Source organism: Pseudomonas sp. SM4 (assembly GCF_051913165.1).
Classification (GTDB): domain Bacteria; phylum Pseudomonadota; class Gammaproteobacteria; order Pseudomonadales; family Pseudomonadaceae; genus Aquipseudomonas.
In genome coordinates, this window is sequence record NZ_JBODOE010000013.1 from 106774 (window position 1) to 164108 (window position 57335).

Genomic DNA, 57335 nt, shown 5'->3' on the forward strand with positions numbered 1-57335 from the left:
CGCTGGCAAGCCAGCTCCCATAGGGGCTGTGGTTGGTAGCGAGGATGGCGGGATGAATGCAAAACCTGTGGGAGCTGCGGTTCGACGATTCGACTTGCCAGCGATGATGGCGGCACAGGCGCCATTGATGTGACTGGAAGGGCGCCATCGCTGGCAAGCCAGCTCCCATAGGGGCTGTGGTTGGTAGCGAGGATGGCGGGATGAATGCAAAACCTGTGGGAGCTGCGGTTCGACGATTCGACTTGCCAGCGATGATGGCGGCACAGGCGCCATTGATGTGACTGGAAGGACGCCATCGCTGGCAAGCCAGCTCCCACAGGGGCTGCGGTGGGCAGTGAGATAGGTGAGATGAATGCAAATCTCATGTAGGAGTGAGCCTGCTCGCGATCGGGACAACTCGGTTTCGGACGGTGAGGCGGATGACGCCATCGCGAGCAGGCGAAGGCCTACAGGGAATGAGTTTGCAAATGAGCGGAGGGTGGTATGAACAGGATCATCAACATCATCGGGATTTGCACGCTGGCCATGGCCGGGGCGTTGCTGACGCTGAGTGAAATTGCGTTGGCGCAAACCGGCAGCGGGCAGACGCTGAACCGTGACGGTGTGGCGGTGGATTTCGATCTCAAGCCACTGGCCGCCGACGGCAAACTGCGTGAAGGCGAGTTCGCCGATGTGCAGTTCCGCATCAGCGACAGCGCTTCCGGCCAGCCTCTGTCCGGCGTGGCCCCGGGTGCCTGGGTCGATCCGCAAACCCTCGCTGCCGATAAGGCCCAGGGCCGTGACCAGAGCTGCAAAGCCCGGGTCGGCGTGTTCCTCAAGTCCAACATCGGCGCGCGGCCGTTGCTCGACCTCAACAGCTATTTCCTGCTGGTGATGAACCGCGACGCGAGCATCGCCGTGGTCGATCCATCAGTGTCGGTCGGCGGCATCACCAGCACCCTCGCGCGGATCGAACTCAAGCAACCGCCGATGGATTGGGTCACGCCCAAAGACAACAAACGCGTATTCGTCTCGATGCCGACAGCCGGTGAAGTGGCAGTGATCGACAGTGAACAATTCAAAGTCATCGACTCGATCAGCGCCGGCAGCCAACCGTTTCGCGTCGCCCTGCAACCGGACGAACGCCTGCTCTGGGTCGGCAACAACGCGAGCAAAACCGAAGACTCCGGCGTCACCGTGATCGACGCCCAAAGCCTCAAATCCCTCAAACATTTACAGACCGGACGCGGCCACCACGAAATCACCTTCAGCAAAGACAGCCGCTTCGCCTTCGTCAGCAACCGCGACGACGGCACTGTCAGCGTGATCGACATCGCCAGCCTGAACATCGTCGAGCAGATCAAAACCGGCTCCCATCCTCTGTCAGTCGCCTACTCGGCGCTGTCCGGCGCGGTCTACGTGGCCGATGGCAAGGACGGCACCGTCACCGTGATCGACGCCGGCACCCACGCCATTCGCCGGGTGATCAAACTGCAACAAGGCCTCGGCCCGATGGGCTTCAGCGCCGACGGCCGCTTCGGCGTGGTGCTCAACACCGTGGAAAACCGCGCCACCATCATCGACGCCGCCACTAACAGCGCCATCCATGATCTGGACGTCAGCGCCGAACCCTACCAAGTGGTGTTCACCCAGGCCTACGCCTACATCCGCGGGCTCGCCTCGCCAAAAGTCACCATGATCAACCTGTCCTCGCTCGGCGAAGGTCGCCAGCCGATCAGCCAGGGTTTCGAAGCCGGCCCGCAAGCACCGCGCCTGGCCGGGAATTTGCCGCTGGCCTCCAGCCTCGCCGTATCGCGCGATGACAACGCGGTGTTCGTGGTCAACCCGGTGGACAACACCACCTACTTCTACGCCGAAGGCATGAACGCGCCGATGTCCGGTTACCCCAACCGTGGCCAGATCGCCCGCGCCGCCATGGTCATCGATCGCAGTCTGCGCGAAGTCTCGCCGGGCCTGTACAGCGCACGGGTGAAACTGCCGGCAGCGGGGCGTTTCGACGTGGCGTTCCTGCTCAATCAACCGAACATCATTCACTGCTTTACCGCGCAGATTGATAGCGACGGCAAACAGCCAAAACACCTCGGCCAGCCGAAAGTCGAGTTCCTCCTCGACAAGACTGCCGTAGCGCTCAACGACCCCTACGTCGTGCGCTTCCGCATCGTTCAGGGCAAAGACAAAACCCAACGCAGCGGCGTCAAAGACGTGCAACTGCGCTACTACCTCGCGCCCACTTCACACCCGCGTGAAGTGGCGGCGCTGGAAGTCGCCGACGGCGTGTACGAAGCGCCGATCAGCCTCGACCGCAGCGGCGCCTGGTACCTGCATGTGCGCGCGGCATCGTTGGGCGCCGGTTTCGATGACAAGACCTTTGCCAGTGTTCGGGTCACCCCCGACCAGGCCCGTTGAAGAGGAGTTTCGACATGAACCGATTTGCATCCACTGGCCTCCTGACCCTGACCCTGTGCCTGTTGAGCCTCAGCGTTCAACACGCCAACGCCCACTCGGCAGACGAACACGCCGGGCACAAAGCGCCCGCGAGCAGCACGCAAGAACACACCCAGGTCAAGTTCGCCAACGTGCCGCTGTTCGACCAGACCGGCAAAACCGTTCGCCTCGAACAAGACCTGGTGCAGGGCAAAATTGTCGTCATGAGTTTCATCTACACCAGTTGCACGACGGTGTGCCCGGTGGTCTCGTCGATCATGGGCAAGGTGCAGAAACAGCTCGGCGCGCGGGTCGGCAAGGAAGTGCAACTGGTGTCGATCAGCATCGACCCACAGCGCGACGACCCGAAACGCCTGCAGGATTATGCCCGTACCTTCCAGCGCGGGCCGGGCTGGAGCTGGCTGACCGGCTCAGCACAATCGATCAATGAAACCCTCAAAGGCCTCGGCAGTTTCAGCGGTGACCTGAAGAGTCATCAACCGTTGATCCTCGTCGGCGACGGCGACAGCCGCCACTGGATGCGCTACTACGGCTTCACCGACCCGGCGTTGCTGGCCAAGGAAGTGGAAAAACTCAGCGGCCTGCGCACCCACGCCAAACACACCGCCATCGCCATGGAGCAACAGCCATGAGACTGCTCGACTGGATCTCCCTGACCGTGTGTTTCTGGATTCTCAGCAACGTCGCGCTGGCCCACGAAGGTCACGTTTCAGAACCGCCAGCCGCTGTGGCTGCCGCGCCGGCCAAAGGCACCCACGACGCGAAAACCTGGTTCACCGACACACCGTTGCAGGATCAGAACGGCGAGACCCTGCGCTTCTACAGCGACGCGCTGCAAAACCGCATCGTTCTGCTCAACGTGATTTTCACCAGTTGCAACGATGCCTGCCCGCTGATCACCCGCAAGCTCAAGGAAGTCCGCGAATTGCTGGGCGACAAGGCGCAAGACATCACTTTTATTTCCCTTACCAGTGACCCGCTGCGCGACACGCCGGCGGTGCTCAAGGCTTACACCTTGAAGCAGGGTTCCGATGACCCTCATTGGCTTTTTCTCACCGGCGACAAGGCGCAGATGGATCTGGTGCTGAGTCGCATCGGCCAGATCGTGCCGACGCCCGAGCAGCACTCGACGCAGTTGATCGTTGGGGATGTCGCCAACAAACGCTGGAGCAAAATTCGCCCCGACGCCCCGGCCGCCGCCATTGCCCAGCGCTTGCAGTTGCTGACAATGCCCGTGGCCGGTCGCTGAGCCGCGCCATGAACCGCTGCCGCGTCCTCGCCCTGATCCTGCTCGCTGGCATCAGCCTTGGCGCGGGTGCTGCGCCGCTGACCCCGGAAGAGGCGGCGGGCAAGCGCCTGTACCGTCAGGGCTTGTCGGCCAGTGGCGAGGCGATCATGGCGCGGGTCGGTGCGGCAGATGTGTTGCTCCCGGCGACCAGCCTGCCGTGCGCCAATTGCCACGGCGCCGATGGCCTCGGTCGACCCGAGGGCGGGGTGCGTCCGCCGCCGCTGAACTGGGCGCGACTGACCAGCACGTATGGCCAGCAACAGGTCAACGGGCGTAGCTATCCGGCGTACACCGAAAGCACGCTGGCGACGGTGATCGAGCAGGGCCGCGACCCCGGCCACAATCGTCTCGACCCGAGCATGCCGCGCTTTGTGCTGTCGATGAAAGATCAGCGCAACCTCACCGCGTATCTCAAACGCCTGGCCGATGAGCGTGATCCCGGCCTTGAGGCGCAAACCTTGCACCTGGGCACCTTGCTGCCCAGCCAAGGACCGCTGGCCGAGGAGGGCATGACCGTGGCAGCGGTGCTCAATGGCAGTGTTGCGCGGATCAATCAGGCCGGTGGCATTCATGGGCGGCAACTGCGCCTGACGGTGATCGATCCCGGCCCGGATCGCGCCAGCGCCGAGCAAGCCCTGCAGCAGTTGATCGAGCAAGAACAAGTGTTCGCATTAATCGCGCCGCTGGCGCCGGCCCTCGACAGCGAACTGGGAATGCGTCTGGAACAGGCCGGTGTGCCGCTCATCGGCGCGCTGTCGTTGCTCGGCTCGATGCAGGCCAGTCCGCAGATTTTCGAGCCGTTGCCGGGCCTGCGCGAGCAACTGATCGCCTTGGCCGACTACGCCACGGCCAGCCTGCGCGTGCTGCAAGGGCCGACGCTGATTGCCTATCCGGACGACCCGTTGCAGGCGCAAGCGGCCACCACCCTCGCTGGATACTTGCAGGAACACGGCTGGCAGAAAGTCCATCTGCAAGCCTACGACCCGGCGGCGGAGGCGCTGCCGTTGGGCTCGCGCTCGGTGTTTTATCTGGGCAATGGTGGCGGTTTCGGGCGTCTGGCAACGAGGCTGCAAAGCGCCGGGCAAGTGCCGTATCTGTTCGCCGCTTCGAGCCAGGTTGCGGGTGAGTTGCTGCAAGTGCCGGAGGGATTTTCCCGGCGGGTGTTTCTTGCTTATCCATTCGTGCCCAGCGACTGGACCCAAACCGGGCGCATGGCCCTGACGCTGCTGCGCGAAGGCCAAGGCCTTGGTGCCCAGCACGCGGTGCTGCAAGTCGGCGCCTACGCCTCGATGCTGCTGCTCAGCGAAGGCATGAAACAGGCCGGCCGCGACGCCAGCCGCGAGAAACTGGTGGCGGCGCTGGAAGGCCTGCATGACTTCGACACCGGCCTGACCCCGCGCCTGAGTTTCGGCCCCGGCCGACGCCTGGGCTTGAGCGGCGCCCATGTGGTCACCGTGGATTTGCCCGATCAGCGTTTCTATCTGGTCGCGCCTTATAAACCGATTGTTGCCAGCCCCTGAACGGAGGGCCCGATCATGAAACGCACAACGCTGATCTTGCTGCTGAGCTGTTGGCTGCCACTGGCGTGGGCCAACAACGAAGCGGCCGTGGCGCGGGTCAACGGCGAGGAAATCTCCGGGTTTCGTTTCGAGCGCTTCTTCGCCGAATACCTGGAAGATCAGGGCCGCGCCGTGGCGAGCATTCGCAATCCCAAAGCCTACCAACAGCTGCGCCAAACAGCGCTGCAAACGCTGATCGATAAGGAGTTGCTGTGGCAAGAGTCGCAGAAACGCGGGGTGCAGATCGACCCGCACAGGGTGCTTCAGCAGGTTGAGCAGACCCGTAGCGCCATCGGCGGCACGGACAAATTCCTCCGCCGCTTGCAGGACGCCGGTTTCGACGAGGCTTCCTTCACCGAGTACACCCGCCGCGAACTGGCGGCGCAGCAGGTGTTCGCCGAGTTGATCCGGGCGAACACTTTGCAACCTCGGCATCAACTGATCCGCGTACCCGCGCACGCCGATGCCGCCACAGATGCCGCGGCGCGTCTACGCTTGATGCAAATGCGCGCCTCGATAGTCGACGGCGCCACGTTTGCCAGCCAACCGCTACGTTCACCGTTCGGCTGGCACCTGATTTATTTGCCGAACCACTTGGAGGCCGCCGATGTCCCAGATTTGCAGGGGCTGGATACAGTCAGGGCACAGCTCGCCCGACAGCAAAACACCCAGGCTCGTCGTCAGGTGCTCGCGCAATTACGGGTGCAGAACAGGATCGAACGAATTGACGACGATTGAAGGTTCCCCCCCAATAGTGGGGAATGGCTTCGATGCCCATTCAGGTGCTTCCCCGTTTCTGGGGAACGGGGTACCGGGACGAGCGGGCATTGTCATTAATTTCAAGGACATGAAGAGATAAAATTACCGGCACTCAGCCTGGCATGAAGTGTGCGTTACCACGTGTAAGGCGCACTCTCAGGGCGGGGTCATCGGACCTGCTGTTTCAAGGAGTCGACCTTGGTTAACAAAGTACTGGTTGTCGAAGACGAACAGCTGCTTGCACAAAACCTTCAGGATTATCTGTCGGCGCAGGGGCTGGACGTCCGGATTGCACATGACGGAGCGACGGCTATCGGTTTGGCCGAAACCTTTGCCCCCGACGTGCTGGTGTTCGATTACCGCTTGCCCGATATGGAAGGCTTTGAGGTGCTCGACGCAGTCCGCCAGAACAGGACGTGCCATTTTGTGCTGATAACGGGTCACCCGACCGCTGAAGTCTGTGAGCGGGCGCGGCAACTGGGGGTCAGCCACATCCTGTTCAAACCGTTTCCTTTGGCGGAACTGGCCCGAGCGGTCTGCGACCTTCTTGGCATCAAGCGTGAAGCGAAACCCGGTGCGAGCCCTTCCGAGGGCTTTGTCGAACGACGCCAGAGCAGGACCGAGAGCTTCCCGTTGCAGTTGTACGATGGCAGTTGGGTGTTGGCGGATCGGCGACGACAGTTGCACGCCATGGCACCGGACGACGATCAAATGCTCACCGGGGAGTAATGGCGCGAACAGACGTTCCGGCACTTGCCGCCAAGGTTTGCCGCGCCGATAGGGCTCTGAGCCCCGGTTGGAGAGCAAGCCATGGAACGTCTGTCCGTTGTCGTCGAACCGCTGTTGGCCGAAAGCGCCCCCGCGCGCTTTTCCAGTGAACAGCTTGCCCAGGCCCGGGCGCGGGCCGCCACCTCTGGCGAACGCGTGCTTGAAGCCCTCGGCGTACTCTGTGAACTGGCGCCGATGCCGTTCATTCATACCCTCGGCGCCACCCTGCATTACCCGGTGCTCGACACCGACAGCCTGTTTCAAGCGACGCCGGTGTTTGACCGGGTCACCCTCGCACAATGCCTGAAACGTGAATTCATCCTGCTGCGCCACAACGACGAAGTCATCGGTGTGTTTGCCGACCCCTTCGACCCGGCGCGGCTGGCCTGGATTGACGACTGCCTGCACGGCGCGCCGCTGCATCTGGTCCACGCCGATGACCTCAAGGCCTATCTGGCCCGCCACGAAGAAAGCTTCCACGCCGTCGAATCGCTCAACGCCCAAGGCGACACTCACCACGAAATCGACACCCTGCAAAGCCTGTCGCTGACCAGCATCAGCGAAGACGCCAGCAGCGTGGTGAAACTGGTCAACTCGACCCTCTACGACGCGCTGAAAATGCACGCCAGCGACATCCACCTCGGCACCACCGGCAACGGTCTGGTGATCAAGTACCGCATTGACGGCGTGCTCAACAACATCAGCAAAGTCCAGGGTACGGAGTTCTCCGAGCAGGTGATCTCGCGGGTCAAGGTCATGGCCGAACTGGACATCGGCGAGAAACGCGTGCCCCAGGACGGTCGCTTCAAGATCGGCATCAGTGGCCGTCAGATCGACTTTCGCGTGTCGATCATGCCGAGCATCTTCGGCGAAGACGCGGTGCTGCGGGTACTCGACAAACAGGATCTGGCCGACAAGGTCTGCGGCGTGCAATTGCAGGCGCTGGGCTTTGAAGATGAAACCCTGCGCCAGTTGCGCCGCCTCGCCGCCGAACCCTACGGCATGGTGCTGGTCACCGGCCCGACCGGCAGCGGCAAAACCACCACGCTGTACGCGATGATCACCGAGATCAACCACGGCGTGGACAAGATCATCACCATCGAAGACCCGGTCGAATATCAATTGCCGGGGGTGCTGCAAATCCCGGTTAACGAGAAAAAAGGCCTGACCTTCGCCCGGGGTTTGCGCTCGATCCTGCGCCACGACCCGGACAAAATCATGGTCGGCGAGATCCGCGACCCGGACACCGCGCAGATCGCCGTGCAATCGGCGCTCACCGGTCACCTGGTGTTCACCACCATCCACGCCAATAACGTTTTCGACGTGATCGGCCGCTTCACCCAAATGGAAATCGACCCGTACAGCCTGGTCTCGGCGCTTAACGCGATTCTCGCCCAGCGCCTGATCCGGCTGGTCTGCGCCAGCTGCAGCGCGCCGGTCAATCCGAGCGATGAAGAGCTGCGCGCATCCGGCCTCGATCCGCAGAAAGTCGACCATTACCACTTCGTTCACGGCAAGGGCTGCGGCCATTGCCGGGGCAGCGGGTATCGCGGGCGCACGGCGATTGCCGAGTTGCTGCACCTTGACGACGAGCTGCGCCAGATGATCGTCGAGCGCCAACCGATCAAACAAATCAAAGCCCTGGCCTGCGCCCGTGGTTTGCGCCTGCTGCGTGAATCGGCGCTGGAGCTGGTGGAACAAGGTCGCACCACGCTGGAGGAGATCAACCGTGTCACATTTATCTCGTGAGCGTTTTGTCGCCGTGCTCGGCGCCAGCGGTGTTGGCTTGGGGCAGCGGCGTGGCAGCGACACCCTGTGGCTGGGCAGCGTCGGTTACATCGACGAAGGCTTCCAGAGCTACGCGGTGGCGCTGGACACCCTCGATTGCCTGCTCGGTGAACACGCCGGTGCCGGTGCCGAATTGAGCGTGGTCATTTCCGGGCACTTCAGCCGTTTCTGCCTGGTGCCGTGGAGCGCGCAAATCAGCAGCCCTGAGGAACTGCGCGGCTTTGCCCAATTGTGTTTCGAAGACCTGTTTGGCGCGCCAAGCCAAGCCTGGAGTCTGGTGCTGTCCGCCGAACCGGCCGGGTACGACCGCATCGCCAGCGCTTTGCCGCAAGACTTGCTCGAACGCCTGCGCACGCTGGTCAGCGGTCGTGGTCTGCGCCTGCGCTCGGTACAGCCGTACCTGATGGCGGCGTTCAACCGTTTCGACAAAAGCCTCGATGCCGGCGACTTTCTGTTCGTCGTCGCCGAGCCGCAACGCAGCGTGTTGTTGCTGGCGAGGGAAGGGCGCTGGGCCGGTGTGCGTTCCGTGGGCGGCAGCGACAGCGATGCCGCGCTGAGTGCCTTGATCGGTCGCGAACGGCAGTTGCAGGCCTCGACCAGCGAACGTGCGTTCAACGTGTATCTGCATGCGCCGGCGCGCCTCGATGCGTATCCGGACGTGGCGGGTGTGCAGTTGCGCACCCTTGAAGACGCCTCGATGACTGTGCGTGACGGCTTGTACGTCATGTCCCGGGCGGTGGCCTGACATGCGCGCGCTCAATCTCGACTTCCAGCCACGTCCTCGTTCCGGCCCATTAGGTTGGAGTTTGCTCGGCGGCGGAGTGCTGCTGGCGCTGCTGTGCTTTGGCGTGCAACAGCACCTCGACGCGCACACCGAACAGCAACAGGGCCATCTGCAAACCACCCAGCGCCAGCTCACCGGCGACAGCGGCGCCAAGTCCACTTTGAGCCCGGCGGAAACCCGCGAGCAAGCGCAGAACCTCGCCGAGATGCGCAAGGTCTCGCAGCAACTGCGCCGGCCGTGGGAACGCCTGTTCGCCATGCTCGAAGCGATGCCGCGCGATGACGTCGCACTGCTCAGCCTGACCCCGGATGCGCGCAAAGGCCAGGTCCGCATCAGCGCTGAAGCGCGGGATCTGCAAGCGATGCTCGACTTCCACAAACGTCTGGAAGCCAGCGACGAGCTGTCCGACGTCTCGCTGCTGAGCCACGAAATCGTCGTCAAATCGCCGGAACAACCGGTGCAATTCAACCTGTCGGCGACTTGGGAGATGGGCGATGCGAATCCCTAGACTGATCGTCCACGAATACCTGCAAGGCCTCGGCATTCCGGGCCTGGCCGGGCTGGCGCTGCTGCTGGTCGCCGTGGCCTGGGCGCTCGGTGGTTTGCTGCCGGGCTGGCAATCGTTGCAGCACTTGAGCCAACAGACTCAGGAAGCCACCGCGTACCTGGCCAAGGTTGAAGACGGCAGCATCGCGCCGCCGGTGGTGCCGCAGCGTCAGCTCGACGACTTCCGCAACAAACTGCCGGCGCAGCCGCAAGCCACCGTCGCCATCGACCGCATCTACGCCCTCGCAGCGCAAGAACACATCACCCTGGCACGCGGCGAATATGCCCTCGGCGTCGACCCGAAAACCCATCTGGCGCGTTATCAGATCCTTCTTCCCGTGCGCGGCAGCTACCCGCAACTGCGCCGCTTTGTGCACGCCTTGCTCGGCCAGTTGCCGGCGGTGGTGGTGGAAGACCTCGAGTTGCAACGCAAAAAGATTGGCGACACCGACCTCAATGGCCGGATCCGTATGACCCTTTACCTGTCGAGGTCGTGATGAATACCAAGCGCGTGACAGGGTGGGTAGCGTTCTTCGGCGTGGCGGCGGCGCTGGCGTGGTTGCCGGCGTATTTCTCGCCGAGCGAAGACGCCGATTCCAATGAAGTGGCTGTCGCTACGCCGGGGAAAACCCGGGGCGCGCTGCCGGCCAGCACCGCCAAGGCCAAAGATGCGCCGATCAAGGACTTGAGCCCGGCCGGTGATCTGTTCGCCGCCAAGAGCTGGAAGGCCGCGCCAACCCTGGCCACGGTCACCGAACAAGCGATCAACCCGGCCACAGTGGTGCAAGCCCCGAGCCTGCCACCGGTGCCGTTTCAGTTCGTCGGCCGGCTGCATGACCGCAGCGACCTGCAAGTGTTTTTGCAGAACGGCGAAAAGATCTACGTCGTGCGCAACGGGGATGTGATCGACGACACCTGGAAGATCACCGGCATTTCCGATGTGGAATTGAGCCTGGTTTACCTGCCTTTGCATTTGTCGCAGACCCTGTCTGTGGGGAGTACGCAATGAACCGTTCCCGTTTGCTGATGAGCCTGGGCCTGTGCGCCGGGCTGGCCGCGTGCAGTTCTGCACAAGTGGCCAACAAGGAAGCCGCCGACCTGATTGAGCAGGGTCAGTACGAGGCGGGGCTGGCGCGGATCGAGGAAGGTCTGCGTGAAAATCCTCGCGACACCGAATTGCACTTGCTGCTCAACAGCGGCCGAGCCAAAGCGATCACCGCACTGCTGACCTCCGGCGACACCGATCGCTCGCGCCGCGACTTCGCCTCGGCACGTATCGCTTACGCACGAGTGCTGACCATCGAGCCGAACAACCGCCGCGCTCAGGATGCCCTGAAGCAGATGGATTACCTGCGCAGCATGGACGAGAAACTCGAGCTGGCCCGTGGCGACCTGCGTCGCGGCGACATCTACGGCGCCGATCGTCAGGTCAAACAGATCCTCGAACTCGACCCGAACAACGACGGTGCGCTGGAGCTGCAAGGCAACATTCGCCTGGTGCAGAGTCGCAACGTGATTGCCTATCCGCAACTGCGCACCAAGCTCGATCGCCCGGTAACCCTGGAATTTCGCGACGCCAACCTCAAGACCATTTTCGAAGTGCTGTCGCAGGTCGCCGGGCTGAATTTCATCTTCGACAAAGACCTGCGTCCGGACATGAAAGCCACAATCTTCGTACGTGACGTGCGCATCGAAGACGCGGTGACTTTGCTGCTGCAACAGAACCAGTTGCACCAGAAAGTGGTGAACGAAAACACCTTGCTGATCTACCCGGATTCGCCGCAGAAAGTGAAGGATTACCAGGAACTGGTGATGCGCACTTTCTACCTGACCAGCATCGACGCCAACACCGCACTGAACATGGTGAAAACCATGCTCAAGACCCGCGATGTGTTTGTCGACGAACGCCTCAATACCCTGACCATGCGCGACACCGAAGACGCCGTGCGCATGGCCGAAAAACTCCTGCAATCGCAAGACCAGTCCAACCCGGAAGTGGTGCTCGAAGTGGAGGTGATGGAAGTCGCCACCCAACGCATTCTCGACCTTGGCCTGCAATGGCCGAGCACCTTCGGCGTAGTCAACTCCGATGGTTCGCCGGTCACCCTGTTGGGCCAGCTCAAGGGCATCAACTCTGACCGCATCTCCATCGGCCCATCGCCGCAAGCCAAGATCAACGCGCAGGACAACGACATCAACACCCTCGCCAGCCCCGTGATTCGTGTCAGCAACCGCGAGCAGGCGCGCATTCACATCGGTCAGCGCGTGCCGATCATCAGCGCCACCTCGGTGCCGTCGACGCAGGGGCCGGTGATCACTGAAAGCGTGACCTATCTGGATGTCGGTCTGAAGCTCGAAGTGACGCCCACCGTGCACCTGAACAACGAAGTGGCGATCAAGATCGCGCTGGAAGTGAGTAACGCCACGCCGCTGGAACCGACCCGCCAAGGCACGATCCCGGTGCAGGTCGATACCCGCAACGCGCAAACCTCGCTGCGTTTGCACGACGGCGAAACGCAGATCCTCGCCGGACTGGTGCGCAACGATCACGGTGCTACCGGCAACAAGATTCCGGGCCTCGGCGACATTCCCGGCTTGGGCCGCTTGTTCGGCAGCAACAAAGACACCATCGGCAAATCCGAACTGGTGCTGTCGATCACCCCACGGATCGTGCGCAACCTGCCGTATCAGAGCCCGTCGGACATGGAGTTCTCCACCGGCACCGAAACCAGCATGCACATCCAGGCACCGGATCGTTCGCAGAGCTACGTGATGCCGTCACCGGCCGCGCAGCCGCGTGCCGTCGGTGAATCGGCCGTGGCCACCACCCGCGTCACCGTCGAGAAGCCTTGATCATGAACGCCTCCCAACGCGGTTTCACCCTGATCGAAGTCGTGGTGACGCTGGCCCTGATCGGCCTGTTGGCGAGCATGGCCGCGCCACTGACCGAGACCCTGGTGCGGCGTGGCAAGGAGCAGGAGCTGCGCAACGCGCTGTATCAGATTCGCGATGCCATCGATGCCTACAAGCGTGCCTTCGATGCCGGTTACATCGAGAAGTCGCTGAACAGCAGCGGCTACCCGCCGAACCTGAAAGTGCTGGTCGAAGGCGTGCGCGATGTGCGCAGCGCGAAGGGCGCCAAGTTCTACTTTTTACGCCGCATCCCGCGCGATCCGCTGGTGCCGGCCAAACGTGATGACGAAGGGGGTTGGGGCGTGCGCGCCTACAACAGTTCGGCTCAGAACCCGCGCGATGGCGAGGACGTGTTCGACGTCTATTCCCACGCCCGTGGCAAGGGCCTCAACGGCATCGCCTACCGCGAGTGGTGAACCTCATGCGCCGGGAAAAAGGTTTTACCTTGCTGGAGCTGATGGTGGTGATGGCAATCATCGCCACGCTGATGACCATCGCGCTGCCGCGCTACTTCAACAGCCTCGAGGCGTCGAAGGAAACCACCCTGCGCCAGAGCCTGTCGGCGATGCGCGAGGCGCTGGATCACTTTTACGGCGACACCGGGCGTTATCCGGATTCCATCGAGCAACTGATCGAACAACGTTACCTGCGCAATGCGCCACTCGATCCGATCACCGAACGCAAAGACCAGTGGGTGCTGATCGCGCCACCGGACGGTGTTGCCGGTGGTGTGGCCGACATCAAAAGTGGTGCTACCGGGAGGGCGCGTGATGGCAGCCAGTATTCCGAGTGGTAACCGTGCGCAGCAGGGTGGTTTCACTTACCTGGGCGTGCTGTTCCTGATTGTGGTGATGGGCATGGGCCTGGCCAGTGCCGGCGAGTTGTGGTCGACCGCTTCGCGCCGCGATCGTGAACGCCAATTGCTTTGGGTCGGCACCCAATACGCTCAGGCGCTGCGCAGCTACTACCGCAGTTCGCCGGGGCTGGCGCAGTACCCGAAAGAGTTGGTGGACCTGCTCGACGATCAGCGCTTTCCCGAGGCCAGGCATCACTTGCGCCAGCTCTATCCGGATCCGATCAGTCAAGGTGAATGGGCGCTGCAACGCGGTTTTGATGGACGCATCACCGGCCTCAACAGCCCTTCGACGGAGCTGCCATTGAAGCAGGCCGACTTCCCGACGCAGTGGTCGGATTTCGACGGCATGCAGCGTTATTCAGACTGGCAGTTCGTCGCCGAAAAAGCCTTCCTCGAGGGCACCAATGGCCCGGCCAAAGGCCAGTCGAATTTGCCGCAGGCGTTGCAGCCATGACTCGTCAGTGGTGGTGCGCGCTGATCCTTACCGCTGTGGCGTGCTGCGCCAGCGCCGGTGAAGAAGACGAAATGATGGGCTTCATCGTCGACGACACGATCTCGCACATCGGCCACGACTTTTATTACTCGTTCAGTGAACGCCTGCGCGACACCAGCCCGATGGATTTCAACCTGGTGGTGCGCGAGCGGCCCGACGCGCGCTGGGGCAGCCTGGTGACCGTGGAATATCAGCAACGCCTGGTTTATCGGCGCTTCCTGCCGCCGAACACCGTGGAACTGAAGGACGAGGCGTATGACGCCGCCGACTGGGTTCGACGCCAGGTTGTCCAGCGCAAGCTGGAGGCTCTGTTGCAGGACACCACCGACCTTGAGAAGGACGAACTATGAACAGCAAAACGTTCTCACGGCGCAGCGGATTGTGGATCTCGGGGTTGTTGATCGGGCTCGCCAGCGCTGCCGCTGTCCAGGCCACTGAACTGGTCTACACGCCGGTCAACCCGTCGTTCGGCGGCAACCCGCTCAACGGCACCTGGTTGCTCAACAACGCGCAGGCGCAAAACGATCACGACGATCCGGATTTGAAAAGCCGTTCGACCGTGGCCGGCACCTCGGCGCTGGAGCGCTTCACCAGTCAATTGCAATCGCGGCTGCTAGGGCAGTTGCTGGACAACATCTCCACCGGCAACACGGGGAGCCTGTCCACCGACTCTTTTATCGTCAACGTCATCGACGACTCCGGGGCACTGAGCATTGAAGTGACCGATCGAGCGACCGGTGAGGTTTCGGAAATTCAGGTGAACGGCCTCAACCCATGACGGGCTGACGGTTCCGGGGAGAACGGACATGAAAAAGATCATCGCGTTAGGGCTGCTGTTGGCGACATTACAAGGGTGCAGTCTGCGTGAGCCGATGTCGGCCGAGCAGGACACCGAAACCCCGACCCTGACTCCAAGGGCTTCGACGTATTACGACTTGCTGAAGATGCCGCGACCCAAGGGCCGGTTGATGGCGGTGGTGTACGGCTTCCGTGATCAGACCGGGCAGTACAAGCCGACGCCGGCGAGTTCGTTTTCCACCAGCGTGACCCAGGGCGCGGCGTCGATGTTGATGGACGCGATGCAGGCCAGTGGCTGGTTTGTGGTGCTGGAACGGGAAGGGCTGCAGAACCTGTTGACCGAGCGCAAGATCATTCGCGCGTCGCAGAAGAAGCCAAATACGCCGGTGAATATTCAGGGTGAGCTGCCACCGTTGCAGGCGGCGAACATGATGCTCGAGGGCGGGATCATCGCGTATGACACCAATGTGCGTAGCGGTGGGGAAGGGGCGCGGTATTTGGGGATTGATCTGCAGCGTGAGTATCGGGTGGATCAGGTGACGGTGAATTTGCGTGCGGTGGATGTGCGTAGCGGGCAGGTGTTGGCGAATGTGATGACCAGCAAGACGATTTATTCGGTGGCGCGCAGTGCCGGGATTTTCAAGTTTATCGAGTTCAAGAAGTTGCTTGAGGCGGAGGTTGGGTATACGACGAATGAGCCGGCGCAGCTTTGTGTTCTGTCGGCGATTGAGGCGGCGGTGGGGCATATGGTGGCGCAGGGGATTGAGCGGCATTTGTGGCAGGTGGCGGGGGACGCTTCTGTGCCTGGGCAGGATGATGTGTTGAATCGGTATTTGAGCCAGAACAAGATTGATCCGGATGCCGAGTGAGGTGTTTGCTGTTGAGCTTGGCGGCCTGACAGCCGACCAGGCTCTCTCGGTCGAAACCGGTTCAAACCTGTAGGAGTGAGCCTGCTCGCGATAGCTGTCTATTGGGCATCGACGATATCGCGAATGCACTCAGACCTTGTGGGAGCTGGCTTGCCAGCGATGGCGGCCTTACAGCCGACCAATCTCTGGCAGATGTACCCAGTTCCAATTGTGGGGGCGAGCTTGCTCGCGAAGGCTTTCTGTCAGGCGGTAGGGTTCTTTCTGATCGAGTACATATCCATTCCTGCGGCAACGGCTGCTTAGGGTTTCGCCCTGACGGCGACTCACTTTTTTTACAAACGCCTAAAAAAAGTAAGCAAAAAAACGCTTGCTCCTACGTGCGGCCCGCTCGCTAAAGCTCGGGGTTCCTTCGCTCCGGGATCGATCCGGGCGCAGCGCCTACGGTTTGCTTCGCTGCACCTCCTCTCGCTGTGTTTGGCTGCGCCAAACGGTCGCTGCGCTCCCCCCCCCGGATCAATCCCTCCACTCAGCCTTCCGACGTCGCCCGTGGATCAAGATCAAAAGCAGGCGAGCTGACACTCGGCCTAATGGCGGGCGCGTTCACTGTAGGAGCTGCCGAAGGCTGCGATCTTTTGATCTCGCCCTTGCTCTAGTAGGAGTGAGCCTGCTCGCGGTAGCTATCTATTGGGCATCGACGATATCGCGAATGCACTCAGATCTTGTGGGAGCTGGCTTGCCAGCGATGGCGGCCGATGAACCGAGCAATCCCTGTCGGTTGCACACGTTCACTGTAGGAGCTGCCGAAGGCTGCGATCTTTTGACTTTGACTTTTTTAGGATCAAGATCAAAAGATCGCAGCCTTCGGCAGCTCCTACATATGCGTATTTCGATTCGAAATGTTTGAAGGTTGTTTTGATTTTGCAGACTCTTCCGACCGGGTTTTCAGCTTATCCGTCCGCAACATTTCGCTTCGTAGACTACAGCCCAAACCTATCGACAGATTTTCAATGCTGTCTACTGTCAACCCTGACAGTAGACAGCGCAAAAAGCCGTACCTACCTTGATTCATCCAGATTCACTATCTGGTCACAGGACAAGACAATCAAGGAGATGAACATGGTGACTGAATTTGTTTTTCCGAGTGAAGAAAGCCCTACCTCAGGTTCCCTGCGCGCCAACATCAATGGTGTGGCTTTTGCGGCGGACGGTTTGAATTTCGCTTATGACTATCACGTTCCTATGCGACGGATGTATCTGACATTGGCTGCTGCCCAGGAAACGCAGGATGCCCAAGGGAAAACAGTGGTGAACGTCATTGAGGTTGTATTCAGTGCCGAGATAGAAAACGGTCGCAGTGATATCGTCAACGGGCACGTGGCCGCAGCCTATTCCACGATGCAGAAGACAGGCGGGAAATCCTCTACCCGGATCTTCAACGCCGATGAAGGCTCGTTCGATATAACCTTTGATCGCGAGAAGAATATCTACAAAGGCACATTTCACTTCCAGTCAAAGGATGCTGTACATCCCGGTGTTCTGATCAGCGACGGTGAATTCGATATCACGGGCCGAGACAGCTTTACCATCTAGCTGGAAAGCAGATTTTCCAGCACGGGTCGGCGTAGTCAGTACCTATTTCACGTGACGTCCAACGTGTTCGCAAAACGTTTGGGGCCTCGTTCATCGCCTGGTGGATAGCCCGGTGGTTTGAGAGCGGAGAGGCGGCCGGTTTTGGCGCTTTCCGAGACTTGAATTCAACTCGGTAGCGCACGTCGACGTCTCTCTCTCAATCTCCTCGGCAGTTCCCTCTCCCTACGGGCGGTCCGACGTTTCGGGAGGGCCAGGGTGAGGGTTGCGATCTGCGTTTGTTTAAAGACGTGTCTGAATCAGCGGAACCTTCCCACAAGGTTTTCAGGTTGTCCGTAGGACGTCCGGTCTTTAGCCTGTGTTCGTCGCTACCAAATCAGCGACCGGGCGTGGAAACCCGAGTAACTACAGAGCGCACAAGCGCCATTCATAACGTATCCTTGCGCACCTTCACTGTGTGCACTTTGTTATGGCGGCTGTGCGTGGGAGACCTTGTGTCTGCCGGGTTGCCTCTGTCCCGGGTTTCCAACCTGCGTACAGCTGCCACCTATTCGCTTGGAAACCGAATGGGGGGCCAGCTATAACCGTCATACAGGGTAAATAATCATGAAAAAGCCAACACCCAACCCCCCAGAATCAGACGCCGACACCACATCCCCCTACGCCTCAGTCGACAGCAAAAAACTCCACGAAGCCGCCGATCGCGCCCTCGATTTCTACCTCAATCCCACCGCCCACATCATGTCCAGCGTCAACGAGCCGGAACCCATGTACCTCGCCAACCCCAGGTACAACACCGAATCCCTGCTGGCCAACGCCAGCGAAACCCTCGGCTCGGCCAGCGAAATGCTCATCAACTTCGCCGCCTCCCTGGAAACCTCACAGCGCAAAACCGCCCTGGGCATCGCTCAAGTCGTCATGCTGGGCGAACTGGCGGTGAATCAAGCCCTCGATCACGTCGAGCTGAAGGATGGCTGATTGATCGTTCCCACGCTCTGCGTGGGAATGCAGCCCTTGACGCTCTGCGTCAAATTCGCGAGTTGGAACGCGGAGCGTCCCGAGAGGCATTCCCACGCAGAGCGTGGGAACGATCAAAAAAACCGTACCTCCACGGCAAGCACGGTTTCTTGTGTTGAGACGAGGAAGCGATCCTAACCGGGGTCGCGTCGAGGGTACTCAGGATTTTCGAGAGTTCGACCCGGGCCTTGGGTCGCCACTTAATCTGCATCAGCGCTTTTGCGCATTGATTCCATCAAGGCATTGATTTCCGCCATCACTTGCTCATGGGGAATACTCGGACGCGGATCATCGAGAGACGCTTGTACTTCCGCCCTGAACCAGCGGTCATAGCTCGCAGCCTGTTCTTCAGGATCAAGGTTCGAGACGACTGGGCACAGTGGGTCAATCATCTTTGGGTCGATCATGGCACCTCCGGGATCAATGCCTGAAAGTCTATTCGGTAAGGGGAATGTTGTCGTGGTTGTCTGGATGAATTGCACGTTGGTCGAGCTCCTTTGGGTTCAGGTTGTCCCGAAAAATCCTAGTCCTTGCGCTTCCGACGGCCAACCGCCAGAGGTAGTAGGAAAACGTGCAGCTTTTCCAGAAACCATTCCTTTTTCTGAAGCAAAAGAAATCTCATGTAGGAGCTGCCGAAGGCTGCGATCTTTTGATCTCAATCTTTAAAAGCAAGATCAAAAGATCGCAGCCTTCGGCAGCTCCTACATAAGGTTAAAAACCGCGACCCCCCTCACCAGAGAATCGCGGCCCATCAACACCCAACCCCTACTGCTGCAAAACCGTCGCCTGGTTAGCCGACCCGAACTGCTGAATATTTGCCGTCTGCGTAACCCCACTCTGATCAACATTGGCAATGTTCCCCGTCCCACCCTGGGTCACATACGCCACGTTCATCGTATCCGCCTGCTTAACAGTGATCATGTTGTCGCTGCCATACAACTGCGCGGTATACGCCTGGTTGCCAGTCCCGGATTGATCGAACTCAGCACTGTTGCCGGTGCCATTCGAAGAACCCTGAATCAGGTTGGTCGTCCCGCGCTGATCCGAGATCAGAATGTTGTCGCTTCCATTCTGATCAAAATACAGCTCGTTATACGACTCCGTCTGACTGACCGTGGTCTTGTTGCCCGTCCCGGTCTGATGCGTGGTCATCACTTGGCCGACGCCATCCTGAGTGAAGCTGGCGATGTTGCCATTGCCCGCCTGAGTAACCGTCGCGCGTTGGCCACTGCCGAACTGGCCGCCGGCTTGCGGGCCTTTCCAGTTGCTGGCGTAGACCTTGTTGTCGTTACCCACGGAGGTGGCGCTGAGCACGTGGCTGTCGCCGTTCTGGTAGGTGAAGTGCACGTTGCCGTTACCCACCTGATACAGCGCCAGTGTCGAGTTGACCGATTCGAACTGGTCGGCGTAGATCGCGTTGGTGTTGCCGACTTGGGTGACGGCGGCGGTGTTGTTTTCGCCGAAGCTTTGGTCGACCACGGTTTCGTTGCTGTCGCCATATTGGTTGACGGTGGCTTGGCTTGCGAGTTGCGAGTCTTGCCAGATTTCGCTGCCGTTGAGGTTGCCGAACTGGTTGATGCTGATGTTGCCGCCGGTGCCGTTGCGCTGGTCGCCGTAGGCGTAGTTGCCTTCGCCGGCCTGGTTGATGCCGATCTGGCCGCCGTTGTGCAGTACTTGTTCGGCGGTGCCGTAGTTGGCGGTGCCGTATTGGGTGATCACCGAGCTGTTGCCGCTGCCTTCATAGAGTTGCTCGATGTTGGCTTCGTTGCTGTCGCCGTACTGGAAGGTTTTGCCTTCGCTGCCGTTCTGCGAGTCTTGATAAATGAACGAGAAGTTGCCGGTGCCTTGCTGCTGTTGCAGCGCGTTGTTCGGTGAGCCAAAGCCCAACGACTGGCTGGCATGGGCGGTGTTGAAGGCGCCGACTTGTTGCTGGGTAATGGTGGCGTTGTCTTCGTAAAGCTGTTCGGCGTAACCGGCGTTGTAGTCGCCGACCGCGTCCTGGGTAATCACGCTGGTGGCGTGGTCTTGCACGGCGGCGGCGTCGTTGCCCTGGCCCAGTTGGGTCTGGGTGGCGGTGCTGAACGGGGCCTGGGTCTGTTTCACGTCGGCGATGTTGGCGGTACCGGCCTGGCTTTGGTTGGACAGGCTGTCGTCGGCCATGGCCTGGGCACTGATCATGACCAGGAGGGCGGCGGTGAGGGGCGTCAGTTTGAACATGATTGAACTCTCCGATGATTTGCAGTGCTTAGCGATATTGCTTGACCGAAACGCTCATGCCGTTGCCCGACTGGGTCACGGCGCTTTGCAGCCCCGCGCCGGCCTGCTCGATGCTGGCGTCGTTGTTGTTGCCGTTTTGCGAAATCTGCGCGCGGTTGTGGCTGCCGTTCTGCGTGATGGAAGCGGCGTTGCCGGAACCGTTCTGGTTGATCAGCGCCATCAGGTCGCTGCCCTGTTGCAGGATGTACGCTTCCTGATTGCTGCCCGACTGCACGATCTGCCCGAGCAGCGACTGACCGTTCTGTTGCAGCAGGGCGACGTTGGCCTGGCCGAGCTGGTCGACCAGGGCTTGCTGACCCACCGGTGGGGGCAGTTCGCCGAGGTCGCTGCTGGTCGGGGCCAGGTCGTCGTTGTCCATCAGGTCGTCGGCGCGCACGCCTGCAGTGCTGCACAGCAGGAGCAGGCAAAGCAGGGCGGCGGTCGGCGTGTTCATGGCTCACATCCTGTCAGGCGTTAACCGATTTGAAGTCGGCCCCAGCCACCCGAGAGTGGCTGGGGATCAGGCTTACAGCGTGGTCACCGAGACCGTGCGCACGGTGCCCTGGGACGAGCGGATCGTCGCGGTCGGGTTGGCCGATGGCACCACCGTCGTGTTGTTCAGCGTCAGCCGCCAGCGACCGGTCACCGGTACGGTGGTGGTGCCGAGGGTGACCAGCCCGGTCGGGGTGGTGACCTGCACGGTGATGGTGTTGCCGGTGGTCACCGACGAAGTGCCGGTGAAGTCCCAGTTGAAGCGCCCGCCGGAGCGTGCCTGCACCGTCGATGCGGTCACGGCGAAGGTTTCCGCCGCTGGTCTTGGCGACACTTGCACCGTGACCGTGGCTGGCGTCGACAGGGCGCCGAAGCTGTCCCGGGCGATGTAGGTGAAGGTCGTGGTGAACGCCGTGGTCACGGTGGCCGGTGGCGTGTAGGTGATCACCGTGCCGTCAGTGCTGACCGTGCCACGGCCGGCGGCCGGTTGGGTCAGACTGGCGACGCCCAGCGGCACGTTGCCTTCCGGATCGGTGTCGTTGGCCAGCACGTTGATCGGGATCGCCACACCCAACGTGGCGACGCTGTCGGCGACGGCGGTCGGTGACCGGTTTGGCGCGACGGTAATCGTCACGGTCGCCGGGTTGGCCGAAGCCAGGCCTTTGGCGTCCTGCGCTTTGTAAGTGAACGTCGTGGTCAGTGGCGCGTTGACCACGGCGGGCGGCGTATAGACCACAGCGGCGGTGCCACTGAGGGCTACGGTGCCTTGGCCGGCTGCCGGTTGAGTCAACGCGGTGATGCCCAGCGGATTATCGCCATCGGGATCGCTGTCGTTGGTCAACAGGCTGAGGGTGATCGGCACACCGAAGCTGGTGCTGCCGGTGTCGGCATTGCTGATCGGCGCCTGGTTTTCCCCGGTGTCCGGCGCGGTGCCGACCACGACTACCGCCTCGGTGTCACTGCCGCCGGCGGCGGATTTCACCGTCACGGTGGCCGGTGGCTGGGTCAGGTCGGCGACGGTGATGCGTTGCAGCGTGCCGGTCTTCGACAGACGTCCGTAACCTTGTGCAACCATGTCCGGGATCGTCACTTCATCGGTCGATGTCGCCTCGATCAGCAAGGTTTTGTTGGCCCAGCTGTAGCGCGCGGTCTGCACTTTCACCACGTCGGTGAGCTTGGCCGACACCGAGGTTGGGCGCGTGGTGCCGGCCGGGTTGGTTGCGGTCACGACGACGACCGAAGGCAGCGTGCCGTTGCCCAGGCGCTGACCGAAGAACAAACCGGTATTGTCACCGGTCAGGCTGGTCTGGCACGGGGTCGGCGGTGGGCCAGGAAGCAACGCGACGGTTTCACGGAAGCACAGGGTCGAGCTGCTGTCTGCCTTGGCAAACACTTCGGCACGCACACCTGCCGAAGTGCGGCGATAGGTGGCGCGGTCGATGTCGACATGGGTTTGCTGACGGCTGTCGAGCACCTTGCCGGCGACGGTGAACAGGGTGGTTTGAATCGTGCCGGCGCCGGACGGCCCGACGATGCGGACGAAGTTTGTGTTGAACGGGCTGCCGGTTACCGCTTCAGTGAGGTTCGGGTCGCCGACGAAGGTTTCGACGCCGCCGGTGTCCGGGTTCACCTCGGTGTAGGGGCCGTTGACGCTGCGCAGGAACGGCCCGATGGCGCCGTTGAGCGTGCCGCTGAAATCGCCCGGCGCACCGATGCCGATGTCCTTGGTGATGTTGATCGCACGGCGCCCTGGGGTGGTGACGTTGACCGTTTCCACGCCATACGGGTGAGTGATGACGTAGGTGCCGGCCACGGGCACGTTCACCCGGATGCGGATCCGCGCGAAACTTTGCTGATCGCCATCCGCCGGGTTTTCCGAGGCGAACGCCGCTTCGATCCCGGCGACATACGCGTCCATGCCAAATCCGGCGCCGTTGTTGGGGATAGTGGTTTCGGCGAGGAACCAGAAGGCTTCCGGTGGCCAGTTGTCCGGGAACACCATCGGCAGGCTGTCATCGAAGATGCCCGGTTCCGGCAGCAGGGTACACATGTAGGCCGGTGGCGTGGTGACGCCGACGCGCGAACTGGCGGCGCGTGACTGGCACAGTTCCATCGACAGGTCATTGCTGTCCTGATACCACATCGGGAATTTCCCGGTGGCGAAGGTGTAGGGGCCGGGGTCGACGGCGGCAAGTTGCGCATAGGCACTGCCGGTCAGCGAGAGAGCGAGCCCGAGCGCGTTGAGCGCAAAGCGTGGCCACTTGTTCATGATGCCTCCTGATGCGGATCTGGGCATGTGAGCGTTCATTGCACGATGACCACTTCTTCGGTATCGCTGCCGCCGTTGGACGACGTCACGCGGACCTTGGCTGGCGGTATCGGCGAGATTCCGGTGGCGAGGCTTTTCACCGCGCCGTCGCCACTCAGCGCACCGATCGCGGCGCCGCTGCCGGAGGTGGCGGTGAGCACCGGCGGCGAGGTTTCGTCACTGGTCGAGGCCACTACGGTCAGTTGTCCAGAGCTCAAGCTGTATTGCGCGCTCTGGATCACCACCAGGTCGGTCAGGCTCATGGGCAGGGTGGTCGGCGTGCTGCTGGCGATGGTCAGGTGATTGTCGGCAGTCACCTGCAGGACGCTCGGCACGGTCGGGTTGGCCGACGATTGCGCGTACCAGGCACCGGTAGAGTTGGCTTCGGTCATGTTCAGCACCGGGGTGAAACTGGTCACGGCGACGGTGCCCGGGGCTGGCGGTGCGAGGACGAACACGTCCTGCTGTGCGACCGGCGCGCTGGCCCCCGCTTTGCGCGAGTAAGTGCTGCGCTGGGTGATCATGGGTGTAGGTCGAACAACGGTCGACAACTTGCCGGAGACGGCAAACGCCGTCGTACGCAGGTCGATCCCGCCGGGGCCTTCAATGCGCACGTAGTTGGTGTTGAACGGACTGCCGGTGACCGCCTCGCTGAGGTTCGGGTCGCCGACGAATTGCTCGGCGGCGCCGGTCAGCGGGTTGGTCTCGGTGTACGGCCCGTTGACGCTGCGCAGGAACGGGCCGATGTCACCCTTGAGCGCGCCGTCATAGGTTTTCGGCGTGCCGATGCCGATGTCGCGGGTCATGTTGATCGCGCGGCGACCGGGGGTGTCGATGTTGAACACGTCGACGCCGTAAGGGTGGGTGATCACGTAAGTGCCAGCGGTCGGCACATCAACGCGAATGCGGATGCGCGCGAAGCTGACTTGATCGCCCTCGACCGGTTCTTCGGCGGCGAAGGCGGCTTCGATGGCGCTGACGTAGGTCAGGTCGATGCCGCGCGCCGCGTCGACGAGGGTAGTTTCACCGGTGAACCAGAACGCTTCGTCAGGGAAATTGGTCGGGAAGACGATCGGTTGCGCGTCGTCGAACACCCCGGGAGTCGGCAGCAGCGAGCACATGTACGACGGCGCGCCGGGTGCACTGGGTACTCGCGAGCTGAGTGCTTTGGACAGGCACAGGTCCAGGGTGCGACCGTGGGTGTCCTGATACCAACTGGCGAAACCACCGTTGGCCGGCGCGTACGGACCGGGGTCAACAGCAAACAAAGCGGCCTGAGCAATGCCCTGGGCCAAGGCGCTCACGACCAGGACGGTCGCGGTTTTGGACAGTAAAGGGTGCATGAGTTAATCCCTCTATCAAAGTACCTGCCCCTTGGGGTTGGGTCAGTTGCACAGGGCCTGTACACCTTCCATGCCAAGGTGCGGTGGATGGGCGGGAGAGGGCCGGATCAGAAGGGTTGGCGCGTGTGAGGCTGAGTTTTTCAGGCGCGGGAAAAGGGCGTCATTCCCCAGGATTGGGGACGGTGGGGATACCCTCGATGGCCCGCTGTACACAAAACCCCTGTAGGAGCTGCCGAAGGCTGCGATCTTTTGATCCTGTTTTTAAATCAAGATCAAAAGATCGCAGCCTTCGGCAGCTCCTACAGGGATTTGGGGTGGGTTTGGGAGGTGTACATCGGGTCGATATCCCCGCATCCGGGCAAACCCCCACCCGTGGGCTATAACCCTATAGGGACGTATCGGGAAGTCGCCGCCATGAATATTCAGTCAAAATCGCTACCCGTCGAGGAGGGCACCCTACGGTTGGGCTCGCGCAAGCAGCCGTTCAACCTGCTGCGTTGGTTTTCGCTAATCAGCATGGCGGTGATCGGCACCGTGGCCGTGGCCCTCGGAGCGGTGTCGACGCGGTTTGTCATCGAGGAAAGCGTGCAGCGTGATGCGTTGCTCACCGCGCAGTTCATTCAGGCCATCGCTTCGGCCGAGGTGCGCCACGTCTCCATTCCCAACGTGCGCACCATGGGCGAATTGCTCGACCCGCGCCAGGACATGCATTTCCCCGACGTCAGTCCACAGGCCCGGGCCGATGCGCGTGGTGAATTTCTCGATCACATCGAACACCTGCCGGACGTGATTCTCGCCAACATCTATGCGCCGGACCGCCAGGTGATCTGGTCGACAAACCCCGTGCTCATCGGCACCAGCATTCATGCCGACGAAGACCTTGATCGGGCGTTCAACGAAAAGATTCCGGTGTCCGCCAGTTATCACGACGTCGACAAGGCCCGTGAGGAACAGAAGTTCGTCATCCCGCCGGATTACATCTTTATTGAAAACTACATTCCGCTGTTCGACGCCGAGGGCAAGAACGTCACGGCGATGGTCGAGATCTACAAGGAACCCAAGGACCTGATCGCCCGCATGGAGCGTGGGCTGACGCTGATCTGGCTGGCCACCGCGCTTGGCGGCGGGCTGATTTATCTGGGTTTGTACTGGATCGTGCGGCGCGCGGCGATCCTGCTCGCGGCCCAGCAGAAACAACTGATCGCCAATGAAACGTTTGTCGCGCTGGGCGAGATGTCCTCCGCCGTTGCGCACAGCTTGCGCAATCCACTGGCGACCATCCGTTCCAGTGCCGAACTGGCGCTGGAGTTCGACGCGGGCCCTGCCGAAAAGAACATCAAGGACATCATCGGCCAGGTCGACCGCATGTCGAAATGGGTGCGCGAATTGCTGCAATCGCTGCGCCCGCTCAACGATGATCCGGAGCCGGTCAATCTCGTCGCGACGTTGCACGAAAGCCTCGTTGCCTTCGAACAGCAGATCGCCCGTGCCGGCGTAAAAGTGGTGTTCCACCCGCAGCACACGCCGATGGTGCTCAGCCAGTCGGTGCAACTGACGCAGATCCTCAACAGCCTGCTGGCCAATGCACTGGAGGCGATGGACAAGGGCGGCACATTGACTGTCACTCTCGAGCCGAGCGACGACCGAGGTGTGTGCGTGGTGCTCAGCGACACCGGCAAAGGCATGAACGAAGAGCAGCGCACCATGGCCTTCCGGCCATTTTTCACCACCAAGGCCGGTGGTCTCGGCGTCGGCCTGGTGCTGGTCAAACGCATCATGGAACGCTTCGGCGGCGGCGTGACCCTCAACAGCCGCGAAGGCGAGGGCACCACCGTGCGCCTGGCCTTTCAATTAGTCCCCTGATCCACACCTTCCGCCCTGTAGGAGCTGCCGAAGGCTGCGATCTTTTGATCTTAAAAACCAAGATCAAAAGATCGCAGCCTTCGGCAGCTCCTACATGAGGTTTGTATAACTGAAAAATTGTGAACTTCCCCCACCAGTGGGTGTCAAGCCCCGGTCACCGGGGAGTGGGGAAACCCACAGCGTCCTCAAGTCCCTGTTACAACTGGAAATAATTTCTTGGCGCACTAGTTGCAAAACACCATCACCCCTTCCTTGATGAGGCGGCTGGTGATGGACAGAACAACGCGTGACCCAAGCAACACCTTCCTGCTGACGCCTTTGAGCGTCTTTCTGATGTTGACCCTCGGCACCATGGCCAGCGTTCGCGCCAGCCCCATCGATGACGAACGACAGCCAGAAACCTCCGACCCGTCGGCGTACTACGACGAACCGGCTGATCGTGCCGGGGCGCTCAATAACATCCTGACCCTGCCCGAGGCCAACGAAGACTCCTTCGATTTGCCCGACGGCGTCAAAGGCAGCCGCGACTCGACCCGTACGGAAAACATCCTGCCGCCGACCGTGCAGACCAGTTTCAACTACCCCACCAACGGCAAGCCGAGCCCGCTCTATGGCGCGCAGCCGTTCACCCAGCAGTTGACCCTGTTTGAAGAGTTCGGCCCGGAAAAACTCGACCCGACCACCCCGGCCGCGCCGCTGCCATTTCCACCGGCCGCGATTGGCCCGGCCCCTGCGCAGGACCCGAACAACGTCGCCCGCAGCGCGCCCCCCGGCAGCGCCCTCGATGCGTTCCTGCGCCAACCCGGACTGACGCCATTCCCCAGTCAGTTCTCCAACGTCGTCGACCGCAATCCGTGGCAGGCGCAGATCGAGGTGTTCCTCAATCGCCACATCGGTTCCTCCGCTGAAGGGCGGCCACCAGGAAAAGGCTGGGCGCACCAGCGCTGGAACGAGTTCTACCCACAAGTGGCGTACAAAACCGTGCAGACCGGCGCGCGCCTCAACGGTGGCCTGCGTGACAGCGTGCAAATGCACCATTACGCGGTGGGCGAGTTCGGCCCCGGCGGCCTGTACCACAACGTCGCCGGTGTACCGCTGACCGACGGCACCTCGAAGGGCGTCGACCCGCGTTTTCACCCGGCAATGCCGGCGCAAAACCACAACTCGGTATGGACCTTCGACGGCACGCTGCCGCCAAAACTGTTGATGGTGCGCTACGGCCAACCGGTGATGATGCGTCACTACAACGGCTTGCCGATTGATCCGTCGGCCAACCACGGCTTTGGCCTGCACACCATCAGCACCCACGAGCACAACGGCCACGCGCCAGCGGAAAGCGACGGCTATGCCAACGCGTTCTTCTTCCCCGGCCAGTTCTACGACTATCGCTGGCCGATCCAGCTCGCCGGTTACGACAGCATCAACACCAAGGCCGAAGACCCGCGCGCCGCGTTCCCGTGCGCACCGGGCGAAACCCTGTGGGTCAACGACCTGGCGCCGGCGAAGAAGACCTGTGACAACGGCACCATCAAGATCCGTGGCGACTGGCGCGAAACCATGAGCACCCACTGGTTCCACGACCACATGCTCGATTTCACCGCGCAGAACGTCTACAAGGGCAACGCGGCGATGATGAACTACTACAGCGCGCTGGATCGCGGCAACGAGTCGGTCAACGACGGCGTCAACCTGCGTCTGCCCAGCGGCAGCGCCTTGCCGTGGGGCAACCGTGACTACGACGTCAACTTGGTGCTCGCCGACAAGGCCTGGGATCAGGAGGGTCAGTTGTGGTTCAACCCGTTCAACACCGACGGCTTCATCGGTGATCAGGTGCTGGTCAACTGGCAGTGGAAACCGACGCTGGACGTGCGCGCACGCAGTTATCGCTTCCGCATCCTCAACGGTTCGGTGTCGCGCTATTTCAAACTGGCGCTGGTGCGTGAAATCAAAGGCAGCGGCGGCGAGTTCCAGGGGCCGAAAAACTCCGGTCTGTCGTACAGCCGCGTGCCGTTCCACATGATCGCCAACGACGGCAACATCATGGAGCACAGCGTGCCGTTCGACGGCAGCATGGACCTCGACGCCGACGGCGATAAACAGAACCACAACGCGATCCTGCCAACCCAGGGCATCGCCGAGCGCTTCGACATCATCGTCAACTTCTCGAAAAACGGTATCAAGCCTGGCGACAAGCTGTTCTTCCTCAACCTGCAGGCGCAGGACGATGGCAAGGGGCCCAAAGACGTGATTTCGCTGGCCGATGTGCTCTCGGAGAAATACCTGCCGGTGATCAAACAGACCAGCAAAGGTCCGCAATGGGACAAGGGAGATCCGGCGGTGGGCAAGGTCTTGCAGCTCAACGTCAAGGCTTACACCGGTCAGGATCTGGCGATGAACCCGGCAGCCTACGAACCGGCGAAACCGGGCAAGGCCGAAGGGCTGGTGATGATTCCGCTGAAGATCCATCGTGACAACGCCGCCGACAAAGCGCTGCTGGCCAAGGCTCGTCACCGCACCTTCACCTTCGGCCGTTCCGACGGCACCGATGAAGCACCGTGGACGGTCAAGACTGACGGCGGTTTCGGTTACCACATGGACCCACGTCGCTTGAACGCCTCGACCCAGTTGTCCAGCGGCCCGACCGATGCCGGTGTCACCGGGTTCGGCACTCTGGAAGTGTGGAACATCAAGGCCGGCGGCAAGGGCTGGAGCCATCCGGTGCATGTGCACTTCGAGGAAGGCATCATCCTCAGTCGCGGCGGCAAGACCCCACCGGAATGGGAAAAATGGGCGCGCAAGGACGTCTACCGCATCGGTTCCGAAGCCGATGGTCTGGACAGCGTCGAGATGGCGATCAACTTCCGTGAGTTCGCCGGGACGTACATGGAGCACTGTCACAACACTCAGCATGAGGACAATTCGATGCTGCTGCGTTGGGACCTTGAGAAGCCGGGCCAACTGCAACTGATGCCGACGCCTCTGCCGAGCTGGGACGGTGTGCGCTACGTCAACTCCGCCGCGCTGCCAACCTTCCGCAACGGTGACGGTATGGGCCCTCAAGTGGTGGTCAAGCCATGAACCGTCGCCACGGTGACAGCCAACCTGTGCATACCCCGCGCTCCCGGGCGCTTGGCATGCACCTGGTGCTGCTGCTGGTGGCCTGCGTGCTCGGCAGCCGCGTGCTGCTGGCGCATCAGGCCAGTGTCGGCGAGTCGCCAACGCCAAGCGAATCCGCCACCCCGTGGGGTGGCGACTATTTCCCCAACACCCTGCTGACCGATCAGGACGGTCGGCAGGTGCATTTCTTCGATGACCTGATCAAGAACAAAGTGGTGGTGATCAACTTCATCTTCACCTCGTGCAGCGACTCCTGCCCGTTGGAAACCGCGCGTTTGCGCCAGGTGCAGAAACTGCTCGGTGATCGGGTCGGCCAGGACATCTTTTTCTACTCGATCAGCATCGACCCGCTCAGTGACACCCCCGAAGTGCTCAAGGCCTATTCGCAGCGCTTCAAGGTCGGCCCCGGCTGGAAGTTTCTCACCGGTGAATTCGAAGATGTCACCGACCTGCGCAAGAAGCTCGGGCTGTTTATCGAAGGCGTCGACAATGGCCGCAACAAGGATCACAACCTCAGCCTGATCGTCGGCAACCAGACCACCGGGCGCTGGATGAAAGCTTCGCCGTTCGAGAACCCATGGATCCTCGCCGACCAACTGGCCAACACCTTGCAGAACTGGAAGCAGCCGAGCATCGAAGAAAGTTACGCCAACGCCCCGGACATTCGCCCGCCGAGCAATGGCGAAGAACTGTTCCGCACCCGCTGCGCCTCGTGCCACAGCCTCGGCCCGCAGGACGGTCAGGGCATCGGCATGCGCAGCATCGGCCCCGACCTGATCGGCGTGACCCGCAACCGTGACAACAAATGGCTCAATCGCTGGATCCGCGAACCGGATCGCCTGCTCGCGGAAAAAGACCCGATTGCGCTGCAACTGTATGAACAATTCGAGCGAATCCCGATGCCCAACCTGCGCCTCGACGAGCAATCCGCGCAGTCGATCATCGACTTTCTCAGCGAGGAAACCGAGCGTCAGCAACCGTCCACCGCGGCCGTGGCCGACGGTGCTTTGACGCCAGTAAAACCGGGCGATCCAGCCGCGACGGTGAGTCGTATGCAGTAGCGGCGAAATAGCATCATTGAACCGTGTGTTGCGGTCATAGCCACCTACACTGATGGCTGTAAGCGCTTCGATACAAACACTCCAGGGCACTCCCATGCAGCGACTGGAAGGACAAAAAACCACTGCACCGAACGCCTCGGTCGCAGGCAAGGGCTGGCGTGAGCAGTTCAATCTGCTGCGCTGGTTCTCGCTCGCCAGTTTTTTCATCATCGCCGCGGTGGCGCTGGGGCTCGGTTATATCTCCACACGCTTCGTGGTCACCGAAAGCGTGGAGCGCGATGCGTTGCTGACCGCGCAATTCGTTGAGGCCATTGGCGCGGCTGAAATGCGCCACGCCAAAATCAATTCGAACCGGACGATGGGCGAGATGCTCGACCCGCGTCAGGACAACAACTATCCCGATGTCGACCCGGCCGCACACGTCTCGGCGCGCACCGAGTTTCTCGACCACGTCGAACACTTGCCGGACATTCTCCTGGCCACAGTGTATGCGCTGGATCGCACGGTGATCTGGTCGACCAACGCCGAGTTGATCGGCGTGCACATCGACGATGACGACGAACTCGACGAGTCGTTCGAGATGAAAGTGCCAGTGTCCTCCAGCTACCACAAAATCGACGATGAGAAACCCGAGCAGCAATTGCTGCGCGAGCCGAAATACCTGTTCATCGAGAACTACATCCCGATGTTCAACGCCGACAAAAGCAAAGTCATCGCCATGGTCGAGATCTACAAGGAACCGTCGGATCTGGTCGATCGCATCGACCGTGGTTTCGCCTCGATCTGGGCGGCGACCTGTTTTGGAGGCGCGGCGATTTTTCTGGCGTTGTTCTGGATCGTCCGCCGCGCGGCAAAACTGCTGCAAAGCCAGCAACAACAACTGATCAGCAACGAAACCTTTGTAGCCCTCGGCGAGATGTCCTCGGCGGTGGCGCACAGTTTGCGCAATCCACTGGCGACCATCCGCTCCAGCGCCGAACTGGCCCAGGAAGTCGCCAGCCCCGGTGCGCAGCGCAATATCGGCGACATCATCAGCCAGGTCGATCGCATGTCGCGCTGGGTGCGCGAGTTGCTGGTATCGCTGCGACCGATGAATGACGACGGTGAAGCGGTCGATCTGAGCATGGCCGTCGAGGACACCCTCGGCGCGTTTGATGCGTTGATCCGGCGCAACGGCGTTGAAGTGCGATTCAGTCCGCAAAACTGCGCGCCGGTCGTCAGTCAAAAGGTGCTGCTCACGCAAATACTTAATAGCCTGTTTGCCAACGCCCTGGAAGCCATGCCCAAGGGCGGTGTGCTCACCGTCGAGTTCGAATCGCCGCAGCCGGACAGGGTGCGCATGACCGTGATCGACACCGGCAAGGGCATGAGCGCGCAGCAGCAACTGTTGGTGTTCAAACCTTTTTTCACCACCAAACAGGGCGGCCTCGGGGTTGGCCTGGCTTTGGTCAAAAGAATCATGGAGCGTTTTCAGGGCTCGGTCGTCTTGACCAGCAAAGAGCAGGAAGGAACCCGCGTCAGTCTCAACTTCAAAGTGGCATCGGGAGGGGAATATGGAACACAGCATTCTGCTGGTCGAGGATGACGAACTGCTGGCCGAAAATATTCAGACCTACCTGGAGCGCAAGGACTTCGAGGTGACGGTCTGCCATTCGGCTGAAGACGCGCTGGAGCAATTGGGCAGCTTCATGCCTGACATCGTGCTGACCGACAACTCGCTGCCGGGCATGAGTGGCCACGACCTGATCCAGAAGCTGCGCATCAGCGCGCCGGATCTGAAAGTGATCATGATGACCGGTTACGGCAACGTCGAAGATGCCGTGGTGGCGATGAAAGAGGGCGCCTTTCATTACGTCACCAAACCGGTCGCGTTGCAGGAACTCAAACTGCTGCTCGACAAGGCGCTGGCGACTGAACGGATGGAGCGCACGCTGTCCTTCTATCAAGAGCGCGAGGCGCAGAAATCCGGGGTGCAGGCGCTGATCGGCGACTCGGCGCCGATGCAGTATTTGAAGAACACCATCGGCCAGTTGCTCGACGCCGAGCGGCGCATGGCCAACACCGATCTGCCGCCGGTTTTGGTCGAAGGCGAGACCGGCACCGGTAAAGAACTGGTAGCCCGGGCGTTGCACTTCGACGGTCCGCGCAGCAAAGGCCCGTTCATTGAATTCAACTGTGCGTCGATCCCGTCGAATCTGGTCGAGTCGGAACTGTTCGGCCATGAGAAAGGCGCGTTCACTGACGCCAAGGACCGCCGGGTCGGACTGGTAGAAGCGGCGGATGGCGGCACGCTGTTTCTCGATGAGATTGGCGAGATGGACCTGCTGTTGCAGGCGAAGATTTTGAAGTTGCTGGAGGATCGGACGATTCGCCGGGTCGGTTCGGTGAAAGAGCGCAAGGTCAATCTGCGGGTGATCAGCGCGACCAACTGCAACCTTGAACAGATGGTGCAGCAGGGCAAATTCCGTCGAGATCTGTTTTTCCGGCTGCGGATCATTTCAATCAAAGTGCCGCGTCTGTACGCCCGGGGCGAGGATATTTTGCTGCTGGCGCGGCATTTTCTGGCGAGCCATGGCAAGCGTTACGGCAAGCCGAATCTGCATTTCAGCCAGCAGGCCGAGGAGTTGCTGCTCAGTTACACCTGGCCGGGGAATGTGCGCGAGCTGCGCAACATGCTTGAGCAAACGGTGCTGCTGGCGCCGAGCGACACGATTGCCGCGCATCAGTTGAATGTGTGCATGAGCCTGGTCGATGAGCCGCCGCTGCATATTCATGAAGCGCCGGTGCACTACGAACCACGGCCGGCGAGCAATACCGAATCGATGAACCTGCTGGAAGTCGAGCGCGACATGGTGCGCAAGATGCTCGACAAGACCGACTGGAACGTCACCAAATCCGCGCGCCTGCTGGGCCTGAGCCGCGACATGCTGCGCTACCGCATCGAAAAACTCGGCCTCGCCCGCCCTGACAAACGCCAGTGGTAGCGGCCGTACACAATGTAGGAGCTGCCGCAGGCTGCGATCTTTTGATCTTGTTTTAAGATCAACATCAAAAGATCGCAGCCTGCGGCAGCTCCTACAGTAGGCGTTCGGTATTCAGTGTTGTTGCCGGCTCAAACACTCCAGCAAACAACCAGGATCCAGCACCTCGTCATTCACATAAATCCCGCGTTCGGCATCGTACGTGCGAATAAACACCCGCACCGTCGCATCCGCCACCGTCGGCAGTTGCGAATCGGAGAACTCATGGTCACCCGGGGTCACCACAAAATCCAGCGGCGCCGTATCGTCGTAAGGCTTGGGCGGCGTGGAATTCAGCGAATACGGAGCAGGGTGGGCAAAGGGCTGGTTCGGCCCGTAGTAAACAAAATTGCTGTCCAGCGCCTGCGCCTGAGTGGCAGCAAGCAGACAACCCAGCAACAACAGCCGATCGAGCATTAGCATGGCGGCACCTGCGAGTGCGGTATTCCCCAAGGCTATTAACTATAGCTGCCCACGCCACTAACGCCCGATCCACTTCGGATCCCTGTAGGAGCTGCCGAAGGCTGCGATCTTTTGATCTTTAAAAGCAGGATCAAAAGATCGTCCGAACGCGGCCCGAGCCTGCTGCAGCTCCTACATTCAGGAAACCGGGTGGATCGCATGTCTAGGCTCTGCACATAGATCCGTCCCACACGTCTTGAGCACATAGCCGATTGCACGAAGAAACTCTTCGTTATCCCCGTCTGCAAGAACCTGGGACAGGTATTCGCTGATGGCTTCGTCACTGTCCAGCAATGCTGCCACGTCGAAATTCGTTAACTTCTGGCTCATGGTTAAACCTCCTTAGCCATTTTTTGTGCGCGTCGGATGTCTGCGCTTCGTGAGGATATCCATGTGAGCCGAGTTGAATAGTCAGCCGTGTCCGCTATCTGTTTTGATAATTCGCCGACACTTGTAGGCATAAACACTCAGATATGTAGGAGCTGCCGCAGGCTGCGATCTTTTGATCTTGATCTTAAAACAAGATCAAAAGATCGCAGCCTGCGGCAGCTCCTACACGGTGTGGCTTACAAGTTTGCAACAATCGGGATTGGCGGGCTGATCTAGACTCGGTTTCGCTCAATCACGAGCATCGTCCGGAGTGCGCCATGGAAGTGCCCAACAATAAAACCGCCATCGAAAGCAATCGACAGGCGTGGAACGATTCCGCTCGCCATCATGAGGATTCGCCTGATTGGCAGGCCTTGCTCGGCGAAGTTGCGCAGGCGGATTTCTCTTGTCTTGATGAGACCTTGAGCGGGTTGCTCGAGGTCGATGGTAAGGATGTGATTCAGCTGTGCTGCAACAACGGCCGCGAGAGCCTGTCGTTGTTTGCCCACGGTGCGCGGAGTGTGGTCGGGGTCGATCAGTCGGCGGCGTTTCTCGATCAGGCGCGTGAGCTGAACAAGCGTTCACCGCACAACGCTGAATTCATCGAAAGCGATATCCATCATTTGCCGGCGTCCTTGCACAACCGTTTTGACGTGGCGCTGATCACCATTGGTGTCTTCGGCTGGATGCCGGACATTGGCGAGTTCTTTCGCCATGTCGCTTCGACGCTGAAACCGGGTGGCAAACTGGTGATCTACGAAACCCATCCGTTTCTGGAAATGGTTGATCCCGATGCCGAGGATCCGTATCGCCTCGACAGCTCATACTTCCGCACCGAGCCATTTGTGCAGGAGGAGCCGATTGTGTATGTCGGCAAGGTCGAGCAGCAGGCGGCGAAGTCGTATTGGTTTGTGCACACGCTGGGGGAGATTTTCAGTGGTGCGATTGCGGCGGGCCTGAATATTGCGCACTTCAAGGAGTATGCGCATTCGAATCGGGAAGAGGTGTATGACCAGTACCTGAATCGCGAGGCACAGATGCCGATGTGTTTTACCCTCATCGCCATCAAGACCTGATATTTATCGTTGCGGCTACTGGCTTCATCGCTGGCAAGCCAGCTCCCACAGGATTTTGTGTCGTACAGATATAAGCGGTACACCGCAAAACCCTGTGGGAGCTGGCTTGCCAGCGATGGCAGCCTCAAAGAGGCCACTCATTTCAGATCTGAATCAAGCCTGCGCCGCCGCACTCACCACCGGCCGCCCCGGTTTGCGCAGCGGTTCCAGCCTTGAACCCTCATACCGCGTTTCGCGGAAAAACTTCCAGCGGCCAAACAGGCAATACACGTGCATCACGCGCCCCTGCTCGTGATAGCCCATCCGCATATGCAGCTTCAGCGCCGGAATGTTGTGCGTCTCGCAAACGTCCACCACCTTGGTGCACCCCTGCGCCGCCATGGCCTCCCACAGCGCCACCTGCACGTCCACCGAAAGGCTGCTACCGAAGTAGGTGCGGATCATCTCGCCGCCAAACTCAAAAAATTCACCCGGCTTCACCGGGAACGTGCAGCCGTAATAATGACGGTCGTGATAATCACGAATACTGCCCCAGATAAACCCGACCGCATGCCCGTCCGCATCGACGTACATGTGCCCGGTGTGACCCTCGGCGGCAAGTTCTGCCATGGTCTCGACCCGGTCGCCAAAATGCTTTGTGAACGCAACAGCATTCTCCGGTGTGATGTCGACTTTGCGCAGGCCCTCGTAAGGGCGCAGCTTGTGCGGCGGCACCGGGCTGACCAGGTCGCGCTCCATCCACAGCAGCTCCCAATGGAAGAACACGTAGCGTTTCCACAGCGTGCCGAAGGTGCGGCCGAGGCCTTTCTGGCGGATGCGTTCTTGTAGTTTTGTGATGACGCTCATGATGCCCTCCGTGGCCGTAGCCCGGGTGTTGTGGATGGTGCTTTTGAGGGTATAGATCACCCTTGCCAGTTCATTTCAAAGTGCCATCTTCGAAAGTATTGCAAGGTATGTAACTCAATCGAGTGCCGCGGCACCGCGTAGAAAATCCTTGTTCAGATCGGTGTAGGAAACCCGTGCAACACCTGCCAGCCGCTGCTCTAGCACGCGGCTCAGGGATTCTTCGGGGTTGAGGTAGGCGTCACCGAAGTCGGCGCCGAGTTGCGTCGGGTGCGCGACGATTTCCAGCACGCCGTCGGTCGGCGCGCTGTCGTTACGCAGGTCGATCGGCGTGCACACATAGTCAGCGGTGATACCGGCCAGACTCTGCAGACGCCAATTGAGCAATCCCTTGAACACACGCTTGGGCAGATTGAGGTTCTGCCCCAGGTTACGCGCCAGCCGAATCGGCACACCTTGCTGTGCGGCAAACCGCGCGACGATCTCGCCAATCGGCCAGATGTTGTGCACGTGCTGATGCGAATCGATATGGCTGGGGCGTATGCCGTGGTCGACGCAACGCTGCCACTGCGCCTGCAACTCCTGATGCACCGCGTCACGGTCTTCGCGGCCGAGCCAGAGGCTGTGGCGCGGCAGGCTAAGGTCGAACACGCGGTGGTCATCGCAAAAGGTACGGCGAGCAAGAATCGCCTGGCTCAGGGGGCGTCCGTAGGTCAGGTTGAAATGCAAACCGACCCGGCCTTGCAACGTCGGGTGTCGGGCCATGGCACATGCCGCTTCAAACGCCGGCATGTTGGCCATCGCGGTGGCAGAACTGATGACCCCGGCCTGAAACGCGGCAAAGATCACTGCGTTTTCGTTCGGGCTGAGGCCGAAATCGTCAGCGTTGACTATGACTTGGCGAGGCATGTTCGCCCTCCGTGGTGACCGCGACAGGTTTCAGTGGTGGTTTCGCCGGCTCGGCACGCCGCGCGCGCCAGGCTTGCACGTGCGGTTTGAGTCGATGCCACAGGCGCAAGCCCAGACCGAGCACAAGGCCACTTGGCCGCCAGGAATAGAAACTCCAGCGCCAGTGCTCAAGTTGCCCGGTCATGCGTTCGTGCAGTTGATGGCTGGAGTTTTCCAGGCTGACCCGCGAGGCATCGATCCAGCGCCAGTTGTCGTCCAGCCCCCAGCGAATCCATTCCTCCAGCAGCACCCGGCCGCTGCCCAGGTCGGCGTATTGCGGCAGAAAGGCGAGGTTGTAATCGTAGAGCCGGCCCTGTTCCAGCAAGCCGAGGCGATAGCTGATGCAGCGGCCGTTCAGCTCCAGCGTCACCACGTGCACCAGACCTTGGCCGGCGAGGGCGGTGAAGGCGCTTTCGATCAATTGCCGGCTGTGTTCGCTGGCAAAAATCCCCACGCCTTCGTCACCTTTCCAGCTCACCGCTTCGACTTCGCTGATGGCTTGCAACAACGGCCCCATGCTTGTCGCATCGGGAATGATCCTGCGCACTTGGGCACCACACGCGGCAATTCGCTTGCGCGCGCGGCGCAGCTTGTAGCGCGGATCGCCGGAGACTTCCTGATGATCGGCCTCGCTGATCAGATGCACCGGCACCCGACAACTCAAACGTCGCTCAGCGGTCGAGCTGCGTGCCATCCATTCGGTCAGCGCACTCTCTTCACCGGCAGGCTCGGACAGTTCATTGAGTTGCAGCAGCGCATGGGGCAGACGTTGGCGAATCAACACCAGTGCCTTGTGCATGTCCTCACGGTCGAGCAACGACAGCAGGGCCAAGCGATCTGCCAGCGGATACCCCAAGTGATGCAGCACTCGAAACGGCACGCCGGCAAAGCGCTCGCGACTTGCCACCAGCGGCAGACACAAACGCAATTCGTCCGCTTCCCAGCCCAGCAGGATGTGCAACCGCTCATCCGTACCAAGGGCCTGCTCGGCCGCGCACAACCAACCGAGGTTGTTGAACGGCGTGTGATCCGTCACCCGCAAGCGCAACGCTTCATACGCTGCTTCGGGGAAATCGGCGGCGCACAGTGAAGCGCGCCATTCAAATCGCGTCAGCATAGGCTCAGGCCGCCGTGGCTGTTACGGGTGGACGGGACGGTTTGCGCAACGCATCCAGACGCGAGCCGCTGTAGCGGCTTTCGCGGTAGAAGCGCCAGCGACCGAACAGGGTGTACACATTCATGATGCGGTTTTGCTCGGTGTAGCCCATGCGCAAGTGCAGTTTGAGCGCCGGGATGTTGTGGAATTCGCAGACGTCGACGACCTTGTCGCAACCTTGCGCGGCCATGGCTTTCCACAGCTCCAGTTGCAGGTCCACCGACAGTTCTGTGCCCCAATAGGCGCGGGTCAGTTCGCCGCCGAACTCGAAGAACTCGCCGGGTTTCACCGGGAACAGGCAGCCGTAGTAATGCCGGTCGAAATAGTCCCGCGAACTGCCCCAGATAAACGCCACGGCATCGCCCTGATCGTCCAGGTGCATGTGCCCGGTGTGGCCCTCATTGGCGAGTTCGGCCATGGTGCCGACGCGGTCGCCGAAGTAACGGGCGAAGGCGCTGGCGTTGTCTGGCGTGATCTTCACCACCCGCAACGGCGGGTAGGGTTTGAGGCTGTGCGGCGGCACCGGGCTGACCAGATCGCGCTCCATCCACAGCAGTTCCTGGTGGGAAAAGATGTAGTGTTTCCAGGCTTTCGCCAACGTGGCGCGCAGGCCTTTTTGTTTGATGTGTTCGCTGAGTTTGCTGACGATGCCCATGGTGTGTACTCCTGAACCTTGGCACGGCGAACCCTGTGGGGTGAGGCTTTTGTGGTGAGGCTCCTGAGGTAACGGGGTTCTGTGGTGATGAACTTTTGTGGTGAGGGGATTTATCCCCGATCGGCTGCGTAGCAGTCGTCGCTTCTCTAACTTGAAAAGCGGGGGCCGCTTCGCAGCCCATCGGGGATAAATCCCCTCGCCACAAAAACTGTTCAACACAACTTCCATCACCACAAACTCCCTTCATAAAAAAGCTTCATCACCACAGTTTTCAGGTTCGCCTGGCCTTTCTCATGATTGTTCGGAATTGGCTTCATGACGCGATCCAGCTCAGTGCAAACAGGGTCTGGCCTGGCAGATCAAAGCTGACGCGTCCATCGCGGCAGGTGAACGGTGCGTCGCGGCTGCGGTTGTCAGCGCCGAAGTAGCGTAGGGCGCCGTTGTTCAGCGGGCACTTGGCGCCGCTCAGATTCATGCGTTGCAGGCGCGTGCCTTTGTTCACCCCGAGCAAGCCACGCTGATCGTCGCCGGCCATCGCCAGCACATCGACTTCAAAGGAGTCGTTCTCCAGCCACAGCACCTGATGCAGCCAGTGCTCAGCGATAAACTGCTGCGCCAGGCCAACGGGTTTCAGCTCGAAGCGTTGTTCATCCGCCGAAACCCGCAACATGCCCTTGGGATACTGCGGCTCATCGGCAGCCTGGAACCAACTGAGCATGCTCAGCAGTCCATCCTGCGAAGCGTTGATCACTACCGACGCCCACCACAGCGAAGCGTAGTGGGTTTCCTGATCGTAGGGGCTGAGGCTGGAGCCGCTGGACATATTGGTCTGATCGAGCAGCAAGGCTTTGCGCGGCTGGCCTTGGCTGTCGAGGCCAACCAGTTCGGCGGCACGGCGCACGCTGTCGCGATAAACGCGCGTGGCGAGCAGGTCGCGGATCATCCATTCGTGCCACGCCAGTGCATCGACCTGATCGCCGGATTCGCTGAGCAAACGCCGCGCCCAATCGATCCCGCGCTTGCCCGCCGCGTTGTCGGCGAACGGCCCGTTGACCAGACGCGAACTGGCCGGCATGGCAATGCGCACGCCGGCCTTGGCATTCGCCGGGTCGCTGCGTACCTGCCGGGCCATGCTGGTGAAGATCGCCTGATACTGCGCGTAGCTGGAGTAATTGAGGTTCGGCTCGTCGGCAAACCCAATGTAGTGCGTACCTTTGCCGCCCAGCGCACGCGTCCCGGCCAGCCATGCATCGAGGCCGCTGTTGCTCTGTACATCGGCGCGCAGATCGGCCTGACGCTGACTGCCGGCCAGCAAGGTGATGTCCTGCTTGATGCCGAAGCGCTCCTGGTACACCTGACGGAACGCGTCTTCGAAATGCGGATACTTCGCCATCACATCAACAAAGCTGTAATAACTCGCTGCCGTCGGTTTCAGCGCATCCAGCGCCGCGTGACTGGCGGGCGGCGGCATCACGTAGGGCAGGGCGATGCCCAGATCCGGCGTGCGCCCGAGGACTTTATCGTGCAGGGTCAAACGGGTTTGCCCGGCGTCTTCGCGCAGCGGTTTCAGTTGCTGCGGGTTCTGTGCAAACAGGTTCGCCGTGCCATCGAGCCAGAACGCCGCTTTGCCGCTGCCTTGCAAACGCAGGCGCCAGATCTGTTCGCGCTCGCTGACAGGCAACGCAACCTGATCAAACTGCCAATAGGCACGATAGGGTTTCAGCGCCAGGGTCAGTTGCTGATCATCGCCAACCCGCTGCGCCTGCAAACCACTGACACCGCCATGCAACTTGCCGGCCAGTACCGCGTGCTCACCCGGCGCAACCTTGAAATACAACTCGTCGCCATTGTGCGTATCAGCGCTGAAATGCACTTTCGCCGGGGCGAACAACGCGACCGTGCGTTCGTCATGCTCGACGCGATAATTGCGGAAGCTGTAGCCGGGAATCTCCAGCCGATAACTGGCCGCGCCGGGCAACAATGGCCAGCTCTGACTGCCACGTACTTCGCTGGCCTTGATAAACCGATCACCCGTTAGTTTGCCCTGACCGTCGAGCAGGTACACATGCTCTTCATTGGCCCCGGCCTGCCACGCCGGCGTCCAGCGTACGGTCACCGTGTCCGGACGATCCGCTTGCAGATACAGACTGCCGTCGCGGATTTCGCCCCAACGCATCGACGCGGCAAAGGCGTCCAGCGACAGGCCGAGACCGAGCAACAGGGCCAGGCCTTTCATGCGGTTTTCCGGCGTTGCAGCATCAGCCACATCGGCGTGAGGTCGCGGGGCAGAATGATCAGCACTTGCCAGAACGGCACACCGCTCAAGCGGCAGTAAAGCACCAGCATCGCCACCGTCACCGCCAGATAAGCAATCGACGAAGCCGCCGCCGCGCCGACGATGCCGTAAGCCGGAATCATCACCAGGTTCAAAGCCAGATTGAGCAGAGCCCCCAAGCCCATCAGTAACGACACCGTGCCAGGACGATTCTTGCCGAGTAAATCAAGACGCAAAATGCTCGCGTAGCAAAGGCCCAACAGCCCCGGCAGCAAGGCGAGCAGGGCTGGATACGCCGGTTGGTACACCGCACCAAACAAGGTGACGATCAGCCATTCGCCAATCACCGCCATGGTCAGGCAGGCGCCGAGCATTACCGTGGCGGTCAGGCGCAGGGCCAGCGGCGTGACCTTGTCCATGCCTTCGTCCTGTTGCAACAGGCGTTTCATCAGTGGCGTGGTCACCGCTTCCGGGACGATCAGCAGCAGTTCCGCGGCAGCGCTGGCCATCGCGTAATGACCGAGCGCGGTACTGCCGAGCAGGGCGCCGATAAACAGATAATCCGAGCGCAGGATCACTTGTTGGAACAACAGATCCGGATGGCTGCGCGCGCTGTAGCGCAGCAGTTCTTTCTGGCTGGCGCGGTCCCATTGCAACTGCAATGGCTGCGCACGTTTGAGCCAGACCCAACCGGCCAGCACCACCAGACTGATCCCGGCCAGCCAACTGATCAGCGCCGCTTCGAGGGCGGCGCTTTTCCACATCCAGAACAGCGCAAGAAACAGCAGCAGCGGCGCCAGCGACTCGACCAGACGCAAGGCGTTGAACGCAACCACGCCACCCGAGGCGTTGTGCAAAGTCAGCAAGCCGCTTTTCAGTACCGTCAGCGGCACCGCCAGCAGCAACAGCCAGGCGAGCAAGCCAAGCTGCACCGTGACATCCAGCTCGCTACCGAATTCACGCACCAGTGCCACCACCAGCAAGGTCAGCAACGCCGCGAGCAAACAGCCGAACACCAACACCTGGCTCAGCAACAACCCCATCGGCCGCTGCTTGGCCGCCTGATAACCCACGGCCGAATTCAAGCCGCCACTGGTGGCCGCGCTGATCAGATCCGGCAGGGTGCTGAGCAGCGCAAACAGCCCGCGCTCACTCGGCCCGAGAATCCGCGCCAGCAGCACGTTGCGCAGCAAACGCAGGGCGATCATCGCCAGTTTGGTGCCCATGCTCAGCGCCAGATGCTTGAGGTAGTTGCTTCGGCTCATGGCCGCGTCCCGCGAAAAATCCGCCACGACAACAACTCCGGATTGCGTGCGGTGCGCTGGCTGACACCAAAACGCGGCAGGTTCAGCGGATCGCTTTCGCCGCGATAAATGCCGGTGCCGGTGCCAAGCGCAAACGGATATTCATGATTGGCAATCTGTTGCCGCACGCGCTCGTCGTTGTCGCCATTGGGGTAGCAATACACCGGCAGCGGCCGGTTGCAGCCGTTGTACAGGGCATCGCGGCTGCGAGTGATTTCTTCGTCCAGGCGCACATCGTCGAGGCCGGTGAGGATCGCGTGACTGGCACCGTGCGGGCCGAAACGCACCAGACCGGAGGCCTCCAGCGCACGCACCTGATGCCAGTCCAGTGCTTGCGGTTGTGACTCCTGCGGGCACTCATCGGTCAGCCGTTCCAGCTCCTGCGGGTCAATCGACTTCAACCCTTGCAGGTAATGCAGCAGCGCCAGGCTGCGCCGGTCGACGTCGATGTCATCAAGCAATACCGGCAGCGGGTGATGCAGGCTGTGCAGGCATTCGATCAAATGCATCCGCGCCTTGTCGCCGTGGCTGCCCCACAGGGTTTCGCCGAGGCTTTCCCACCAGAAGCGCTGGCGGCTACCGATGAAATCGGTGGAGAGAAAAATGCTCGCCGGCACCTGATGTTTTTGCAGCAGCGGGAAGGCATTGACCGCGTTATCGCGCCAGCCGTCATCGAAGGTCAGCGCCACGCGCGGACGCTCGGTGCGCAGCGAGTTGGGCTGGAGGATTTCCATCAGCGGCACGCAATCGAAATGCTTGCGCAGCCACACCAGCAAATGCTCGAAGGCTTTCGGCCCCACGCACAGTTCGTTGCGGTGCGGCAGGTCGGCGGCGCGGTCGTTGGCCAGCACCCGGTGCAGCATCAGAATCACCCCGGCGCCGTGCAACTGGTTGCGGCCCATCGACGAGTTGAGATAGAGCCAGCCACTGGTGCGTTTTAGTAGTTGTTTGATCGCCATGGCTTCGGTCCTCTTAACGGTTCTGTTCAGGATTCCACTGGGCATACCGCTGACCGCGCAGGAACTGCCACAGGCCAAGACTCATCCCGGCGAGGGTGACCAGCAGAAACGCGGCGAGGCGGAAGGGTTTCGGCAAGCGGTGTTGCGAATCCAGCAGCCCGGCAATCGCAATGGCGTAGCCGAACAGTTGCGCGATCAGGGCGAGGCGATAGAAACCGTGGTCGTCCCACAGCCAGAAGTTGCTCAGCAACAGCGGCAGCAACAGGATCGGCGCGAGACGGCGGATCAGTTTGTGGCTGATCAACGCAATCGAATACAGGCCATATTTCAGCGGATTGAGCAGCTCGCGGCGCTGGGCGAGGCTTTGCAGACCGCCAACGGTGACGCGTTGGCGGCGGCGGAATTGCTTGTCCGCCTCATCCACGCCATGGTCGATCACTTGCGCTTCAGGCACGTAGACGATGCGTTTGTGCGCGACCGGCGCGCAGGTGCTGATGAAGAAGTCGTCGTTGACCTCGGCCGGCACGTTCTGGAACAACTCGCGGCGCAGGGCGAGCAGGGCGCCGTCGGCGGAAACCATGCAACCGGTGCGGTTCTCGACCCGGCGCAACCAGCCTTCGTAATGCCGATAAAGGCTGTCGCCAACGCTCAAGCCACCGCCGGTGACCGGGATCACCATGTGCCCGGCACAGCCGCCGACCTGCGGATCATTCAACGGTGCGAGCAGGTAGCCGAGGGTTTCGCGGGACCATTGGTTATCGGCATCGGTGAACACCAGAATGTCGCCAGTGCTCAGGGCTACGCCGGCATTCAGCGTTGCGGCTTTGCCCTGACGCGGCAGGTCGAGAATGGTGATGCGCGAGTCGACGATTTTGTGCGCGCAGGCCACGGTGTCATCGGTCGAACCGTCGCTGGCAAGAATGATCTGCAGGGTCGCTGGCTGATAGTCCTGCGCCAGCAACGTGCGCAACTTGTGCTCGATATGCCGCGCCTCATTGTGTGCGGCAATCACGATGCTGACATGCAGCGGCGGCGCCGGGGTGTGACGCCAGGCCGGAAACAGCGGCGCGACCAGCGTCAGCAGCAGCGGGTAGCCGACGTAGGCGTAGACCGGCAGCAACAGGCACATCCAGAAAATGAACTCAGCCACGGGCAGGCCTCCTGGCGTTCCAATGACACAGACTCAAAATGAATGCAGCGCCGGCCAGATGCAGACGCACCCAGTGCAGGCCCCACAGTTGAAGGGTCAGGCCGATGTTCCGGTGTTTGAAACTTTGGCGCAGGCTGAGCACCAGCCCCGGTATCAGTGTCAGCGTGACCATGACGGCCGCGTGATGCGGAAAGCCGTCGAGCAGCGCCGAAATCGCCAGAAAATCCAGCAACCACACGAACAGCGACAGCATCGGGAAACGCAGCAGGCGCAGGCTGAAGCCATGGGTACGCAGCAGTTGCAGATGACTGCCCTGACGCCACAATTCCTTGCCCATCCACTCGCGCCAGTTCATCTCGTAACCCCAATGCAGGGCGACGTTGTCATTGATCGACAGCAGTCGCGCGCCCTGTTCGTGCAGGCGCAGGGTGAATTCCTTGTCCTCGCCAGTGCGCAGGGTTTCGTTGAAACCACCGACCTTGTCGAACCAGCGCCGACGCATCAGCAGGTTGGCGCTGGGCAGCCAATCGACCACATGCGAGGTCTGCGATGACACGCGCAAGGTCCGGCGTTGCCAGGCGGTGGCGTACCACGGCGCTTCGGCGGGCGTGTGCAGATCCAGGGCGAAGACATCGGCCTGGCCGCTGGCCTCGATGTCGAACAACGGCTTGAGCCAGTTCTCCGGCATTTCGATGTCGGCATCGATGAACGCCAGCCACTCACCGCTGGCGATGGCCGTGCCGCGATTGCGCAACGCGCCGATCAACAACCCCGGCAATACCAACACCGTCGCACCGAACTGGCGGGCAATGTGCGGGCCATCATCGCTTGAACCGTTATCGACGACGATCAGCTCACATTCGACATTGGCGGCGAACGCGGCTTTTTGTGCGGCGAGCAAGGTGCGGCCAATGTGCCGGGCCTCGTTGAACATCGGGATGACGATACTGATCAGGCTCATGCCTTCACCTCCATCGCCAATGGCGCCTGCTCGGCTTTCAGGCGCAGTACGCTGGTCAGCGCGAGCATGATCCACACGTACTTCTGGTTCGGCGCGCTGAGGAACATCAGGAACAGGGTCAGCGACAGGAAGCTCACGCCCATGTGGGTCATCAGGTCTGCCTGATAGGAATCGCGGCGCAACATCCACGCCGCCCGTGCGCGAATCAGGTTGTACAGACCGAGGCCGAGCATGCCGACGAACAACAATCCGGCAGGAACGCCCAATTCACTGAAAATTTCCAGATAGGTGTTGTGCGCCCGGCGGTACAAGTCGCCGATCTTGCGGTTGGCGGAAAACGCTTTGGCGTAACCGGTGGTCGCGTAGTGCAGCGGGAAGGTGCCGGGGCCGGAGCCCAGCAGCGGGTTCTCGCGGATCATCTGGCTGCCGACCACGATGTATGAAGCGCGGCGGCCGAGGGATTCGTCGTTGTGGCCCTTGGCACCGGCACTCAACACGCTCAGCGACTGAATCCGCGCGAGGTAACCGGCGGGCATCGCGTAAATCGCCAACGGAATCACGATGGCCGCGCCGAGCATGGCGAAGCCCAGATGCCGTGGCCGAATCCGCGTCAGTTGCGTGCGGTAGTGCCAGCAGCCGATCAACAGGCTCAAGGCCAATACCACCAGACCCGAGCGCGATTCGGTTTTGGTCATGCCGCCAAGCAACAGCAGGCAGCAACCGCCCCAGAACAAGCGGTGCAGCAGGTTCGGGCTGCGGATCACCAGCAGCAGGGCCAATGGAATGGCGAAAGCAATCAGCATCGCGAAGGCGTTAGGGTCTTCGAGCAACCCGGCGGCGCGGCCCTGGTCCTGGAATTTGGCCGAGAACATCGCCATTGCGCAGGTGGTGCTGATGGCGAGGGTGGCGAGGCGGGCAAACAGATCCAGATTCAGTTCGCGGCCGATCAACAGGGTGATGACGAACAGAATCAGCCCCACGCTCAGCTCGCGCAGATGCCCCAGCGACATGCCCAGATCATCGGTGTTGAGCAGGCTGAGGAAGTACAACAGCATGAACCAGATCAGGAAACGCCAGATATTGCTGCGCAAGCGTTCCGAGGGAATCTGATGCAGCGCCAGTTGCAGCATCAGGATCACCGCCAGCCCGGCCCCGAGCAATTTGCTCCCGGAAATTGAACTGTCCTTGAAGAACCCTTCAAACGGCACCAGCGCGGCAATCCCGAGCAGGCCCCAGGTCGGCTTGCGGTACAACACCGCAAAACCGACCAGGCCCAGCACCGCCCCCGGCGCCAGATACGGATAGGGGCTGGCCAGCAAAGCGATGCAGACCAGGCCAAGAAAACTGACGATCGAGAGCGGGAAAATCATGCGCGTGCCTCCCGTGCCGTGCGGATGTACAGCTGCGACCAACGCTCGGCCAGGGCCTTGAGGTCGTAGCGATCCTGTTGCGTGCGTTTTGCGTTGTCGCGCAGTTGCCGGGCCAGTTTCGGCTCGCTCAGCAACGTGTCGAGCTGGCGGGTGAGATCCGCGCAGTCGGTCGGTGTGGCGAGTAAACCGCTGTGCCGATGTTCCAGCACATCGGGGATCCCGCCGACGCCGAACGCCACCACCGGCACCCCGGCCTGCATGGCTTCGAGCAAAATCATCGGCGTGCCTTCGGTGCGCGAGCTGATCACCAGCGCATCGAGTTGCTGCCACCACGGTTGCATGGCGGTCTGATAACCGGGCAAGCCAATCCTCTCGTGCAAACCGGCGTTGTCGATCCGCGCCTGCAGCACCTCGCGCTCCGGGCCGTCGCCGAGCATCACCGCATCCAGTTGCGGATGTTGATGACACAGCGGAATCAGCGCGTCGAGAAACAGATCCGGGCCTTTCTCACTGCTCAAACGACCTACGTAACCGGCCAGCCAGCGTTGCCGATTCGCATCCGGCACCATGGCTGCCGCCGCCGGCAAACCGTTGGGGATCACCTGCAACTTATCCGCCCGCACGCTGGCCTGACGGTGCAGCGTGGCAATACTTTCCGCCACGCACACCACCCGATCCACCGACGCGGTGCGGCACAGTTGCAGGCTGAGCCAGGTGTAGAACTTCTGTTTGCGACTGCGCGGGGTAAACCCGTGCTGGGTGATGACCAGCGGCAGGCGCCATAACGTCGCGCCGACCCAGCCGAACAACAGGCCCTTGAAATTGTGCGTGTTGATCAACGGCTTTTCACCGCGACGCTGGCGCAAGTGCCGCAGCAACTCCCCAAGCCCGGCACAGCCACGACAGTCGACCCCGGCCTCGCGAAAGCGCGCGATCAATTCTGGCGGCGCGTCGAGGAACAGCACCTGATGCTGCCCCGGCGTCGCCAGACAGTGATCCAGCAACATCCGCTCGGCCCCATAGAAACCGCCGCTGCTGAGCAAATGAATGATCGGCAGCGCGGCCACAGGGGAGGGTGCGGTGTTCAATTGCGCACCCAGTGCAGGAAGCTCGGCACGGTCCAGTTCTTGTGCGGATTGCTTGGCAGCGCGTTCTGATCGTTGATCACCAGCAGCACCGGCACGCCCAGTTCGTGGCTGATTTGCGCTGGGTGTTTGAAACGGTGATCAAAGAACTCACGCACGTAGACCAGGGCAATCGCCAGCAGCAACCCGGTGAACAAGCCGAACGGAATGATCAGGCCCGGTTTCGGGAACGCCGCTTCGGTCGGTTCGAACGGCGGGCTGAGCACCCGGGCGTTGGACAGATCGTCGCTGAGCGAACGGGTGGTGCTGCTTTCGGCAAAGCGCTGGGCGTAGGTCGAGAATGCGGCATGCATCGCATCGATCTCGGTGTCCATCTGCCGCAGTTTGCTTTGGGTCTGCTGCAACTCGTGGATGCGGTTTTTGAAGTCAGCGATGCGCGCGGTTTTCTGATCGATGACTTGCTTGACCACCGCCAGATCGTTGGTGCGTTCCTGAATGCGGTTGCTCACCACTTTGAGAAACTGTCCGCGGGTGCGGGAGATCTGCTCACGGGTCAGCAGCATCGGTTCGCTGCTCGGCTGAAACACTGCCAGATCGTTCATGTAGCGGCTGACCTGTGTGGTCAGTTGCTCACCGAGCTGTTTGATTTCCCGATCCTCGAACGCCACGTTGTCGACGGTGGTGGTGAAGGTGTAGGGGAAGGTGTAGTCGTTGAGCTTGTTATTGCTCGCGGCGGCGAGGCTGGTTTTCAAGTATTCGAGCCAGCGCTGGCTCTGCAGCAGACGATCCTGGTACAGGTTCAGCGCCTGCTCTTCGGTGTTGATCGCGTTGAGACGGAAGGTGATTTCTTCCTTCGGATCCGACGAGCCAACGCTCTCCAGCAGGGCCTGACGGTTACCTTCGAGGCCATCGAGACGCACTTGGTAGACCTGCTTTTTCGACTCGTAGAAGGACTGCGGCAAGTCGATTGATTGCAGGGCCTGACGGCTCACCAGATAGTTCTGCAAGAGGGCGGCGACAAACGTCGTGCCCTGATGCGGATCAGGGAAGCTGTAGATGATCGAGATCACGTTGGAACCTGGCAGCGTCTCGATTTTCAGGCTGTCGATGGCCTGCTGGGTCAAGGCATCGAGCGCGGTGTCACGCACAGGATCGGTCTCAAGCCCGAGCATATTGCGCACCGGGTTGATCACGTACTGGCGCAGCGGCGAACTGACGTAGCGCTTGAACGGGTCGGCCACCAGTTTGCTGAAGATGCCCGGCGAAGGTGTGTACTCACCCTTGTCGCGCAGTTCGCTGATGGTCTGGCGGATCAGCGCCGGCGAACGGAGGATATTGCTCTCGGTTTCCATGTCCGCCAGCGACGGCGGAATGAACGTGGCGTTGTCCACTGTCAGTGACGTGGTGGCGTCACCCTGGGAGAGTTTTTTCGACTGCACGATGACCTGCGCGGTGATATCGAAGCTCTGTTTGAGCACCAGTGGCAGGAGCAGGGCGATCACTGCAAAGATCAGGAAGACCCGTTTCACCAGTTGCTTGTTGGCGAAGAAGATCCTGAAGAACTCGTGCAGGTAGTTTTCCTTTGGATTCATGTCGGTCACCTGAGAGTTAGTTGCTGTCACTGTCTTTGTTGTCGACGCGGTAGCCGAAGCTGAACCCGACGCCCTGGAACAGCACCACGTCGGCCAGTTGTCGGGCGAGTTCGCCGGCGCTGGCCAGTTTGGTTTTCGGCACGTAGAGCATGTCGTCCGGTTGCAGGTAGGCGATTTGCGGCGCCTCACCCGACAGGGCCTTCTCGACGTCGTAACGCACCGCCTGCACCTGATTGCCGTTGCGGCGCATGATCACCACCGAATCAAGGCGTGCCTTGACGTTGGTGCCACGGGCCAGGGTCAGCGCTTCCAGTACCGAGACCGGCCGGCGGATCGGGTAGGAACCCGGTTGGCCAACTTCGCCGAGCACATAGATTTCGTTGCCGGCGGTGGACTTCAGCAGCACGTCCACGGTCATCCGGCCCGGTAGTTGCGCGTATTTCTTGTTGAGGAAGGTTTCCAGTTGATTGACGGTCATGCCTTGCAGCGGCACGGCGCCGATTTCCGGAAAACTTGCGTAGCCGTCAGTGCCGACAGTGATCTCGCGGCTCATGCCGGTGGCCGGGTGATTCAGCGCGCTTTTCAGGTTCTGCTCATTGGTCAGCGGGCTGATGATCTGCACGGTCAGCTGATTGCGATTGGGCTGGAACAGCTGTTTACGTTGATAGGCACGCTGGATTTCTTCGCGCGCCTGATCACTGGTCAGCCCGGCGATTTTCACCGAAGTGTTGGCGCCCGGCAGTTCGATGGTGCCGTCGGGCAGCACCAGTTGATTGCCGTTGAGCTGGCTGGCGGCGGTGAAGTTAAGGCCGATCTGGTCACCTGACTGCACACGGTAAGCGTCCGAGCCGCTGGTGCTGATGTGGAAGATCACGTCGAGCACATCCTGCGGACGCAGGGTCTGCTCGATCTTCGGCATATCAGTCGCCTGGGCGTTGGCCGGCGTGGCGGTGAGGATATTCACCGGCATGTTCTGGGTTTCGGAGGTGCTGGAGCAACCTGCAAGCGGCAGCATCAGCAGCACAAGAATCTTGGCGTTCATGGCGTCATCCTTCGCGTTCGCTTAGAGGTTTTTGTAAAGCCATTTGGGCATGTAGTACTTGCGCCGGTTGAACACGCTGCCGACCACTTTCGCCCCGGCCTGAGTCAGGCGTTGCACGGCGGCCTGGGCGACTTCCCAGCGGGTGTCTTCGGCGCGCACCACGAACACCACGCCATCGACTTGCGTACTGATCACCAGCGTGTCGGCGGCGGAATACACCGCGTCGCCGTCGATCACCACAAAGCGGTACTGGCTGCCCAGTTGATCGAGCAACGGGCTCAGACGCTCGGCGGTCAGGTGTTCCATGGTGCGGATCGGCCGGCCGTTGGGCAGCACGTGGAAGGGCAGGCTCGACACCTGCACCACGCAATCCTGCAACAACGGTGGGTTGTCCGGGTTGAACAGCAAGTCGCGCAGGCCGCGTTCCTTGCTCAGGTTCAGTTGCTGGGTGAGGTTGCTCGCCGACTGGCTGGCGTCGACCAGCAGCACCTGGCCGCTGCTCATTTGCGCCAGTTGGCTGGCCAGCGCCAGTGCGCTGGTGGTCGTACCCGCGCCGGGGTTGGCGGCGGTCAGGAACAGGATCCGCAGATCGAGATCCAGCACGGTCGAGGTCAGGTTCGATTCGCTGGGGTTGGCAATGCTCAGGCTTTTGTTGGTTGAACCGTCCATTAGCTTGCTCCGTGGCCGCTGAATACTTTGAAGGGGGTTTTCAACAGAATCTTCAGATCAAGCAAAAGGCTCTGCTCGGCGATATAGCTGAGGTCCAACTCAACGCGCTGGTCGAAGTCGATATTGCTGCGCCCGGAGATCTGCCACAGGCCGGTCATGCCGGGGTAGATCGCCAGACGGGCGAGGTGACTGTCCTTGTAGCGGTAGGCGTTGAACGAGGTCGGACGTGGTCCGACCAGGCGCATGTCGCCGGTCACTACATTGATCAGGTTGGGCAGTTCATCGAGGCTGGTGCGCCGCAGAAAACCGCCGATGCCGGTGATGCGTGGGTCCTGGTCAATCTTGAAGTCGATGGCGTCGGCACCGTGTTTGTTGAGGTGACGCAGCGACTCTTTCAATTCTTCGGCGTTGGCGACCATGGTGCGAAATTTGTACATGCCGAATTTGCGACCGCGATAACCAGTGCGCTTTTGCACGAACATCACCGGGCCTTTGCTGGAGTACTTGATGGCCAGTGCGAGCCCGAGCAACAGCGGCGAAATCAGCAACAGAATGGTCAGCGCGCCGAGGCAGGCGACCACGCGGTTGGTGCGCGACAGCTGCCATGGGCGACCGCCGTCACGGCCGGTAAACCAGCCGCGACCCTGACGGTGAATCGCTGCATCGAGGCGCATTCGTTGTTCCGGATCCATGCGCTTGTCGCGCTGCAGTTGTTGGATCGGTACACCTTTTTCATGTCCAGTCATAAAGTCCTCCGCTGATGTTCAGCCGCGAGCGGCGCGTGGGCGATAGGCAGTTGGGTAGTAGTCGCGAAACCATGCGATGAAGCGTCCAAGTCCTTCGTCCAGCTCGATGCGTGGCTGGAATCCGGTGGCCAGGGCCAGATCGCTGGCGTCGGCACAGGTGTTGAGCACGTCGCCCGGTTGCAGCGGCAGCAGCTCGACAAGGGCTTTCTGGCCGAGGTGTTTTTCCATCAGCGCCAGATAGGTTTTCAGCTCGACCGGGTGCTGCCCGCCGATGTTGAACAACCGCCACGGCGCCATGCTGCTGGCCGGGTCGGGCTGCTCGCGATCCCACTGCGGGTTGACCTGCGGTGGTTGTTCGATAAGGCGGGCGATGCTTTCGACGATGTCGTCGACGTAAGTGAAATCGCGCTGATGCTCGCCGTAGTTGAACAGCTTCAGCGGCTCGCCTTCGCTGATCGCCCGGGCGAACTGGATCGGCGACATGTCTGGCCGGCCCCAAGGACCGTACACGGTAAAAAAGCGCAGGCCGGTGCAGGGAATGCCGAACAGGTGGCTGTAGCTATGCGCCATCAGCTCATTGGCTTTTTTTGTGGCGGCGTACAGCGACAGCGGATGGTTGACGCCGTCCTTCACCGAGTACGGCGTGTGCTGGTTGGCGCCGTACACCGAACTCGACGAGGCGTAGATCAAATGCTCGACCGGGTGATGCCGGCAGCTCTCCAGAATGTTCAGGAATCCGTTGAGGTTGCTGTCCAGGTACGCCCGTGGATTTTCCAGCGAATAACGCACCCCGGCTTGCGCCGCGAGGTGAATCACCACTTGCGGGCGTTCGCGGACAAACAGCGCTTCCATGGCCGAGGCATCGGCCAGGTCAACCGTTGCGAGCTGGAAATCGCCGACCTGCTCGCGCACCCATTGCACGCGGTCGTGCTTGAGTTGCGGGTCGTAGTAGCTGTTGAAGTTATCCAGCCCGACCACCGAGTGCCCGTCGCGCATCAGCCGCAACACGCAATGAGCACCAATGAAACCGGCCGCACCGGTGACCAGAATCTTCATGGCCGTAGTCCTTCGGGCGCGATGTGGCGCAGGCCGATGCCGCTGTAATGCAGGCCGGCGGCGGCCACTTGTTCCGGGTTGTAGAGGTTGCGGCCGTCGATGATCACCTTCGAACGCAGCTTTTCCGCGAGCAATTCGAAATCGACCACACGGAAGTTTTTCCACTCGGTGCAAATCACCAGCGCATCGGCGTCTTCGAGGGTGTCGTCGCGGGTCGCGCACAGGTGCAGATCGTTGCGGTAGCCGTAGAGGCGGCGGCATTCGGACATGGCTTCCGGGTCATAGGCCTGCACGCTGGCACCTTCGGCCCACAGCGCGTCCATCAGATAACGGCTTGGCGCTTCGCGCATGTCATCGGTGTTCGGTTTGAACGCCAGGCCCCAGACCGCGATGGACTTGCCGGCCAGCCCTTGCGGGAACTGTGCTTTGAGTTTGCTGAACAGAATGTGCCGCTGCAGGTCGTTGACGTCGGTGACGCTGCGCAGCAATTTCAGCGGCATGCCGTTGTGTTCGGCGGTGTGCAGCAGGGCGCGCAGGTCCTTTGGAAAGCACGAGCCACCGAAGCCGCAGCCCGGATAGATGAAGTGGTAACCGATGCGTGGATCAGAGCCGATGCCTTTGCGCACCGCTTCGATGTCGGCGCCCAGCAGTTCGGTGAGATTGGCCAGCTCGTTCATGAAGCTGATGCGCGTGGCGAGCATCGCGTTGGCCGCGTACTTGGTCAGCTCGGCGCTGCGGTTGTCCATGAACATCAATTTTTCGTGGTTGCGGCAGAACGGCGCGTACAACTCACTCATCTGCTCGCGCGCCGCGTCGTCGCGGGCTCCGATGATGATCCGGTCCGGGCGCATGCAGTCGGCGAGGGCACTGCCTTCTTTGAGGAATTCCGGGTTGGAGACCACGCGCACGTTCAGCTCGGATTTACCGCGAAGCAGCAGTTCGCTGTTGGCAGCGGCCAGCACCTGATCCGCCGTGCCGACCGGCACCGTCGATTTGATGATCAGCGTGCGATCGGCCTCCATGTGCGAGGCGATCTGCCGGGCAACGTTGAGCACGTGGCTGAGGTCGGCGGAGCCATCCTCATCGGCAGGCGTGCCCACGGCGATGAAGATCAACTCGGCGTGCTCGACCGCATCGCTGGCCTGGGTACTGAACAATAAGCGCCCGGCTTTAATGTTTTCTTCCAGTGTGCTGGATAAGCCCGGTTCACTAATCGGAGGAACTGCTTGTTGCAGTTGCTTGATTTTATTCGGATCAATATCCACGCACAAAACGCGATGTCCAACATCGGCAAGTGCCGCTGCTTGTATCAGGCCAACATAGCCCGTACCAAATACGCTCACGTCCATATTGGCGTGCCTCGTAAGACGGTGGAAGAGTTCGAAATGAGACTGTCAAAAGGGGTATAGCGCAGGGTGGGAAAAGCGTGTCAGCAAAATGACATGTTGCACCTGTATAACAGCCCCAATTTTGGGGGCGATTGGCCATCAAGTGCTTGCTATTACTGGATTTGTCCCGTGCTTGACGCTTTTTTCACATTTAAAAGAAAGCGATAAACGGTCGAAGGCCGCGAAATTAAAGGCTTTCAGCAACTTGAGTGTGTCAGATTTGAGTCAACGTTTTTTTGACGCTTTATCGAAAAGTCAGCCATTTCTTGCGCTTTGATGGCCGGGTGCTAGTGTCAGATTTTGACCGACAAAACCTTGACCCTTTGCCGTCTCGCGCGACCGGAAAAGCCATGTTTCGATACCTCAAAGAACTGCTTTTAGTTATTTATCTGCTGCTTTATTGCGAATATTACATTGAGCGGTTAAATGCTATCGGCCTCGGTTTTTCTGTAGTTCTTTTTGGCGCGATGTTTTTGGCGCTTACTTTAGCATTATATCTAACGGCCTATATACGACAGACCCTCGTTCGACATTTATTCGCATTGGTAATGTTTGCCTCTGCGGTGTTTTTTGATGTCTATACACGGGTCACTGCCGATTACCTGAACTACAGCAGTTTTGTCTCGCTGGTGTATTCCGGTGGCTTCATCCAGGAGGCCGCGTATCAGTATCGCGATGCGATCCTCCACGGCGTGCTCAACGGTTTGTTGCTGCTGTTCGGTATCGGTCTCAAGCCTCGCCATTCGCTGGTGATACCCAATGCGTTGCGCGTGGCGGCACCGGTGTGCGCCGTGTTGCTGCTGAGCGGGGTGCTGTTTTTACGTGCGGGTGAGGGCGCCCGCGGCTTGCCGATCATGTACACGCCGCTGGCCTACCTCAATCTGTTTGCCTATGAGGCGCTGCACAACACCGTCGGCCCGCGTGAACCGGTAACGCTGGCGCGCGTTTCGCAACCCGTCGGCCATGACATCGTGCTGATCATCGATGAAAGCATCTCCGGCAATTACCTCGACATCAACGCGCCGTTCGGCGTGCACAGCAACCTCAAACAGGCGCACTCAGGCGTCGACATTTTCAATTACGGCTACGCCGCGTCCATTGCCAATTGCAGCGCCGACACCAACGTCACCCTGCGCTACGGCGGCACCCGCGCTGATTACATGCGCATCAACAGCACGCTGCCGTCGATCTGGCAGTACGCGAAAAAGGCCGGGCTGCGCACGGTGTACATCGACGCCCAGCGCACCGGCGGCAATCTGCAGAACCTGATGACTGACACCGAAAAGAAGGATATCGATGAGTTCGTGCAATTCGACCAGACCAGCGTGCGCGATCGCGACATGGCGGCCGCGGCGAAACTGATCGAGTTGCTCAACGACGACAAGCCGCAGCTGGTGGTGATCAACAAGGTCGGTGCACATTTTCCGGTGCACGACAAATATCCCGATGCGTTCATGGCGTATCGCCCGACCTTGCCGCGCGGTCAGTTCACCGAGGTGGCGGATACCGGTGAGCGCACCGGTTTCAATGGCCAGCCCGATGATTGGGTGCTGTACCGCAACGCCTACAAGAACACCGTGTTGTGGAACGTCGGCGAGTTTTTTGCGCGGGTGTTTGCCCAGGCCAATCTGAATAATGCGTTGCTGATTTATACGTCTGACCATGGTCAGGATCTGCATGAGCGCGGTAATCCGGGGTTGAACACGCACTGCGGTGGCGATCCGGTGGAGGAGGAGGGGTTGGTGCCGCTGGTGGTGATTCAGGGCAGTGATCTGAAAACGCTGGACTGGTCAGCGCAACTGGCCGTGAACAAGGATCGCTCCAGTCACTACAACATTTTCCCGACGCTGCTGCAGTTGATGGGCTATGACCTGGCGGGGATCGAGGCGGTTTATGGCAAGCCACTGAGCGTGGCTACGGCGGATGAATTCACGTTTAACTACCGGTTTAATGCGCGGTTGGGGGCGAAGCCGGAGTGGAAGCATATTGATCTGGGCAGTATTGTCACGCCGACGCAGGCGCCGGCGAGTGTGGCGGCGGGGCAATGAGTTTTGAAGGGAATCCGCAGACCTCATCGCGAGCAGGCTCACTCCTACAGGGGAATGGATTCCAAAGGTAGGAGTGAGCCTGCTCGCGATGGCGGTGTGAGGTTCACTGAATTTTTGCGTTTGCTTCCGATCCCGCCAAGCTTTCGGACGCATGCCCTACCTGCAACAAACTCAACGTTCAATTCACCGCAAGATTCCGAGCGGTCATCGGCATCCGCTATCCTTGCCCCACACTGACCGATCAGGTGGCG

The 57335-nt window shown here is 60.8% G+C and carries 50 protein-coding genes and 1 pseudogene; 27 read left to right on the forward strand and 24 right to left on the reverse strand.

What is annotated here, in order from left to right; translation table 11 throughout:
* Positions 1–483 precede the first annotated feature (483 nt).
* From ACQ4MY_RS22815 to ACQ4MY_RS22910, 20 genes are all read left to right on the forward strand, one after another.
* Positions 484–2406: a YncE family protein gene (locus ACQ4MY_RS22815; RefSeq protein WP_440096550.1), complete on the forward strand. Its 1923-nt coding sequence runs from the start codon at positions 484–486 to the stop codon at positions 2404–2406.
* Between the two features lie 14 nt (positions 2407–2420).
* Positions 2421–3077: an SCO family protein gene (locus ACQ4MY_RS22820; RefSeq protein ID WP_440096551.1), complete on the forward strand. Its 657-nt coding sequence runs from the start codon at positions 2421–2423 to the stop codon at positions 3075–3077.
* Positions 3074–3694, forward strand: coding sequence for an SCO family protein (locus ACQ4MY_RS22825; RefSeq protein ID WP_440096552.1), 621 nt, complete (start codon positions 3074–3076; stop codon positions 3692–3694). Before ACQ4MY_RS22820 ends, ACQ4MY_RS22825 begins: the two co-directional genes overlap by 4 nt.
* 8 nt (positions 3695–3702) lie before the next feature.
* Complete coding sequence (locus tag ACQ4MY_RS22830) at positions 3703–5253, forward strand: ABC transporter substrate-binding protein (RefSeq protein WP_440096553.1); 1551 nt, start codon at positions 3703–3705, stop codon at positions 5251–5253.
* 15 nt (positions 5254–5268) lie between these two features.
* Entirely contained in the window at positions 5269–6030 is a 762-nt protein-coding gene (locus ACQ4MY_RS22835; RefSeq protein WP_440096554.1) for a peptidylprolyl isomerase, read from the forward strand.
* A gap of 219 nt (positions 6031–6249) precedes the next feature.
* Positions 6250–6780 carry a response regulator gene (locus tag ACQ4MY_RS22840; protein WP_008086646.1) on the forward strand — a complete coding sequence of 177 codons (531 nt, stop codon included), beginning with the start codon at positions 6250–6252 and terminating at the stop codon, positions 6778–6780.
* Positions 6781–6861: 81 nt separating this feature from the next.
* Positions 6862–8568 (forward strand): GspE/PulE family protein, encoded by a 1707-nt coding sequence (locus tag ACQ4MY_RS22845; RefSeq protein WP_008086648.1) that lies wholly within the window; start codon positions 6862–6864, stop codon positions 8566–8568.
* Positions 8549–9352: a hypothetical protein gene (locus tag ACQ4MY_RS22850; protein WP_440096555.1), complete on the forward strand. Its 804-nt coding sequence runs from the start codon at positions 8549–8551 to the stop codon at positions 9350–9352. Before ACQ4MY_RS22845 ends, ACQ4MY_RS22850 begins: the two co-directional genes overlap by 20 nt.
* Before the next feature lies 1 nt (position 9353).
* A complete protein-coding gene (locus tag ACQ4MY_RS22855; protein ID WP_053119077.1) occupies positions 9354–9899 on the forward strand; it encodes a PilN domain-containing protein in 546 nt (181 codons plus the stop codon).
* On the forward strand, positions 9886–10434 hold the full coding sequence (locus tag ACQ4MY_RS22860) for a GspMb/PilO family protein (RefSeq protein ID WP_008086654.1): 549 nt from the start codon (positions 9886–9888) through the stop codon (positions 10432–10434). Before ACQ4MY_RS22855 ends, ACQ4MY_RS22860 begins: the two co-directional genes overlap by 14 nt.
* Positions 10434–10946, forward strand: a complete 513-nt coding sequence (locus ACQ4MY_RS22865; protein ID WP_440096557.1) for a hypothetical protein — start codon at positions 10434–10436, stop codon at positions 10944–10946. The genes ACQ4MY_RS22860 and ACQ4MY_RS22865 overlap by 1 nt, the downstream gene beginning before the upstream one ends.
* Positions 10943–12790 (forward strand): secretin N-terminal domain-containing protein, encoded by a 1848-nt coding sequence (locus ACQ4MY_RS22870; protein ID WP_008086656.1) that lies wholly within the window; start codon positions 10943–10945, stop codon positions 12788–12790. Before ACQ4MY_RS22865 ends, ACQ4MY_RS22870 begins: the two co-directional genes overlap by 4 nt.
* Positions 12791–12792: 2 nt before the next feature.
* Entirely contained in the window at positions 12793–13266 is a 474-nt protein-coding gene (locus ACQ4MY_RS22875) for a type II secretion system protein (protein WP_194934686.1), read from the forward strand.
* 5 nt (positions 13267–13271) lie between these two features.
* Complete coding sequence (locus tag ACQ4MY_RS22880; protein WP_007919395.1) at positions 13272–13646, forward strand: type II secretion system protein; 375 nt, start codon at positions 13272–13274, stop codon at positions 13644–13646.
* Positions 13621–14160, forward strand: a complete 540-nt coding sequence (locus tag ACQ4MY_RS22885) for a type II secretion system protein (protein ID WP_440096558.1) — start codon at positions 13621–13623, stop codon at positions 14158–14160. Before ACQ4MY_RS22880 ends, ACQ4MY_RS22885 begins: the two co-directional genes overlap by 26 nt.
* Complete coding sequence (gene csgE / locus ACQ4MY_RS22890) at positions 14157–14549, forward strand: curli production assembly/transport protein CsgE (RefSeq protein ID WP_440096559.1); 393 nt, start codon at positions 14157–14159, stop codon at positions 14547–14549. Before ACQ4MY_RS22885 ends, csgE begins: the two co-directional genes overlap by 4 nt.
* On the forward strand, positions 14546–14977 hold the full coding sequence (locus tag ACQ4MY_RS22895) for a curli assembly protein CsgF (RefSeq protein ID WP_008086662.1): 432 nt from the start codon (positions 14546–14548) through the stop codon (positions 14975–14977). The genes csgE and ACQ4MY_RS22895 overlap by 4 nt, the downstream gene beginning before the upstream one ends.
* Before the next feature lie 28 nt (positions 14978–15005).
* On the forward strand, positions 15006–15866 hold the full coding sequence (locus ACQ4MY_RS22900; RefSeq protein ID WP_440096560.1) for a CsgG/HfaB family protein: 861 nt from the start codon (positions 15006–15008) through the stop codon (positions 15864–15866).
* A gap of 1116 nt (positions 15867–16982) precedes the next feature.
* Positions 16983–17456, forward strand: coding sequence for a hypothetical protein (locus tag ACQ4MY_RS22905; protein WP_008077333.1), 474 nt, complete (start codon positions 16983–16985; stop codon positions 17454–17456).
* 603 nt (positions 17457–18059) lie between these two features.
* Positions 18060–18431: a DUF6124 family protein gene (locus ACQ4MY_RS22910; RefSeq protein ID WP_440096561.1), complete on the forward strand. Its 372-nt coding sequence runs from the start codon at positions 18060–18062 to the stop codon at positions 18429–18431.
* Positions 18432–18670: 239 nt separating this feature from the next.
* Here ACQ4MY_RS22910 and relB read toward each other — a convergent pair whose 3' ends face one another.
* From relB to ACQ4MY_RS22935, 5 genes are all read right to left on the reverse strand, one after another.
* Positions 18671–18862, reverse strand: a complete 192-nt coding sequence (relB, locus tag ACQ4MY_RS22915; protein ID WP_440096616.1) for a type II toxin-antitoxin system RelB family antitoxin — start codon at positions 18860–18862, stop codon at positions 18671–18673.
* Between the two features lie 373 nt (positions 18863–19235).
* Positions 19236–20687: a curlin gene (locus tag ACQ4MY_RS22920; protein ID WP_440096562.1), complete on the reverse strand. Its 1452-nt coding sequence runs from the start codon at positions 20685–20687 to the stop codon at positions 19236–19238.
* Between the two features lie 28 nt (positions 20688–20715).
* Positions 20716–21180: a curlin gene (locus ACQ4MY_RS22925; protein WP_440096563.1), complete on the reverse strand. Its 465-nt coding sequence runs from the start codon at positions 21178–21180 to the stop codon at positions 20716–20718.
* A gap of 72 nt (positions 21181–21252) precedes the next feature.
* Complete coding sequence (locus ACQ4MY_RS22930; RefSeq protein WP_440096564.1) at positions 21253–23487, reverse strand: Ig-like domain-containing protein; 2235 nt, start codon at positions 23485–23487, stop codon at positions 21253–21255.
* A gap of 35 nt (positions 23488–23522) precedes the next feature.
* Positions 23523–24869, reverse strand: coding sequence for a hypothetical protein (locus ACQ4MY_RS22935; protein ID WP_440096566.1), 1347 nt, complete (start codon positions 24867–24869; stop codon positions 23523–23525).
* A gap of 414 nt (positions 24870–25283) precedes the next feature.
* On the opposite strand from ACQ4MY_RS22935, the gene ACQ4MY_RS22940 reads away from it, so the two are divergent.
* From ACQ4MY_RS22940 to ACQ4MY_RS22960, 5 genes are all read left to right on the forward strand, one after another.
* A complete protein-coding gene (locus ACQ4MY_RS22940; protein WP_008077344.1) occupies positions 25284–26732 on the forward strand; it encodes an ATP-binding protein in 1449 nt (482 codons plus the stop codon).
* 270 nt (positions 26733–27002) lie between these two features.
* Positions 27003–29810, forward strand: coding sequence for a multicopper oxidase domain-containing protein (locus tag ACQ4MY_RS22945; protein ID WP_440096568.1), 2808 nt, complete (start codon positions 27003–27005; stop codon positions 29808–29810).
* Entirely contained in the window at positions 29807–30910 is a 1104-nt protein-coding gene (locus ACQ4MY_RS22950) for an SCO family protein (protein ID WP_440096569.1), read from the forward strand. The genes ACQ4MY_RS22945 and ACQ4MY_RS22950 overlap by 4 nt, the downstream gene beginning before the upstream one ends.
* 94 nt (positions 30911–31004) lie before the next feature.
* Positions 31005–32495 (forward strand): sensor histidine kinase, encoded by a 1491-nt coding sequence (locus tag ACQ4MY_RS22955; RefSeq protein WP_440096570.1) that lies wholly within the window; start codon positions 31005–31007, stop codon positions 32493–32495.
* Entirely contained in the window at positions 32464–33894 is a 1431-nt protein-coding gene (locus ACQ4MY_RS22960) for a sigma-54-dependent transcriptional regulator (protein ID WP_440096571.1), read from the forward strand. The genes ACQ4MY_RS22955 and ACQ4MY_RS22960 overlap by 32 nt, the downstream gene beginning before the upstream one ends.
* Positions 33895–34005: 111 nt before the next feature.
* Here the strand turns inward: ACQ4MY_RS22960 and ACQ4MY_RS22965 are convergent, their stop codons facing one another.
* Positions 34006–34353, reverse strand: a complete 348-nt coding sequence (locus ACQ4MY_RS22965) for a hypothetical protein (RefSeq protein ID WP_440096572.1) — start codon at positions 34351–34353, stop codon at positions 34006–34008.
* Positions 34354–34578: 225 nt separating this feature from the next.
* Positions 34579–34722, reverse strand: a pseudogene (locus tag ACQ4MY_RS22970) (helix-turn-helix domain-containing transcriptional regulator); the annotation flags it as partial.
* A gap of 317 nt (positions 34723–35039) precedes the next feature.
* Here ACQ4MY_RS22970 and ACQ4MY_RS22975 point away from each other — a divergent pair.
* Positions 35040–35837, forward strand: a complete 798-nt coding sequence (locus ACQ4MY_RS22975) for a class I SAM-dependent methyltransferase (RefSeq protein ID WP_440096573.1) — start codon at positions 35040–35042, stop codon at positions 35835–35837.
* 153 nt (positions 35838–35990) lie between these two features.
* Here ACQ4MY_RS22975 and ACQ4MY_RS22980 read toward each other — a convergent pair whose 3' ends face one another.
* From ACQ4MY_RS22980 to ACQ4MY_RS23060, 17 genes are all read right to left on the reverse strand, one after another.
* Positions 35991–36683 (reverse strand): N-acetyltransferase, encoded by a 693-nt coding sequence (locus ACQ4MY_RS22980; protein WP_440096574.1) that lies wholly within the window; start codon positions 36681–36683, stop codon positions 35991–35993.
* Between the two features lie 114 nt (positions 36684–36797).
* The gene (locus tag ACQ4MY_RS22985) at positions 36798–37589 is read right to left on the reverse strand and encodes a ChbG/HpnK family deacetylase (protein WP_440096575.1); all 792 of its coding nucleotides are present in this window, start codon (positions 37587–37589) and stop codon (positions 36798–36800) included.
* Positions 37561–38745 carry a GNAT family N-acetyltransferase gene (locus ACQ4MY_RS22990; RefSeq protein ID WP_440096576.1) on the reverse strand — a complete coding sequence of 395 codons (1185 nt, stop codon included), beginning with the start codon at positions 38743–38745 and terminating at the stop codon, positions 37561–37563. Before ACQ4MY_RS22990 ends, ACQ4MY_RS22985 begins: the two co-directional genes overlap by 29 nt.
* 4 nt (positions 38746–38749) lie before the next feature.
* Positions 38750–39439, reverse strand: coding sequence for an N-acetyltransferase (locus ACQ4MY_RS22995; RefSeq protein WP_440096577.1), 690 nt, complete (start codon positions 39437–39439; stop codon positions 38750–38752).
* A gap of 313 nt (positions 39440–39752) precedes the next feature.
* Positions 39753–41675: a hypothetical protein gene (locus ACQ4MY_RS23000; RefSeq protein WP_440096578.1), complete on the reverse strand. Its 1923-nt coding sequence runs from the start codon at positions 41673–41675 to the stop codon at positions 39753–39755.
* Positions 41672–42979 (reverse strand): lipopolysaccharide biosynthesis protein, encoded by a 1308-nt coding sequence (locus tag ACQ4MY_RS23005; RefSeq protein ID WP_440096579.1) that lies wholly within the window; start codon positions 42977–42979, stop codon positions 41672–41674. Before ACQ4MY_RS23005 ends, ACQ4MY_RS23000 begins: the two co-directional genes overlap by 4 nt.
* On the reverse strand, positions 42976–43977 hold the full coding sequence (locus ACQ4MY_RS23010; protein WP_008084464.1) for a polysaccharide deacetylase family protein: 1002 nt from the start codon (positions 43975–43977) through the stop codon (positions 42976–42978). The genes ACQ4MY_RS23005 and ACQ4MY_RS23010 overlap by 4 nt, the downstream gene beginning before the upstream one ends.
* 13 nt (positions 43978–43990) lie before the next feature.
* The gene (locus ACQ4MY_RS23015; protein ID WP_440096580.1) at positions 43991–45127 is read right to left on the reverse strand and encodes a glycosyltransferase; all 1137 of its coding nucleotides are present in this window, start codon (positions 45125–45127) and stop codon (positions 43991–43993) included.
* Positions 45120–46088 (reverse strand): glycosyltransferase, encoded by a 969-nt coding sequence (locus ACQ4MY_RS23020; RefSeq protein ID WP_008084468.1) that lies wholly within the window; start codon positions 46086–46088, stop codon positions 45120–45122. The genes ACQ4MY_RS23015 and ACQ4MY_RS23020 overlap by 8 nt, the downstream gene beginning before the upstream one ends.
* On the reverse strand, positions 46085–47458 hold the full coding sequence (locus ACQ4MY_RS23025) for an O-antigen ligase family protein (RefSeq protein ID WP_440096581.1): 1374 nt from the start codon (positions 47456–47458) through the stop codon (positions 46085–46087). The genes ACQ4MY_RS23020 and ACQ4MY_RS23025 overlap by 4 nt, the downstream gene beginning before the upstream one ends.
* Positions 47455–48546 (reverse strand): glycosyltransferase family 4 protein, encoded by a 1092-nt coding sequence (locus tag ACQ4MY_RS23030; RefSeq protein WP_440096582.1) that lies wholly within the window; start codon positions 48544–48546, stop codon positions 47455–47457. The genes ACQ4MY_RS23025 and ACQ4MY_RS23030 overlap by 4 nt, the downstream gene beginning before the upstream one ends.
* The gene (locus tag ACQ4MY_RS23035; RefSeq protein ID WP_440096583.1) at positions 48543–50135 is read right to left on the reverse strand and encodes a GumC family protein; all 1593 of its coding nucleotides are present in this window, start codon (positions 50133–50135) and stop codon (positions 48543–48545) included. Before ACQ4MY_RS23035 ends, ACQ4MY_RS23030 begins: the two co-directional genes overlap by 4 nt.
* 16 nt (positions 50136–50151) lie before the next feature.
* Positions 50152–51177, reverse strand: coding sequence for a polysaccharide biosynthesis/export family protein (locus ACQ4MY_RS23040; RefSeq protein WP_008084475.1), 1026 nt, complete (start codon positions 51175–51177; stop codon positions 50152–50154).
* Between the two features lie 21 nt (positions 51178–51198).
* On the reverse strand, positions 51199–51846 hold the full coding sequence (locus ACQ4MY_RS23045) for a CpsD/CapB family tyrosine-protein kinase (protein WP_008084477.1): 648 nt from the start codon (positions 51844–51846) through the stop codon (positions 51199–51201).
* Positions 51846–52592: a sugar transferase gene (locus tag ACQ4MY_RS23050; RefSeq protein ID WP_008084479.1), complete on the reverse strand. Its 747-nt coding sequence runs from the start codon at positions 52590–52592 to the stop codon at positions 51846–51848. Before ACQ4MY_RS23050 ends, ACQ4MY_RS23045 begins: the two co-directional genes overlap by 1 nt.
* Positions 52593–52610: 18 nt before the next feature.
* The gene (locus ACQ4MY_RS23055; RefSeq protein WP_440096584.1) at positions 52611–53648 is read right to left on the reverse strand and encodes an NAD-dependent epimerase; all 1038 of its coding nucleotides are present in this window, start codon (positions 53646–53648) and stop codon (positions 52611–52613) included.
* Entirely contained in the window at positions 53645–54997 is a 1353-nt protein-coding gene (locus tag ACQ4MY_RS23060; RefSeq protein WP_008084483.1) for a UDP-glucose dehydrogenase family protein, read from the reverse strand. Before ACQ4MY_RS23060 ends, ACQ4MY_RS23055 begins: the two co-directional genes overlap by 4 nt.
* 389 nt (positions 54998–55386) lie before the next feature.
* Here ACQ4MY_RS23060 and ACQ4MY_RS23065 point away from each other — a divergent pair, with 389 nt between their 5' ends.
* Positions 55387–57084 (forward strand): sulfatase-like hydrolase/transferase, encoded by a 1698-nt coding sequence (locus ACQ4MY_RS23065; protein ID WP_440096585.1) that lies wholly within the window; start codon positions 55387–55389, stop codon positions 57082–57084.
* Positions 57085–57335: the final 251 nt, after the last annotated feature.

Coding starts and splice junctions, on each gene's coding strand:
- ACQ4MY_RS22815 (WP_440096550.1), top strand. CDS start 484: ATGAACAGGATCATCAACATCATCGGGATTTGCACGCTGGCCATGGCC.
- ACQ4MY_RS22820 (WP_440096551.1), top strand. CDS start 2,421: ATGAACCGATTTGCATCCACTGGCCTCCTGACCCTGACCCTGTGCCTG.
- ACQ4MY_RS22825 (WP_440096552.1), top strand. CDS start 3,074: ATGAGACTGCTCGACTGGATCTCCCTGACCGTGTGTTTCTGGATTCTC.
- ACQ4MY_RS22830 (WP_440096553.1), top strand. CDS start 3,703: ATGAACCGCTGCCGCGTCCTCGCCCTGATCCTGCTCGCTGGCATCAGC.
- ACQ4MY_RS22835 (WP_440096554.1), top strand. CDS start 5,269: ATGAAACGCACAACGCTGATCTTGCTGCTGAGCTGTTGGCTGCCACTG.
- ACQ4MY_RS22845 (WP_008086648.1), top strand. CDS start 6,862: ATGGAACGTCTGTCCGTTGTCGTCGAACCGCTGTTGGCCGAAAGCGCC.
- ACQ4MY_RS22855 (WP_053119077.1), top strand. CDS start 9,354: ATGCGCGCGCTCAATCTCGACTTCCAGCCACGTCCTCGTTCCGGCCCA.
- ACQ4MY_RS22860 (WP_008086654.1), top strand. CDS start 9,886: ATGCGAATCCCTAGACTGATCGTCCACGAATACCTGCAAGGCCTCGGC.
- ACQ4MY_RS22865 (WP_440096557.1), top strand. CDS start 10,434: ATGAATACCAAGCGCGTGACAGGGTGGGTAGCGTTCTTCGGCGTGGCG.
- ACQ4MY_RS22870 (WP_008086656.1), top strand. CDS start 10,943: ATGAACCGTTCCCGTTTGCTGATGAGCCTGGGCCTGTGCGCCGGGCTG.
- ACQ4MY_RS22875 (WP_194934686.1), top strand. CDS start 12,793: ATGAACGCCTCCCAACGCGGTTTCACCCTGATCGAAGTCGTGGTGACG.
- ACQ4MY_RS22880 (WP_007919395.1), top strand. CDS start 13,272: ATGCGCCGGGAAAAAGGTTTTACCTTGCTGGAGCTGATGGTGGTGATG.
- ACQ4MY_RS22885 (WP_440096558.1), top strand. CDS start 13,621: ATGGCAGCCAGTATTCCGAGTGGTAACCGTGCGCAGCAGGGTGGTTTC.
- csgE (WP_440096559.1), top strand. CDS start 14,157: ATGACTCGTCAGTGGTGGTGCGCGCTGATCCTTACCGCTGTGGCGTGC.
- ACQ4MY_RS22895 (WP_008086662.1), top strand. CDS start 14,546: ATGAACAGCAAAACGTTCTCACGGCGCAGCGGATTGTGGATCTCGGGG.
- ACQ4MY_RS22900 (WP_440096560.1), top strand. CDS start 15,006: ATGAAAAAGATCATCGCGTTAGGGCTGCTGTTGGCGACATTACAAGGG.
- ACQ4MY_RS22905 (WP_008077333.1), top strand. CDS start 16,983: ATGGTGACTGAATTTGTTTTTCCGAGTGAAGAAAGCCCTACCTCAGGT.
- ACQ4MY_RS22910 (WP_440096561.1), top strand. CDS start 18,060: ATGAAAAAGCCAACACCCAACCCCCCAGAATCAGACGCCGACACCACA.
- relB (WP_440096616.1), bottom strand. CDS start 18,862: ATGATTGACCCACTGTGCCCAGTCGTCTCGAACCTTGATCCTGAAGAA.
- ACQ4MY_RS22920 (WP_440096562.1), bottom strand. CDS start 20,687: ATGTTCAAACTGACGCCCCTCACCGCCGCCCTCCTGGTCATGATCAGT.
- ACQ4MY_RS22925 (WP_440096563.1), bottom strand. CDS start 21,180: ATGAACACGCCGACCGCCGCCCTGCTTTGCCTGCTCCTGCTGTGCAGC.
- ACQ4MY_RS22930 (WP_440096564.1), bottom strand. CDS start 23,487: ATGAACAAGTGGCCACGCTTTGCGCTCAACGCGCTCGGGCTCGCTCTC.
- ACQ4MY_RS22935 (WP_440096566.1), bottom strand. CDS start 24,869: ATGCACCCTTTACTGTCCAAAACCGCGACCGTCCTGGTCGTGAGCGCC.
- ACQ4MY_RS22940 (WP_008077344.1), top strand. CDS start 25,284: ATGAATATTCAGTCAAAATCGCTACCCGTCGAGGAGGGCACCCTACGG.
- ACQ4MY_RS22945 (WP_440096568.1), top strand. CDS start 27,003: ATGGACAGAACAACGCGTGACCCAAGCAACACCTTCCTGCTGACGCCT.
- ACQ4MY_RS22950 (WP_440096569.1), top strand. CDS start 29,807: ATGAACCGTCGCCACGGTGACAGCCAACCTGTGCATACCCCGCGCTCC.
- ACQ4MY_RS22955 (WP_440096570.1), top strand. CDS start 31,005: ATGCAGCGACTGGAAGGACAAAAAACCACTGCACCGAACGCCTCGGTC.
- ACQ4MY_RS22960 (WP_440096571.1), top strand. CDS start 32,464: ATGGAACACAGCATTCTGCTGGTCGAGGATGACGAACTGCTGGCCGAA.
- ACQ4MY_RS22965 (WP_440096572.1), bottom strand. CDS start 34,353: ATGCTAATGCTCGATCGGCTGTTGTTGCTGGGTTGTCTGCTTGCTGCC.
- ACQ4MY_RS22975 (WP_440096573.1), top strand. CDS start 35,040: ATGGAAGTGCCCAACAATAAAACCGCCATCGAAAGCAATCGACAGGCG.
- ACQ4MY_RS22980 (WP_440096574.1), bottom strand. CDS start 36,683: ATGAGCGTCATCACAAAACTACAAGAACGCATCCGCCAGAAAGGCCTC.
- ACQ4MY_RS22985 (WP_440096575.1), bottom strand. CDS start 37,589: ATGCCTCGCCAAGTCATAGTCAACGCTGACGATTTCGGCCTCAGCCCG.
- ACQ4MY_RS22990 (WP_440096576.1), bottom strand. CDS start 38,745: ATGCTGACGCGATTTGAATGGCGCGCTTCACTGTGCGCCGCCGATTTC.
- ACQ4MY_RS22995 (WP_440096577.1), bottom strand. CDS start 39,439: ATGGGCATCGTCAGCAAACTCAGCGAACACATCAAACAAAAAGGCCTG.
- ACQ4MY_RS23000 (WP_440096578.1), bottom strand. CDS start 41,675: ATGAAAGGCCTGGCCCTGTTGCTCGGTCTCGGCCTGTCGCTGGACGCC.
- ACQ4MY_RS23005 (WP_440096579.1), bottom strand. CDS start 42,979: ATGAGCCGAAGCAACTACCTCAAGCATCTGGCGCTGAGCATGGGCACC.
- ACQ4MY_RS23010 (WP_008084464.1), bottom strand. CDS start 43,977: ATGGCGATCAAACAACTACTAAAACGCACCAGTGGCTGGCTCTATCTC.
- ACQ4MY_RS23020 (WP_008084468.1), bottom strand. CDS start 46,088: ATGAGCCTGATCAGTATCGTCATCCCGATGTTCAACGAGGCCCGGCAC.
- ACQ4MY_RS23025 (WP_440096581.1), bottom strand. CDS start 47,458: ATGATTTTCCCGCTCTCGATCGTCAGTTTTCTTGGCCTGGTCTGCATC.
- ACQ4MY_RS23035 (WP_440096583.1), bottom strand. CDS start 50,135: ATGAATCCAAAGGAAAACTACCTGCACGAGTTCTTCAGGATCTTCTTC.
- ACQ4MY_RS23040 (WP_008084475.1), bottom strand. CDS start 51,177: ATGAACGCCAAGATTCTTGTGCTGCTGATGCTGCCGCTTGCAGGTTGC.
- ACQ4MY_RS23045 (WP_008084477.1), bottom strand. CDS start 51,846: ATGGACGGTTCAACCAACAAAAGCCTGAGCATTGCCAACCCCAGCGAA.
- ACQ4MY_RS23050 (WP_008084479.1), bottom strand. CDS start 52,592: ATGACTGGACATGAAAAAGGTGTACCGATCCAACAACTGCAGCGCGAC.
- ACQ4MY_RS23055 (WP_440096584.1), bottom strand. CDS start 53,648: ATGAAGATTCTGGTCACCGGTGCGGCCGGTTTCATTGGTGCTCATTGC.
- ACQ4MY_RS23060 (WP_008084483.1), bottom strand. CDS start 54,997: ATGGACGTGAGCGTATTTGGTACGGGCTATGTTGGCCTGATACAAGCA.
- ACQ4MY_RS23065 (WP_440096585.1), top strand. CDS start 55,387: ATGTTTCGATACCTCAAAGAACTGCTTTTAGTTATTTATCTGCTGCTT.